The sequence below is a fragment of the Mesorhizobium sp. BHbdii genome, from assembly GCF_053848045.1.
Genome location: NZ_JBSPKX010000007.1, coordinates 1 through 57,268 on the forward strand (window position 1 = coordinate 1; position 57,268 = coordinate 57,268).

The 57,268-nt window shown below is 61.3% G+C and carries 49 protein-coding genes and 8 pseudogenes (1 of these 57 cut by a window edge); 38 read left to right on the forward strand and 19 right to left on the reverse strand.

Translation table 11 applies throughout. The features are described from left to right. The 6 genes and pseudogenes from ACWTU8_RS26920 to ACWTU8_RS26945 form a co-directional block, all read left to right on the forward strand. Positions 1–870: pseudogene (locus tag ACWTU8_RS26920) on the forward strand (phosphomethylpyrimidine synthase ThiC); the annotation flags it as partial. Next, positions 867–1,864 (forward strand): annotated as a pseudogene (gene thiO / locus ACWTU8_RS26925) (glycine oxidase ThiO). The pseudogenes ACWTU8_RS26920 and thiO, both read left to right, overlap by 4 nt. Continuing rightward, on the forward strand, positions 1,833–2,030 hold the full coding sequence (gene thiS, locus ACWTU8_RS26930; protein ID WP_455850534.1) for a sulfur carrier protein ThiS: 198 nt from the start codon (positions 1,833–1,835) through the stop codon (positions 2,028–2,030). Before thiO ends, thiS begins: the two are co-directional and overlap by 32 nt. Before the next feature lies 1 nt (position 2,031). After that, complete coding sequence (locus ACWTU8_RS26935) at positions 2,032–2,805, forward strand: thiazole synthase (protein WP_455850535.1); 774 nt, start codon at positions 2,032–2,034, stop codon at positions 2,803–2,805. Continuing rightward, positions 2,802–3,407, forward strand: coding sequence for a thiamine phosphate synthase (locus ACWTU8_RS26940; RefSeq protein WP_455850536.1), 606 nt, complete (start codon positions 2,802–2,804; stop codon positions 3,405–3,407). Before ACWTU8_RS26935 ends, ACWTU8_RS26940 begins: the two co-directional genes overlap by 4 nt. A 12-nt stretch (positions 3,408–3,419) precedes the next feature. Next, a pseudogene (locus ACWTU8_RS26945) lies at positions 3,420–4,159 on the forward strand (hydroxymethylpyrimidine/phosphomethylpyrimidine kinase). A gap of 88 nt (positions 4,160–4,247) precedes the next feature. Here ACWTU8_RS26945 and panC read toward each other — a convergent pair. Together panC and panB are read right to left on the reverse strand one after the other, a co-directional pair. Next, positions 4,248–5,136: pseudogene (panC, locus tag ACWTU8_RS26950) on the reverse strand (pantoate--beta-alanine ligase). After that, complete coding sequence (panB, locus tag ACWTU8_RS26955) at positions 5,133–5,978, reverse strand: 3-methyl-2-oxobutanoate hydroxymethyltransferase (protein ID WP_455850537.1); 846 nt, start codon at positions 5,976–5,978, stop codon at positions 5,133–5,135. Before panB ends, panC begins: the two are co-directional and overlap by 4 nt. 462 nt (positions 5,979–6,440) lie before the next feature. On the opposite strand from panB, the gene ACWTU8_RS26960 reads away from it, so the two are divergent. Then, positions 6,441–7,916 carry an NAD-dependent succinate-semialdehyde dehydrogenase gene (locus ACWTU8_RS26960; RefSeq protein ID WP_455850538.1) on the forward strand — a complete coding sequence of 492 codons (1,476 nt, stop codon included), beginning with the start codon at positions 6,441–6,443 and terminating at the stop codon, positions 7,914–7,916. A gap of 201 nt (positions 7,917–8,117) precedes the next feature. On the opposite strand, the gene ACWTU8_RS26965 is transcribed toward ACWTU8_RS26960, so the two are convergent. Together ACWTU8_RS26965 and ACWTU8_RS26970 are read right to left on the reverse strand one after the other, a co-directional pair. Continuing rightward, positions 8,118–8,366: a DUF982 domain-containing protein gene (locus ACWTU8_RS26965; RefSeq protein ID WP_455850539.1), complete on the reverse strand. Its 249-nt coding sequence runs from the start codon at positions 8,364–8,366 to the stop codon at positions 8,118–8,120. A gap of 78 nt (positions 8,367–8,444) precedes the next feature. Further along, positions 8,445–10,093: pseudogene (locus tag ACWTU8_RS26970) on the reverse strand (MFS transporter). A gap of 1,110 nt (positions 10,094–11,203) precedes the next feature. Between ACWTU8_RS26970 and ACWTU8_RS26975 the strand changes: the two are divergent. Beyond that, positions 11,204–12,147, forward strand: a protein-coding gene (locus tag ACWTU8_RS26975) for an IS630 family transposase (protein ID WP_455850540.1) whose coding sequence is annotated in 2 segments (ribosomal slippage) — positions 11,204–11,533 and positions 11,536–12,147 — 942 coding nt in all. Because the reading frame shifts where the segments join, the coding sequence is not laid out codon by codon here. An 88-nt stretch (positions 12,148–12,235) separates the two neighbouring features. Here ACWTU8_RS26975 and ACWTU8_RS26980 read toward each other — a convergent pair. After that, positions 12,236–14,833: an AMP-binding protein gene (locus tag ACWTU8_RS26980; protein ID WP_455850541.1), complete on the reverse strand. Its 2,598-nt coding sequence runs from the start codon at positions 14,831–14,833 to the stop codon at positions 12,236–12,238. Positions 14,834–15,844: 1,011 nt separating this feature from the next. On the opposite strand from ACWTU8_RS26980, the gene ACWTU8_RS26985 reads away from it, so the two are divergent. Next, positions 15,845–18,151 carry an nSTAND3 domain-containing NTPase gene (locus ACWTU8_RS26985; protein WP_455850542.1) on the forward strand — a complete coding sequence of 769 codons (2,307 nt, stop codon included), beginning with the start codon at positions 15,845–15,847 and terminating at the stop codon, positions 18,149–18,151. Between the two features lie 224 nt (positions 18,152–18,375). Here ACWTU8_RS26985 and ACWTU8_RS26990 read toward each other — a convergent pair whose 3' ends face one another. The 3 genes from ACWTU8_RS26990 to ACWTU8_RS27000 all read right to left on the reverse strand — a co-directional run bounded on the left by ACWTU8_RS26990 (position 18,376) and on the right by ACWTU8_RS27000 (position 22,927). Continuing rightward, a complete protein-coding gene (locus ACWTU8_RS26990) occupies positions 18,376–20,142 on the reverse strand; it encodes a hypothetical protein (RefSeq protein ID WP_455850543.1) in 1,767 nt (588 codons plus the stop codon). 513 nt (positions 20,143–20,655) lie between these two features. Beyond that, a complete protein-coding gene (locus ACWTU8_RS26995; RefSeq protein ID WP_455850544.1) occupies positions 20,656–21,009 on the reverse strand; it encodes a VanZ family protein in 354 nt (117 codons plus the stop codon). 1,021 nt (positions 21,010–22,030) lie between these two features. Next, positions 22,031–22,927, reverse strand: coding sequence for an ATP-dependent DNA ligase (locus tag ACWTU8_RS27000; RefSeq protein WP_455850545.1), 897 nt, complete (start codon positions 22,925–22,927; stop codon positions 22,031–22,033). A gap of 70 nt (positions 22,928–22,997) precedes the next feature. Between ACWTU8_RS27000 and ACWTU8_RS27005 the strand changes: the two genes are divergently transcribed. Beyond that, positions 22,998–23,186 (forward strand): DUF3606 domain-containing protein, encoded by a 189-nt coding sequence (locus ACWTU8_RS27005; protein WP_455850546.1) that lies wholly within the window; start codon positions 22,998–23,000, stop codon positions 23,184–23,186. Positions 23,187–23,241: 55 nt separating this feature from the next. Here ACWTU8_RS27005 and ACWTU8_RS27010 read toward each other — a convergent pair. After that, a pseudogene (locus ACWTU8_RS27010) lies at positions 23,242–23,613 on the reverse strand (hypothetical protein). Between the two features lie 852 nt (positions 23,614–24,465). On the opposite strand from ACWTU8_RS27010, the gene ACWTU8_RS27015 reads away from it, so the two are divergent. After that, on the forward strand, positions 24,466–25,167 hold the full coding sequence (locus ACWTU8_RS27015) for an outer membrane protein (RefSeq protein WP_455850547.1): 702 nt from the start codon (positions 24,466–24,468) through the stop codon (positions 25,165–25,167). 326 nt (positions 25,168–25,493) lie between these two features. Here the strand turns inward: ACWTU8_RS27015 and ACWTU8_RS27020 are convergent, their stop codons facing one another. Next, complete coding sequence (locus ACWTU8_RS27020; RefSeq protein ID WP_455850548.1) at positions 25,494–26,384, reverse strand: LysR family transcriptional regulator; 891 nt, start codon at positions 26,382–26,384, stop codon at positions 25,494–25,496. Positions 26,385–26,505: 121 nt separating this feature from the next. Here ACWTU8_RS27020 and ACWTU8_RS27025 point away from each other — a divergent pair, with 121 nt between their 5' ends. From ACWTU8_RS27025 to ACWTU8_RS27105, 17 genes and pseudogenes are all read left to right on the forward strand, one after another. Continuing rightward, positions 26,506–27,231, forward strand: a complete 726-nt coding sequence (locus tag ACWTU8_RS27025; RefSeq protein WP_455850549.1) for an SDR family oxidoreductase — start codon at positions 26,506–26,508, stop codon at positions 27,229–27,231. A gap of 191 nt (positions 27,232–27,422) precedes the next feature. Continuing rightward, positions 27,423–27,693 (forward strand): annotated as a pseudogene (locus ACWTU8_RS27030) (Atu4866 domain-containing protein). A gap of 80 nt (positions 27,694–27,773) precedes the next feature. Continuing rightward, a pseudogene (locus ACWTU8_RS27035) lies at positions 27,774–27,932 on the forward strand (NYN domain-containing protein); the annotation flags it as partial. Positions 27,933–28,063: 131 nt separating this feature from the next. Then, positions 28,064–28,294, forward strand: coding sequence for a hypothetical protein (locus ACWTU8_RS27040; protein WP_065008572.1), 231 nt, complete (start codon positions 28,064–28,066; stop codon positions 28,292–28,294). A 165-nt stretch (positions 28,295–28,459) separates the two neighbouring features. Further along, positions 28,460–28,720, forward strand: coding sequence for a DUF982 domain-containing protein (locus ACWTU8_RS27045; protein ID WP_455850550.1), 261 nt, complete (start codon positions 28,460–28,462; stop codon positions 28,718–28,720). 156 nt (positions 28,721–28,876) lie between these two features. Next, on the forward strand, positions 28,877–29,065 hold the full coding sequence (locus ACWTU8_RS27050) for a DUF3606 domain-containing protein (RefSeq protein ID WP_065008570.1): 189 nt from the start codon (positions 28,877–28,879) through the stop codon (positions 29,063–29,065). Further along, positions 29,065–29,247 carry a hypothetical protein gene (locus ACWTU8_RS27055; RefSeq protein WP_455850551.1) on the forward strand — a complete coding sequence of 61 codons (183 nt, stop codon included), beginning with the start codon at positions 29,065–29,067 and terminating at the stop codon, positions 29,245–29,247. Before ACWTU8_RS27050 ends, ACWTU8_RS27055 begins: the two co-directional genes overlap by 1 nt. Positions 29,248–29,405: 158 nt before the next feature. Continuing rightward, entirely contained in the window at positions 29,406–30,455 is a 1,050-nt protein-coding gene (locus tag ACWTU8_RS27060) for a glycosyltransferase family 2 protein (protein ID WP_455850552.1), read from the forward strand. Further along, complete coding sequence (locus ACWTU8_RS27065) at positions 30,412–31,137, forward strand: class I SAM-dependent methyltransferase (RefSeq protein WP_455850553.1); 726 nt, start codon at positions 30,412–30,414, stop codon at positions 31,135–31,137. Before ACWTU8_RS27060 ends, ACWTU8_RS27065 begins: the two co-directional genes overlap by 44 nt. Positions 31,138–31,214: 77 nt before the next feature. Continuing rightward, positions 31,215–32,714, forward strand: coding sequence for a hypothetical protein (locus tag ACWTU8_RS27070; protein WP_455850554.1), 1,500 nt, complete (start codon positions 31,215–31,217; stop codon positions 32,712–32,714). A gap of 350 nt (positions 32,715–33,064) precedes the next feature. Beyond that, on the forward strand, positions 33,065–33,154 hold the full coding sequence (locus ACWTU8_RS27075) for a K(+)-transporting ATPase subunit F (RefSeq protein WP_036266998.1): 90 nt from the start codon (positions 33,065–33,067) through the stop codon (positions 33,152–33,154). 33 nt (positions 33,155–33,187) lie between these two features. Continuing rightward, the gene (gene kdpA / locus ACWTU8_RS27080; protein WP_455841451.1) at positions 33,188–34,891 is read left to right on the forward strand and encodes a potassium-transporting ATPase subunit KdpA; all 1,704 of its coding nucleotides are present in this window, start codon (positions 33,188–33,190) and stop codon (positions 34,889–34,891) included. 25 nt (positions 34,892–34,916) lie between these two features. Continuing rightward, complete coding sequence (locus ACWTU8_RS27085; RefSeq protein WP_287338289.1) at positions 34,917–35,129, forward strand: hypothetical protein; 213 nt, start codon at positions 34,917–34,919, stop codon at positions 35,127–35,129. Beyond that, positions 35,126–37,219 carry a potassium-transporting ATPase subunit KdpB gene (gene kdpB, locus ACWTU8_RS27090; protein WP_455850555.1) on the forward strand — a complete coding sequence of 698 codons (2,094 nt, stop codon included), beginning with the start codon at positions 35,126–35,128 and terminating at the stop codon, positions 37,217–37,219. Before ACWTU8_RS27085 ends, kdpB begins: the two co-directional genes overlap by 4 nt. A 12-nt stretch (positions 37,220–37,231) precedes the next feature. Then, positions 37,232–37,801, forward strand: a complete 570-nt coding sequence (kdpC, locus tag ACWTU8_RS27095) for a potassium-transporting ATPase subunit KdpC (RefSeq protein WP_455850556.1) — start codon at positions 37,232–37,234, stop codon at positions 37,799–37,801. A 52-nt stretch (positions 37,802–37,853) separates the two neighbouring features. Continuing rightward, positions 37,854–40,571, forward strand: coding sequence for a DUF4118 domain-containing protein (locus ACWTU8_RS27100; protein ID WP_455850654.1), 2,718 nt, complete (start codon positions 37,854–37,856; stop codon positions 40,569–40,571). Then, the gene (locus tag ACWTU8_RS27105; protein WP_455850557.1) at positions 40,568–41,260 is read left to right on the forward strand and encodes a response regulator transcription factor; all 693 of its coding nucleotides are present in this window, start codon (positions 40,568–40,570) and stop codon (positions 41,258–41,260) included. Before ACWTU8_RS27100 ends, ACWTU8_RS27105 begins: the two co-directional genes overlap by 4 nt. A gap of 121 nt (positions 41,261–41,381) precedes the next feature. On the opposite strand, the gene ACWTU8_RS27110 is transcribed toward ACWTU8_RS27105, so the two are convergent. Continuing rightward, on the reverse strand, positions 41,382–41,603 hold the full coding sequence (locus ACWTU8_RS27110; RefSeq protein ID WP_455850558.1) for a hypothetical protein: 222 nt from the start codon (positions 41,601–41,603) through the stop codon (positions 41,382–41,384). Positions 41,604–41,663: 60 nt separating this feature from the next. Here ACWTU8_RS27110 and ACWTU8_RS27115 point away from each other — a divergent pair, with 60 nt between their 5' ends. Together ACWTU8_RS27115 and ACWTU8_RS27120 are read left to right on the forward strand one after the other, a co-directional pair. Continuing rightward, on the forward strand, positions 41,664–41,960 hold the full coding sequence (locus ACWTU8_RS27115; RefSeq protein ID WP_455850559.1) for a hypothetical protein: 297 nt from the start codon (positions 41,664–41,666) through the stop codon (positions 41,958–41,960). A gap of 132 nt (positions 41,961–42,092) precedes the next feature. After that, complete coding sequence (locus tag ACWTU8_RS27120; protein WP_455850560.1) at positions 42,093–42,602, forward strand: NUDIX hydrolase; 510 nt, start codon at positions 42,093–42,095, stop codon at positions 42,600–42,602. Here ACWTU8_RS27120 and ACWTU8_RS27125 read toward each other — a convergent pair. The 5 genes from ACWTU8_RS27125 to ACWTU8_RS27145 all read right to left on the reverse strand — a co-directional run bounded on the left by ACWTU8_RS27125 (position 42,578) and on the right by ACWTU8_RS27145 (position 47,815). After that, complete coding sequence (locus ACWTU8_RS27125) at positions 42,578–43,429, reverse strand: citryl-CoA lyase (protein WP_455850561.1); 852 nt, start codon at positions 43,427–43,429, stop codon at positions 42,578–42,580. The two genes, ACWTU8_RS27120 and ACWTU8_RS27125, sit on opposite strands and share 25 nt — an antisense overlap. Before the next feature lie 13 nt (positions 43,430–43,442). Further along, complete coding sequence (locus ACWTU8_RS27130; RefSeq protein ID WP_455850562.1) at positions 43,443–44,627, reverse strand: CaiB/BaiF CoA transferase family protein; 1,185 nt, start codon at positions 44,625–44,627, stop codon at positions 43,443–43,445. Between the two features lie 15 nt (positions 44,628–44,642). Beyond that, the gene (locus tag ACWTU8_RS27135) at positions 44,643–46,166 is read right to left on the reverse strand and encodes a tripartite tricarboxylate transporter permease (RefSeq protein ID WP_455850563.1); all 1,524 of its coding nucleotides are present in this window, start codon (positions 46,164–46,166) and stop codon (positions 44,643–44,645) included. A gap of 4 nt (positions 46,167–46,170) precedes the next feature. Beyond that, complete coding sequence (locus ACWTU8_RS27140) at positions 46,171–46,707, reverse strand: tripartite tricarboxylate transporter TctB family protein (protein WP_455850564.1); 537 nt, start codon at positions 46,705–46,707, stop codon at positions 46,171–46,173. A gap of 130 nt (positions 46,708–46,837) precedes the next feature. Continuing rightward, entirely contained in the window at positions 46,838–47,815 is a 978-nt protein-coding gene (locus ACWTU8_RS27145) for a Bug family tripartite tricarboxylate transporter substrate binding protein (protein ID WP_455850565.1), read from the reverse strand. A 192-nt stretch (positions 47,816–48,007) separates the two neighbouring features. On the opposite strand from ACWTU8_RS27145, the gene ACWTU8_RS27150 reads away from it, so the two are divergent. After that, on the forward strand, positions 48,008–48,799 hold the full coding sequence (locus tag ACWTU8_RS27150; protein ID WP_455850566.1) for an IclR family transcriptional regulator: 792 nt from the start codon (positions 48,008–48,010) through the stop codon (positions 48,797–48,799). Positions 48,800–48,828: 29 nt separating this feature from the next. On the opposite strand, the gene ACWTU8_RS27155 is transcribed toward ACWTU8_RS27150, so the two are convergent. Continuing rightward, positions 48,829–49,368 carry a GNAT family N-acetyltransferase gene (locus ACWTU8_RS27155; RefSeq protein ID WP_455850567.1) on the reverse strand — a complete coding sequence of 180 codons (540 nt, stop codon included), beginning with the start codon at positions 49,366–49,368 and terminating at the stop codon, positions 48,829–48,831. A 251-nt stretch (positions 49,369–49,619) separates the two neighbouring features. Here ACWTU8_RS27155 and ACWTU8_RS27160 point away from each other — a divergent pair, with 251 nt between their 5' ends. Continuing rightward, on the forward strand, positions 49,620–50,075 hold the full coding sequence (locus tag ACWTU8_RS27160; RefSeq protein ID WP_455850568.1) for a DUF2214 family protein: 456 nt from the start codon (positions 49,620–49,622) through the stop codon (positions 50,073–50,075). On the opposite strand, the gene nth is transcribed toward ACWTU8_RS27160, so the two are convergent. Continuing rightward, positions 50,069–50,866: an endonuclease III gene (nth, locus tag ACWTU8_RS27165; protein WP_455841463.1), complete on the reverse strand. Its 798-nt coding sequence runs from the start codon at positions 50,864–50,866 to the stop codon at positions 50,069–50,071. The genes ACWTU8_RS27160 and nth overlap by 7 nt on opposite strands. A 22-nt stretch (positions 50,867–50,888) precedes the next feature. On the opposite strand from nth, the gene ACWTU8_RS27170 reads away from it, so the two are divergent. The 6 genes from ACWTU8_RS27170 (at position 50,889) to ACWTU8_RS27195 (ending at position 56,215) form a co-directional block, all read left to right on the forward strand. Continuing rightward, the gene (locus tag ACWTU8_RS27170; protein ID WP_455850569.1) at positions 50,889–51,383 is read left to right on the forward strand and encodes a DUF2244 domain-containing protein; all 495 of its coding nucleotides are present in this window, start codon (positions 50,889–50,891) and stop codon (positions 51,381–51,383) included. 240 nt (positions 51,384–51,623) lie between these two features. Next, the gene (locus tag ACWTU8_RS27175; RefSeq protein ID WP_455850570.1) at positions 51,624–52,502 is read left to right on the forward strand and encodes a methylated-DNA--[protein]-cysteine S-methyltransferase; all 879 of its coding nucleotides are present in this window, start codon (positions 51,624–51,626) and stop codon (positions 52,500–52,502) included. 204 nt (positions 52,503–52,706) lie between these two features. Beyond that, positions 52,707–53,618, forward strand: a complete 912-nt coding sequence (locus tag ACWTU8_RS27180; protein ID WP_455850571.1) for a ribokinase — start codon at positions 52,707–52,709, stop codon at positions 53,616–53,618. Positions 53,619–53,623: 5 nt separating this feature from the next. Beyond that, positions 53,624–55,072 (forward strand): amidase, encoded by a 1,449-nt coding sequence (locus tag ACWTU8_RS27185; RefSeq protein ID WP_455850572.1) that lies wholly within the window; start codon positions 53,624–53,626, stop codon positions 55,070–55,072. A 110-nt stretch (positions 55,073–55,182) separates the two neighbouring features. Next, the gene (locus ACWTU8_RS27190; protein WP_455850573.1) at positions 55,183–55,797 is read left to right on the forward strand and encodes a LysE family translocator; all 615 of its coding nucleotides are present in this window, start codon (positions 55,183–55,185) and stop codon (positions 55,795–55,797) included. Positions 55,798–55,897: 100 nt separating this feature from the next. Further along, positions 55,898–56,215, forward strand: a complete 318-nt coding sequence (locus ACWTU8_RS27195) for a hypothetical protein (protein ID WP_455850574.1) — start codon at positions 55,898–55,900, stop codon at positions 56,213–56,215. Positions 56,216–56,379: 164 nt separating this feature from the next. Here ACWTU8_RS27195 and ACWTU8_RS27200 read toward each other — a convergent pair whose 3' ends face one another. Further along, positions 56,380–57,268, reverse strand: partial view of a nucleoside hydrolase gene (locus ACWTU8_RS27200; protein ID WP_455850575.1) — the 3' portion only. 53 nt of this gene lie beyond the right edge of the window; the window shows 889 of its 942 coding nt (coding positions 54–942); its start codon lies beyond the right edge, outside the window — the gene reads right to left on this strand; its stop codon occupies positions 56,380–56,382.

Consider the following 57,268-nt stretch of genomic DNA (forward strand, 5'->3'; position numbering starts at 1 on the left):
AACCGCGTGACCGGTATTGTCTCGCGCGGCGGCTCCATCATGGCGAAGTGGTGCCTGCACCATCATCGCGAGAGTTTTCTCTACGAACATTTCGAGGAAATCTGCGACATCGCCAGAGCCTACGACGTCTCCTTCTCCCTGGGCGACGGACTGCGTCCCGGTTCCATCGCCGACGCCAACGACGCCGCGTAATTCGCCGAACTCGAAACGCTCGGCGAACTGACCAAGATCGCCTGGGCGAAAGACTGCCAGGTGATGATCGAGGGACCGGGGCACGTCCCCATGCACAAGATCAAGGAGAACATGGACAGGCAGCTCGAAATCTGCGGCGAGGCGCCCTTCTACACGCTGGGGCCGCTGACAACCGACATCGCGCCGGGCTACGACCACATCACCTCGGCCATAGGCGCCGCCATGATAGGCTGGTTCGGCACGGCGATGCTTTGCTACGTGACGCCGAAGGAGCATCTTGGCCTGCCGGATCGCGACGATGTCAAGACCGGCGTCATCACCTACAAGATCGCCGCGCACGCCGCCGATCTCGCCAAGGGACATCCGGCGGCCAAGATCAGGGATGATGCGCTCTCCCGCGCCCGCTTCGAGTTCCGCTGGGAGGACCAGTTCAACCTGTCGCTCGACCCCGAGACCGCGCGCTCCATGCACGACGAGAAGCTGCCGAAGGAGGCGCACAAGGTGGCGCATTTCTGCTCCATGTGCGGGCCGAAATTCTGCTCGATGCGCATTTCCCATGACATCCGCGCCAAAGCGCAGAAGGAGGGGATGGCGGCTATGGCGGAAAAATACCGCGCGGGCGGCGACCTCTATATGCCGGTGAGCGAGACGACACCCGACGTGCCGGAGCCGTCATGAGGGTGCTGGTCAAGGGGGCCGGCGTCGCCGGCCTCACCGCGGCCTTCGAGCTCGCCACTCACGGCGCGGCGGTCACCGTGGCGGAAATCGGGTGTGGTCTCGGCGGCGCATCGTGGTTCGCCGGCGGCATGCTGGCGCCCTGGTGCGAACGCGAAGGGCGGAGCAGCCTGTGCTGGACCTCGGACGTGGCGCCGCCGACTGGTGGGATGCGGCGCTGCCAGGCCAGGTGACGCGGGCCGGAACGCTGGTTGTTGCAACGCCGCGGGATGCGGGCGAGCTTGACCGCTTCGCAAGCCGCACCTCAGGCCATCGCTGGATCGATGAAGAGGAAATCGCGCGGCTGGAGCCCGACCTCGCCGGCCGTTTCCGGCGCGGGCTGTTCTTCCCCGGCGAGGCGCATCTCGACCCGCGCACTGCGATGGCAGCGCTTCACGAAAAGCTCGTCGCCATGGGCGTCGACTTCCGCTTTGCCACGGACGCCCGGCAGCTTTCCGGATTCGAACGCGAGATCGACTGCATGGGAATGACAGCGGGCGATGAGAGTCTGCGCGGCATTCGCGGCGAAATGCTGATCCTGCGCACGCCCGATATCTCGCTGTCGCGCCCGGTCCGGCTGCTGCATCCGCGCTTTCCGCTCTATGTGGTGCCGCGCAGCGATCACCGTTTCATGGCCGGCGCCACGATGATCGAGAGCGATGACTTTGGTCCGGTCACGGTCCGTTCGATGCTGGAACTTCTCAGCGCTGCCTGCGCGCTCCACCCGGCCTTCGGTGAGGCCGGTATCGTCGAGACCGGCGTCGGAGTTCGTCCAGCCTTTTCCGACAATCTGCCACGTGTCGAAGCATGCGGAAATGGCGTCGCCATCAACGGGCTCTACCGCCATGGTTTTCTTCTTGCGCCCGCCATGGCGCGGCTGGCGGCCGCTTTTGTCTTCGATCACGACAAATCCGAGGAGCTTGCTTATGAAACTGATTGTCAACGGCGAAGCGCTTGAGAGTGACGCTACAACGCTGGCGGCACTGCTTGTCGCGCTCGATTATGAGGGTATTTGGCTGGCGACGGCCGTCAACAGCGACCTCGTGCACAAGGCCAACCGGGCGGAGTTTCGATTGAGCGACGGCGACCGGATCGAAATCCTTTCGCCGATGCAGGGAGGCTAGCATGTTCGAGCTTCTCGGGACGACGCTTCCGTCTCGCCTGCTTCTCGGCACGGCTCAGTATCCTTCGCCGGCCATCCTTGCCGATGCGGTCAAGGCGTCGGGCACGTCCATCGTGACCGTCTCCTTGCGGCGTGAGATGGCGGGCGGCAGGGCCGGCGAAAAATTCTGGTCGCTGATCCGATCGCTCGGCACGAGAATCCTGCCCAACACTGCCGGCTGCCACTCCGTCAAGGAAGCGGTCACCACCGCGAAAATGGCGCGCGAAGTCTTCGGCACAGACTGGATCAAGCTCGAAGTGATCGGCAACCACGATACGCTGCAGCCCGACGTGTTTGGCCTGGTCGAAGCGGCCCGCATCCTATGCGAAGACGGTTTTGCGGTTTTCCCCTACACCACCGACGATCTCGTCGTTGCCGAGCGGCTGCTGGGGGCTGGCTGCAAGGTTTTGATGCCCTGGTGCGCTCCGATAGGTTCCGCGCTAGGACCAATCAACATATCGGCTCTGCGCTCGATGCGCGGTCATTTCCCGGGTGTGCCGCTGATCGTGGATGCGGGGCTCGGGCGACCGTCGCACGCGGCAATCGTCATGGAACTCGGCTTTGACGCCGTGCTGCTGAACACAGCGGTCGCCAAGGCGGCCGATCCGGTCGGCATGGCACGAGCTTTCGGCAAGGCGGTCGATGCCGGGCGAGAAGCCTTCAGCTCGGGAATGCTCGAACCGCGCGATGTCGCCGTGCCATCGACGCCGACATTCGGCACCGCGGTTTTTTCATGAAGTTCGATCCCTTCTACCTGATCGTCGACAGCGCAGCCTGGATTGAACGACTGGTGCCGCTCGGCGTCAAACTCGTCCAGCTTCGCATTAAGCACGGGGACGAGGCCACGCTGCAGACGGAAATTCGCCGCGCCAACGACGTCTGCGCGGTCCATGGTTGCCAACTGATAGTCAACGACTATTGGCGGCTCGCCATCGAGGAAGGCTGCGACTTTGTCCATCTCGGCCAAGAGGATTTGGCAGCGGCCGACCTGCTGGCGATCAAGTACGGCGGATTGAAGCTCGGGCTTTCGACCCACGATCACACCGAACTGGAAACGGCGCTCGCGGCCGAGCCGGACTATGTGGCGCTGGGGCCTGTTTATCCGACTAGCCTCAAGAAGATGAAATGGGCGCCGCAAGGGCTTGAACGGATCAGCGAGTGGAAGCGCCTGATAGCACCGATCCCATTGGTCGCCATTGGCGGCCTCAACCCCGGCCGGCTCGACGGCATTTTTGACGCCGGCGCTGACAGCGCGGCAGTGGTCACCGACATCATATTGAATGCCGATCCCGAAGGGCGGACTCGGGAGTGGATCGAAAAGACGGACCGATGGCGCTGAGGCAGGACCGGCATGTACTTGTCGTCAGTGGGTCGGATTCCAGCGGGGGGTGCCGGGATCGCGCGCGATATCGAGACGATCTCTGCCATTGGCCTGCGCACCTGCCTTGCCGTCACCGCGGCGACGGTGCAGACACACGAAGCCGTGAGGGCAATCCACCATCTGCAACCCGGCCTCGTGTCCGATCAGATGCGTGCTGCCCTGCGGGCCAATAAGGTGTCGGCCATTAAGATCGGCATGCTCGCAACTGCTGAGATCATTGCCGCAGTTGCGGCCGTGCTGAACGAAAATCCTCGGATACCGGCAGTACTGGATCCGGTGCTGGCCTCTTCGTCAGGCAGAACTCTAGTTGAAGCAAACGCAATCGGCGTCCTGAAGCGTGATCTCATACCACTCTGCCGTCTCGTGACGCCAAATCTCATCGAGCTGGCGGCCCTTGTCGGCTCGGAATTGGCAGCAGACGATGATGCCGTCCTGCGGCAGGGGCGGAACTTGCTTGCTGGAGGGCCGCAGGCGCTGTTGCTCAAGGGCGGCCACGCGACAGGACCGCGTTCAACGGATATTCTGTTGCGTTCCGATCGAGAGCCCATTTGCTTCGATGGGCCCCGCCTTGCGGATCGATGCGCGGCACCGGCTGCATGCTGGCCAGCGCCATCGCCGCGCATCTGGCGAATGCGATATCGCTTGAAGACAGTGTGCGCGAAGGCAAGAGGTTTGTCTTCGAGCAGCTTCAGTACAATTCAACCGAATGACCGCAGCCCGCCTGCCGAGTTGAGGCTATGCCGCGGGCTCGGCCGTTTGCAATACGGAGACCGAGATCTGGCTCTTCGGACCCGCGAGTCAGGCAGCGGCTTGCTTCAACTCTTGAGCGGAGCGTTGCGCCGACCTCACCTCGACATTGTCGATCAGCCGCGTCTGGCCGAGCCAGGCGGCGACGAGTAGCCGCGCCGTCTGATTCAACGTAGGCGATCGAGGCAAGGTCATTGTCTGCACGCAGTTCGAGATACTCGACCTGCGAGAAGCCCGCAGCGAGGATCGCCTGTCGGGCCTCATTCAGCGTGCGCTCGACGGATGCTCCCGAGCTCAGCCGCCCGGCAGTTTCAAACAGGATCTCGGCCAGCTTTGGCGCCGAGCGGCGTTCGGCGGCGGACAGCCGCGTGTTGCGCGACGACATTGCAAGGCCGTCCGCCTCGCGAACCGTCGCACAGGCGATGATCTCGATCGGAATGTCGAGGTCACGGACAAGCCGTCGCACCACTTGCAGCTGCTGGAAATCCTTTTCGCCGAAGAAGGCCAGATCGGCGCCGGTCTGCAGGAAGAGCTTCGTCACCACGGTTGCCACGCCGTCGAAATGGCCGGGCCGGAACGCGCCGCACAGGCCACCGCTCACCCCGTCCATCGATACCGTGGTAGCAAAGCCCTGCGGATATATGTCGGCTGCATCGGGAGCGTAAAGAATGTGAGCGCCGAGGGGCGCGAGTTTGGCCGCGTCATCGAACTCGGTGCGCGGGTAGGCATCCAGATCGTCGGCATTGTTGAACTGTTTGGGGTTGACGAAGAGGGTCACGATGACCCGATCGGCCTTTGCAAGTGCGGCACGCACCAGGCTTAGATGGCCCTCATGCAGGGCGCCCATAGTCGGCACAACGGCAATTTTTAGGCCTCCCCGGCGCCACGCTGCGACGATGCTGCGCAGTTCGGCAACGATCCGGACCATCGGGATGCTCATGCGGCTTCTCCTCCACTGACGCTTCGTGGCTCATCGCCGAAGACGTGCTCGGCCGCTGGAACGCGGCGCTCGCGCACCTCGCGCGCATAAGCCGCGATTGCTGCCTCGGCGGCTCCGGCGAGCTCGGCATAGCGCTTGACAAACTTGGGCCGGAAAGCGCCAAACAGGCCCAACATGTCGTCGACAACCAGGATCTGCCCATCACAGGCCGGCGACGCGCCGATGCCGATGGTAGGGATTGCGACTTCCTGTGTGATCTGCCCAGCAAGCGTTTCGGGTATTTTCTCAAGCACGACCGCGAAGGCGCCCGCCTCGCTCACCGCGATCGCATCGCGAAGGATGCGTTCGGCACTGTCGCCTCGACCCTGCACGCGATAGCCGCCGAACACATTGATCGCCTGCGGCGTTAGCCCGACATGGCCCATCACCGGAACACCGCGCACGGTTAGAAATCGGATCGTCTCAGCAATGCTCTCGCCGCCTTCGAGCTTGACCGCCGCACAACCGGTTTCTGCCATCAGACAGGCGGCATTACGGAAGGCCTGCTCGGGACTTTCTTCGTAGGAGCCGAAAGGCATGTCGACCACCATCAGCGCCTTTTCCAGCCCACGCCGCACGGCCTTGCCGTGCATGATCATCATGTCGAGCGTCACACTGACTGTCGAAGGAAGCCCGTGGAGCACCATGCCGACACTGTCGCCAACCAGCACCACATCGCAATGCTCGTCGACCAGCTTGGCGATTGGAGTCGTGTAGGCCGTCAGGCAAACAAGTGGCATCTTGCCCTTGCGCGCCGCAATGCCCGGCGGGGTCAACGCCTTGGTTCCTCCCGTTGCGCTCACCAGGTCCTCCTTCCCTGCGTTACCCGCGATAGAAGGGTTTGTCACAAATTTGTGCAGATGCGAAGAGAAAAATTTGCGTTGCACAATGAAAGCCGGCTTCGGACCGGTATCGACCGACTCGCTCCAGCGACCCGCGCCGGACGGCGCCGAAAAAATCTTTGCCGCTAACCCGGGCACAGGTTAAACGCCCACGACCAGGTTCCCGTTTATCGATCCCTGTGCTTCGCAGGCGCCAAACCCTTCGCCCAAAAAATTCTCCACGCACTTTTTGCCACGTGCCTGCTATGAGGCGGGCCCTACCGCGGGTTGGGGAGAGAATTGAGTTGGAGGTATCGTTGTTGAGAGCAAACAACTCGATCCCACCATAACGTAGCGGCGCGAGGACGATCGTTCCGGCATAACTGCTTGAGGCCCAGACCAGCCTTCGCCGCAGCGAAGCTCAAAGGATGAGAGACACCAAAATTGACCATTACCCAATCGCTGACCAGGCACCTTAAAAACCCTGAATTATTCTCCGATCTGGCCGGCGTGCCAGGCCAGGCCGCGGCAAACGCCGCGAAACAGTTCCCCGTATTCAATCCCTCCACAGGGGATCTCCTGGCGGAACTTCCAGATATGGATGCCGCAGGTGTTTCCAAGGCAATCGACAGAGCTGAAGCTGCGCGCGAACGGTGGGCGGCACTTACCGCGCGCGAGCGTTCTGATGTGCTGTGGAGATGGCACCAGCTGATTGCCGACCACAGCGACGATCTGGCCACCATTCTCACGGCTGAAATGGGCAAGCCCTTTGCAGAAGCTCAGTCCGAGATCGCCCACGCCGCAGCCTACCTCCAATGGTACGCCGAGGAGGCCAATCGCATCTACGGCGAGACGATTCCAGCGCCCTCCAACGACAGGCGCATGCTGGTGATCAAGCAGCCGATCGGGGTTGTCGGTGCGATTACCCCTTGGAATTTCCCCGCCTCAATGGTCGCACGCAAGATCTCACCAGCCCTTGCCGCCGGTTGCGTGATTGTTCTGAAACCTGCCGAGCAAACACCTCTCGTCGCCGGCGCGATGTTCACTCTTGCCCGGATTGCGGGTTTTCCAGATGGCGTTCTCAACTTGATCTACGCGTCGGAAGGCGATGCGGTCGGCCGCGAACTGTGCTCCAATCCCAAGGTCCGCAAGATCAGCTTTACCGGGTCCACAGAGGTCGGGCGGCTACTCATGCGTCAGTGTTCGGATCAAATAAAAAAGATAAGCTTTGAACTCGGCGGCAATGCGCCGTTCATCGTGTTCGACGACGCCGACATCGATGCTGCCGTGGATGGGGCACTACAGGCAAAATTTCGCAATGCCGGTCAGACCTGCGTTTCAGCCAATCGGCTCTATGTGCAGTCGAGCGTGCATGACGCGTTCGCCGACAAATTCACCGAGCGTGTGCGTGCCTTAAGTGTCGGTGACGGCTTCGAGCCAAACGTCGCGATCGGCCCTCTGATCGATACTCGTGCTCTTGCAAAGATTGAAAGCCATGTCGGCGATGCGTTGCAGAAAGGTGGAAAGATCCGATGCGGTGGCAGCCGTATCGGCAAGTTGGGGTCATTTTTTGAGCCGACCGTGATCACGGACGTGACAAGCACGATGCGGGTCGCTCATGAGGAGACGTTCGGACCGTTGGCCCCGATAATCCGCTTCAAAGATCCCGATCAGGTGGTGCGCGAGGCGAATGATACGATTTACGGTCTTGCAGCCTACTTCTACGCCTCCGACCTCAAGCGCGTCTGGCGCGTTGCTGAAGCCCTCGAATACGGCATGGTCGGCATTAATACGGGACGGATGTCCTCTGAGGCCGCACCCTTCGGGGGCATGAAGCAATCAGGGATTGGTCGTGAGGGATCGCGCCATGGTCTCGAGGATTATCTCGAGATGAAATATCTGTGCATGGGAGGGCTCTAGCCCACGGTATTCATCCGAACCCTACCGACACAGGCGCCACCGCAGAGCCTCAAATTTCCCACACCAAAACATCTCAAGCAGTCCCGGGTCGATCCGACACTCTACCGGCACGGTAACCAGATCCGAGCCGCCTCGTAGCCACACGGGAATAGCTCGCCAAGCGCGGTAATCGCAAACCGCCAGACGGCTCAACCTGCTCTCTCAATCGAAGCGCAGAACTTTCGCTTCGAGCGCGGCCGCGACGAAGGCTCGCCGCGCGGCAGGTGTATGAGCCTCGCCTCGCAAGACCTGCAGACACGCGTCCATAGCTACCCTGCGTTTCTCCGTCTGACGGGGAAAATACCGGAGCAAAATGGTGGCCGCGTCGTTAACATCGAACACGACACGCTCGGTGCTGTGGCGGCCAAGCTTAACAACGACTGGCCTCGCAAATTTCACCAGGCCTGTCATCTCACTTTTCCTCTAAAAGGCCCCGCGCGGCAAACGCACCCGTACGTCTCAATGAAATGCCCATTGAGAGGTTTTGGATTACGGCCGGGAGAAAAATGGCGTCGATTGATCCCGCTTCCGAGCCGGCCCCGTCGGTCGCTCGATCGAAAGCGTGGTTCGAGGTGGAAGTTCTCCCCGGTGTAAATCAACGAGGCGCTGATCCAGATCCTTGTCCGCCGCGGTGAGGCGATGGTTTAGGCGAAGGTAGTCCATCCAGGTCGGCGTGCGGAATGTCTCTGTCCAATGCAACGGCTCCTGTAGATCGCGCTGAAGGTTCCAGTGCCGGGCACCCACGCGGCTTTGCGCTCGGCGTCGTTCTCGCATCTTGTCCAGGAAAGCTTTGACATTCGTCTCCGGTATTGAGTACTCGATCTTAACGACGATGGGGCCGCTTCTCGACTTCAAGTCCAGCGCGATCTCAGGCGTCTCGAATCCCAGAGAATCTTGGTCAGAATCTTTCCACTGACGGATGGGCAACAGGAAACCGGTGGCGGCAACCAGCAGGAGAGCGCCAGCGGAGGCCTCCAGGGCCGAGGTCAGCGAATAGTTCTCAGCCACCGTACCCCACAGCCAGCTGCCGGTCGCGATGCCGCCGGACGAAAGGGCGTAATAATCGAGAGAGTGCGGCCAACGACCCACCTTGGGCTCGACAATTGCACACTCACGTCAAGCCCAGTCCAGGTGACGACCCAGCCCGCGCCGCCGAGCGCCAGCGCAGCAGCCGCCACTACCAGCGAAGAAGTAAGGGCAAGAGAAAGACAGCACGCCGCGCAGGCGATGCACGCGAGTATTGTCAATCGCTCCTGGGACAGCCTCCGTCTCAAGATGTTGTTGCAGATGCCGGCGAAAAAGGCGCCGGTCCCGAAGCCCGCCATCAGGATGCCATAGGCGACTGGTCCGCCCCCCAGCTGATCGCGAGCGACCAGGGGGAGCAGCGCCAGTATTGAGATGCTCGTCAGGCCAAAAAGGGTTCCGCGTGCGATTGCCGCCTTGATTTCCGATGACAGCGCTGTGAAGCGCGCTCCGTCATGGATCGCGGTCGCCATAGATTCGCGCGGAAGAGGTGAAGGGCGGACATTCCATTTGCGGCGCCCTATAGTCGACAGCAGCGCTAGATAGGTCAGCGTCGCCAGGGCGAAAGCCGTGAGAGGTCCAAACGAAGCAACGACGATGCCGCCGAGCGCCGGGCCGACGCTTCGAACAGCGTTGTATCCGACCGAGATAAGCGTGACCGCGGCTGGAACATCGCGTTTTCGCAGGATATCGCCGACCGAGGCGTGCCAGGCGGGTTCAGTGAAAGCCGCGCCGGCGGCCAAACAGCTGAATGCGAGGATCATCCATGGATCGTAAAACCCGAGCCCTGCAAGAGCAGTCAGCATCGTCGACGACAACGCTATCACGCACCAGCCTGCGAACATGAGGTTGCGACGGCTGAAATTGTCGGCGATGGCTCCGGCGAAGATCGACAGAATGAAGGTGGGCAGCGTCGTGGACGCCTGCACCAAGGCGACCATCAAGTCCGACGTCGAAATGGTTGCCATCAGCCAACTGATGGCAACAGTCTGCATCAGCCATCCAAGGCTCGATACTTGTGTGGCAAGCCAGATCGGACGAAAGGTCGGATCCTCGAGCGGCGCGAACGTCGGCGACGAAACTGGATTCGCATCTGCGCGCGCCACCCTGCTCATTTGGCTGAGCCTTCCTTCCGTCTACCGGTCGCGTTAGAGGTTTCCTCCCGGCGCAAGTGCCTATGGAGGCGTGGCAGGATCAGGGCATTTTACTGCGCGACGCAAGTTCATTTTGCAGTAGCTGCCACTGTGGCCGAAACGATTACTTCTTCTGGAAGAATGGACCCGCTGAAACCTCCACAATCGCCCAGAAGAATCAGCTCGAAAAGCAGCTCGATCGGTGGTCTGCTGCAAATCCTGGCTTTGTTCGCTGGTCGATATCCCTCTCCCCCACCGAAAAATGGTGACGACGCTGACAGGATCACACCTCGGCCTCGCCCGCCGCTTCCCCAGGCGGTTCATGCGCGTCCGAACATGTGCTGAAACAGCAGGTGCGCTGCGGGCAGTAACGAACTATTCACTATAAGCGGTCATCCTGACTGAAAGCCCCGCCGACAAGCATAGCGTGGCCTGGCACTCCGTTACCCAATCACGGTGCGCCCGCACAGGCTGGCGACCGACGCTGTTCATGTCACACGTCCGCAGTAAGCGTCGGTCGCCGCCAGCGCGATCAAAAAGAAGGTCTAGCATCATCCAAACGTTCTTTTCGAACCCGATATCTCTGATGTCCGGAATGCACACGAGCCTGCGCAGGTTCTGCTCTGCTGCCTAGTGATACGCCAGACGCTGCCACACTGGTCAAGAATCGGGTCTGCGCCACGGACCTTCATCTGCAACGCGCTTCACACTGCGGACAGCAGACAGGGAAGCCTCCACCACCACGAACAGTTCGCGACGGCGGGTCGATTGCGGAACCAGGCCGCCATTTTTGGCAAGCGAACGACGCTATTGGCTGGTGTACATCAAGCCAAGCGCCATAGCCGCCGCAAATGCGGCGTTCCAAGGTGTGCCATTGGATTTCTCCGATTTAGAGAACGCAGGGCCTGGCGTTGCCGCTGCTTAAAGCGGCCCGGTAGCGACGCCTGGCTTTATTGAGGGACTTTCTATCCTACTCCAAGGACAACGCGTGTTCGGGTCCAGTTAGAGCGGGATGAGATTTGTAAGAGTCGTGGGATTCCCAAATCATCGCAGTTCTGATTCAACATTCATGCTGGGAGGAGGCCAGTGTGGATGGCAGGATATTCGATGGACCTTCGCGAGCGGGTTGTAGCTGCGGTCAAGACCGATGGGCTCTCGCGACGTGCGGCGGCGGCTCGATTTGGCGTTAGCTATAGCGCGGCCATTGAGTGGCTTAAGCGTGTCGAAGAGACTGGCAGTGCTGCGCCTCGCCAGGTCGGCGGCTACAAACCGAAGAAGCTCTCGGGAGAGTGGCGCGACTGGCTGATCGAACGCTGTCACGACAGGGACTTCACCTTGCGCGGCCTTGTGGCCGAACTTGGCGAGCGTGGCCTGAAGGTCGACTACCGTTCGGTGTGGGAATTCGTGCATGCCGAGAAGCTCAGTCACAAAAAAAGACGCTGATCGCCGTCGAGCAGGATCGTCCCGATATCGCGCGACGGCGGATGCAGTGGACGAAGTATCGGGGCCGGATTGATCCCACGCGCCTGGTCTTCATTGACGAGACCTGGACCAAGACCAACATGTCGCCGCTAAGGGGCTGGGCGCCGGTGGGACAGCGGATCAAAGCGAAAGTGCCGCACGGCCACTGGAAGACCATGACCTTCCTGGCCGCGCTGCGCCGCGATCGCGTCGACGCGCCTTGGTTGATCGACGGACCGATCAACGGCGAGAGATTTCTCCTCTACGTCGAGAAGGTTCTCGCGCCGACCCTCCAGCCAGGGGATATAGTCATCATGGACAATCTCGGCTCGCACAAAGGCAAGGCGGTGCGTCGCGCCATACGCGCCGCCGGCGCAAGGCTCTTCTTCCTGCCGAAATACTCGCCCGATCTCAATCCGATCGAACAGCTCTTCTCAAAACTCAAGCACTGGCTGAGAAAGGCAGCAAGCCGCACCGTCCAAACCGTCTGCGACGCGATCGGCCAAATTCTCGACCGCATCACATCCGCCGAGTGCTCACACTACTTCAAAAACTCCGGCTATGACCGAAACTAATCTCATCCCGCTCTAGTCCCGAGTTTCCCTCGCACATTTGACGCCCACCTCCTCCCGGGCACGACGGCATGGCCCTGCTGTGCTGTTTTCAGGCGGAGCGCAATTCCAGCAGGCGTCCCAGCGCAAACCTGCCGCGCAGGTTTCGCATAGCTGCCAAGACCTTGCCGGCGATGATGCCTATCCCGATGCCGCCGGCTATTGCCAGCAACTGAAAGACCGAAGTCGGCAGCATGCCAGCGACAGGCGCCATCAACACTTCAGGGACGAAGCGGTGGAACAGGTAGATTGGGAACGCGGCGACGGCGACCTGCGTAACCATCCACCCGACCCCCGCTGGCAGGCGAATACGCGGTGCGTAGAGAAGGGCCAAGACCGCCGCGAAGATCGTCAAATACTTGACCGTTGTCCCCAGCCAAACCGATTCCCAGAAGGCCAGATAGCCCAACACCGCGGCGGCAAACGCGGTCAGAACGAGCTTTCTCGCGGGACTATCGGCAAGACCGGCACACCAGCCGAAGACGGCAAGGTGGAAGACCCAGTAGATCGCGAAGGTCTGGCGGTTGTCTATGTCGACGAACGGCGGGACGGAAAAGCGCGCTGCCGTCGCAAATCCCAGAAAGCCGAGCGAGAGGGCAAAGGGTCGAGCCCGGGCGAGCTTGCGCACTGCTGGAATGGCAAAGGTGAGGGCGAAGACTAAAAGCGTCTGCGCATAGGCCTCGATGAACCAGTAAAGATAAGGGATCATCTCGTGACGTTCCGGTTCGGCATAGCCAAAATTGCCGGTAAGCGTCAGCGAAGCCCAGGGCACCGACCGCCAGGCAGCAGCGTAAGCGGCGACAATGAGAAAATAAGGAATCAGGACGTCGATCGCAGGCCTCAGTGCGTGCCGGATTCGACCGGCCAGGAAATGGGTGGACTGGAAGCGAGCAAGGCTGAAGCCGACGAGCAGCATCATGACGCCGGAACCGCCGGGGATGGGCCACAGCGTCTGGTGGTGCACGACCACCAGCAGGATCGCGATGACCCTCAACACCAAATCGGTCGGCAACCCGCTTGCCTGCTTGTGCTGGAGAGGCTGCCTCATCCCATGACGGCCCGCCAGTTCGGAGATGCTCAGGCGTTCCCAGCCTTCCGGCAGCTCCAAACCGTCCTGTTCGAGTTCCAGAGCCAGTTGCAGGAAGCGAAGGGAATCTCCGCCGAGGGAGACAAAGCTATGGTTGTGGCCAACAGGGAGTGGGTAGAACACGCGGGCATAGGCGCCAAGCACGCCGCCCGTCTCGGACCGGATTTCCGTCCGCCCTTCCAGCATCTCGCGATGGAGGCTGGTATAGTCGATCTTGCCAGAGGCAAGCCTGGGAAAGTCCTGGCGGGTAGCGACGCGAATCAGATTGGCCGGCAGGCGACTGGCCTCGGCAAGGATTCGCTGCGCCCTTCCCGTCGAGCCAGCGTCAATGGCATAGGCCTGTAGCCCTCGATCGTCGCCGAGTACGGCGGCGGCGATACCCGCCCGCTGGAGCGCCTGCTCCATGATATCGAAGCCGATCCTGAGGCCTGCAATCTTGGCGAAGCGGCTTTTGCGCCCGACGATGCGGAAGAAACCCTGCTCGTCCTGTAGGGCAATGTCGCCGGTGTTCAGGGTCTCGACCTCGGCGCCGCGCGCGAGGTCGCAGCGCCGCGCGCCGTAACCCATCATCACGTTCGGCCCTCGATAGACGAGCTCTCCAGGGACGCCCGGCCGGCATATCGGCTCTCCCCCGGCATCGACTATGCCAAGGCTGCCGCCGGGGATGGGCACACCGATCCGCTCCTCCCGGTCGGAAAGGCTCTCCGGCGGCACGAAAGCGATGCGTGCTGTCGCCTCGGTCTGGCCATACATGACGAAGAAGCGGCCGCCCCGGGCGCGCATGTGGTCCCGGTAGCGGCGGATGAGGTCGGGATTAAGCTGTCCGCCCGCCACCGTCATCATGCGCAGCGTCTTGAGTTCTGCGTCGCGAAAACGCGCCCTTTCCAGAAGTTCGTAGGAATACGGGACACCAGACAGGTTCGTGCAGCCGCCCTCGGCGATCATCCTGAGGAAATCGCCGTCCACGACCGAGACACCGGGGAAGAGGACGCTGGCGCCCGCAATCAGATGCGAGTTGAGGACCGACAGCCCGTAGGAATAGTGGAGCGGCAGCACGAGAGCTGCCCGGTCGGAGGAAGAGAGTTCGAGATAGCTCGCGATCGAGCGCGCATTGGCTTCGAGGTTGGCAAACGAAAGCCTGACCGCCTTGGCGGCGCCCGAGCTGCCGGACGTCATCAGCAGCAGCGCGAGATCGGGATGCAGCGGCTCTGCATCTCTGGCTCTCCGAGCTTCCTCAACCAGTCGCCAGCGGCCGTCGGCTGGCCTGTAGATGAAATCCGGCTGAAAGACTGCCAGGAAATCCTCCCAAAGCTTGTGATCACAAGGCGGCAGCATGGCCACTGCATGACCGGCCTGCAGAGCTCCGACATAGGCGGCGACCGCATGCTCGGAAGCTTCCGCCGATATGGCCACGAGCTGTTTTTTTCCTTGTCCCAGCTGCGAGGCGAAGCGTAGCGCGAGGCTGCCGAGTTCCCCGTGGGAAAGCGTCCGTCGGTCGGCGAAGACAAGCGCCGCACGCTGCTCGTCATGGGCGAATTCGGACACAAGGTTGATGGAGGGCATGGACGAGCTTCGGTTTGCCGGGGAAACTGGCCGACGCGCCTATAATACATGATGAATTAAGTCAACTATGCCGTATTTGTAGTTACCAAGCGCTTCGGGTGGCGTCCGATCCCTAGTTCGGACCGGCGTCCCAATACGACCTCCGAATGATTATGCTTTCTCTTTGTGAGACAATGATCTCCATGCGGCGCGGCGCTGTCCATCCTTGGCTGGAATGAGCAGGACAACTGTGCAGACTGGCCTGCCGTTGCGCGTATCGCAGCACCTTCATGCGCGACTCTCGCTTCGGTCGGCAGTGTGCGGCGCGTACGCAAGAGACCGCCGCGCCGCGCAGTTGAAGATTGCACCACTGCGAAATCAGGTTCATCCGGCTTCACCGGCGGCCCTCGTTGACATCGGCGCAACACTGGCTGTTTGTAGCGCCGAAGGCGGACGGAGCGTTCTGTCCGCTTCGTGGATGGCGCTCATTCGTGCGGCTAATCTCCCCCTATCCATCGTTGTGCCGCGTTTCTCTCCTTTGGCCAAGACACCACCGACCAGTCACCGCGTCCGTAGCCACCATCACGAATGCGGGAATGGGGCCGACAGCGGACTGGCAGGTTTCGCCATTGGGATAGAGGATAGCGGACGTCTAGACTGTGGAGCTGAGGTCTACAATTGGCTAGTCTCAACGTCCGGACTACTCGCCGCTCCTATGTGCTCCGATATTGCTCGGCCGTCAGGCAGCAGGCCGAACTTCACTCGAAGGACCAAGTCTTCGAGTAACTGGCCAGTCTTGGTACAGAACTCGTTGATGTCGAACCAGCTGACATAGTCCGACAAGTAATGTCGATGGCGGCCGGCAGCACACAGCGAGCAGACGTTGTCTGAGCTAATGGGACGTACTAAATCGTCATCGGGGATTGGTCAGGCTGGCTCTGAGACGGCAGCAACACGCCCATAGAAGAAGGCTCACTACGGAAGCAATCGACGCGCATGCGCCGACCGTGCTGCTCACAAGGAACCAGCCTAATGACGTACGACTTCTCCGCGCTATCTTATGCGGATTTCGAGGACCTCTCGCGCGATCTCATCGGCAAGGAGCTCGGCATTCGTTTCGAGGCGTTTGCGCCCGGCCCGGATGGCGGGATGGACGGCCGTCACGCTGCCGGAGGTTTCAGAACGGTGTTGCAGTCCAAACACTATGCGGGCACCCGCTGGAGTGGACTCAAGAAGGCGATGAAAAAGGAGCGCGCGTCGATCGACCGCCTCACGCCGAACCGGTACATCCTAACCACTTCCTGCCCACTTTCACCTGAGAACAAGGCCGAGCTTGCGGGCATCATCGGGCCGGCGCTCAAGAGCGAGGACGATATCTTTGGCCCTGGCGACCTGAATAGCCTTCTGCGCAAACACCCCGAAATCGTGAAGTCGCACATCAAGCTATGGCTGTCGGGTACGGCAGTGCTCGAGCGCGTCCTGCATGCCGCACTGCACAGCTTCAACGACATCACCAGGGACGAAATCGTAGAGAAGGTACGGGTGTACGCGCCAAATCCTAGCTTCAACGCGGCGCAGGATATTCTGGAGAAGCAGCACGTCCTAATCATCTCGGGACCGCCCGGAGTCGGCAAGACGACGCTGGCCGAGATGCTCTGCTATGCGCATCTCGGTGACGGGTGGGAACTGAAGGCCATCCGGCAACTCGACGACGGCCTGACCACAATTACCGATAAGAAGAAGCAGATTTTCTATTTCGATGACTTCCTCGGGCGGGTCGCGCTAGATAAGAATGCGCTTTCAAAAATGGATTCCCACCTTGCGCGCTTCATTACGCGCGTGCGCAAATCGCCGAACGCGCGATTCATCCTTACCACGCGCGCGCCTATCTTTGAGGAAGCGAAACGGCATTCCGAGCATCTGGCAGACCGGCAGCTCGATATCAGCCGGTACCTACTCGATGTCGGAGTGTACACTCGGCGGATTAAGGCGCGGATTCTCTATAATCACCTGCTCGTCACCGGCACGCCGCAGACGCACATCAACACGCTGATCGACAGCGGAAAGATCGCGTCGATCGTCGACCACAAGAACTACTCGCCGCGCCTGATCGCCCTGATGACCGAAGGGGCGCGTGTGGCCGACTATACCGCAGAGGACTACCCGGCCGTCTTTCTAGCGGCGCTCGATAATCCCACGCAGCTATGGGACATACCGTTCCGCAAGCATATCCCCACGACCTGCCGCCACTTGCTTATGACGCTCTTTTTCTGCAGCGAGTTCGGAGTGCAGATCGAGAGGCTGCGCGCGGCCTATGCATCGTACCACCGTGTCCTCTCGGATCACTATGGCGCGTCGCAGGATCCAAAGGATTTCGAGGAATCGCTTAAGATTCTCGAAGGCGGCTTCATCAAGATCGTCGGTACGATGGTGAGCTTCGTGAACCCCTCGGTGCGCGACTATCTCCAGAGTTACCTCGACGATTACACGTTGCTTACCCTCGCAGCGCAGGCATCAGTGCAAAGCGAGTGGGCACAAAGAGTTTGGGAGCATGGCAAGCGCCTGGCCACGGCGCGAACGCGACCGATGCCAGCCGGGCGCGCCGCGCTAGCCCGCGCCTTCCTTCCAATCGCCCGCGCGTTTCTGACGCTTCCAGTATGGCTCAAGATCCAGACGAGCGCCCATAGCGTGACCTACACTCCGACTGGCCTGTCCAATGTGGAACGTGTCGAGCTAATGATCGACTGGTGGTATGCGAGCGCCGACGACAACTTTCTGCCGATGATCAGTACACTGGCGGGCAATCCCGTGGATGGTTGGGATGCATGGCGAGACGCAGACAATCTGCTCATCCTTGTCGGAAAGCTAAGGGGCACTGGATACTTCGATGAGCTGCCTCAGGCAGCCGACCTTGCCGACATTCTTGAGGAGGGCGCCGCCAACATGATCGACGTGAATTCGCTCACTTCGGAGGATCTGGACAAGTTGTCCGACGCCTACGAGGAGTGGAGGTATTACCTTGGCCCTGTGATCAAAGAAGCCATCGCATCCGGGATCCGTCGCGAGTTCGAAGAGATTGACAAGGTACTGCGCGATATGGACTCGGAGTCGACCGTGGATGAGCATATCGAAGTCCTAGAGAAGCTGGGCAAGCGCACCGGCATCTCTGAGGAGGCTATCAAACGCGCCAGTGAGAAGGCCTTGGAGCGCAAGATCGAGATCGAGAGCGACAGCACGGCGGCCCCCTCCTCGTCAGTCAGGAGCCGCGATACGCAGATCGCTGACGCATTCGACGATGCGGCGCTGCAAACACTATTTGCGCCCTTGCGTCGTGCCTGAAGGGCCGGTGCCTCCTCTAGGCGCCCCAGCCATTGGTCTCCTTGAGGAAGATCATGCCATCCAAAGCACCGAGGATCGTGGAATTCGTTGGGGGGCCCGCACGCGGAACGTCGCACTTCGGATAACTGGCGCAGATAGCCGACCTGCGCATCCAGCGTTGTCCCGACCGCTTTGCGTCGATCGGTTATTTGGCTAGCAGGGCGAACTGATTGAGCCGGCAAGAGCTATTTTGTGTCCATGAGCTTGCTGACATGCTCCTTCGTCAACGACGTGTCCGCCTTGGCCTTGCTGAAGAAGTTGCGCAAGATACGGTACTTGATGCCGATCTCTGAAACCACTTGGTCGATGTCAGAGAGCTCCTCCTCCTTTTTGGCACGGCCAACGATGGTGGCGACGGCGGAGCGGTAATATTCGGCAAGGTTGAGGATCACTGACTCTAGATAACTGGGCATCAGGCCGGCGTGAACCAACTGGTTGCGGGCACGGTAGACCCTGTGGATCTGCCAGCGGACACGGTTGTAATGGTCGTCCATCGTACCATTCACGGCCCCGATGTTCTTGTAGTCGCGCTGGAGCTTGTAGACCCGATGGAGCGCCAGCGGATTGTCGCTCAGCAAGCCGCACAATCTCTTCTGATATTCCACGTTCTCTTCGAGGAATACCAGCTCGGCAAAGGCGTCCTGGCCGTGTGCCTCGGTTTCCATCTCGCGGGTGATCTTATTGAGCCGGTTGCGGTATCGCGGAAGCAACTCGTTATAGACAGCGATGACTTGGCGCCGCGTATGGCGCATAACAATGCAGGGCACGATAAGTTTTGCGTAGTGAACGATACGGGCCACCTCGCGCGGTTCGCTCAACAACACCTCGATCGCGGACCAAAGCGAGATAAGCCGGTTTTCCGGGTTGAACGATGTCCTTGCCAACGCAGCGGTCCGGATGGAGCTGAGTAGCCGTTCGGTCGACGTTTCGTCGAAATTCCGGGCAATGTCAGCGGCATAGTTGCTTATCGTGCGGGCGCGGGTGACTCGCAGGTTCTTCTTGATCGGAAGCGGGCGAGCCTTGTTCTCCAGAAAGTCGGTCTTGGTAATGGCCTCGCCCGATTTGGCGCGATGGAGTGTGATGTGCATAGTGTCACCCCACTCGCAGTGCATTCCGTATGGGTCCAGGAAGGAAATAGCGCGCTGGGCACTGAGTAATTGGTAGGCAGAATCCATAGCGGCTTCGGGGTCGAGGGTGTCCGCCGTCCACTCGAACACCCAGGCCAGAACATCCTTGTTGGTGTTCTCGTCCAGCGTGGGCTCATAAGCGCTTCCGGCAACCCGCTGAAAGGCATTGAAGTCCAGGCCTCTCAGGTAGTTGCCGAGGTCGCGGGTCACGCCGACATGTACGATGTACCGGCGGTTCTTGCCGTCGAACTTGCTCAGGAACTTTTCCAGGGTTTTGCGGCCCATTCGCACAACGGTCTTCTCGAAGAAGGTTTCATCTACGACGTGACGGATGTGATTGCGCTCGTAGCCAAGGTTCAGGAGATGGGAGCAATAGAAGCCCACCAGCTTGCGGTAATCCATCCTCTGCCTCGGCTGATCAAACAATTCCAGCAACAGTCGCTCAAGAGTCTCCTTGTATTTGTCGGCAATCAGCTTCTCGATCAGCCACAGGTGAGATGCGAAATCATCCAGTGAAAAGCTCGTGCCGAGCAGAGTGATAAGGGACCCTATCTCGTCGGCCGCAAGGCTCCGCGCTGCGGGATCCTTCGCAAAAGACCACTTCATTTCCTCGATAACAGGGTCAAGGACGGCACGCGGCACCCGCTGGTCCTCTACATCGGCAATCAGATCAAGGGCCTCATCAACGCGGGCGGTTGTATCCAGCGAATAAACACGGAAGCTCTCAAAGGTCGTTGGCGTCAGCATCTCGCTCATGAGTTGAGCGAACATCAAGATGCCGCGACTACCGTCTGTATCGGGCCACTTTTCTTTCGGAAGACGCACGACTCAATCCCCAACCGCCCTTGGGAGAGTATTACCGGACAATATCTCCATCAAGTATACGAAATAGTTGGCTCAGCCAGCCAAGCAGGTCGCCAAATGCGAAGAAACCGCACTGGTCGTCGGGTGCCGGAGGTGCCGTGATTGACTCAGCTCGGGGAATAGCAATTTTGACGGCAGCACTTCTTTGGTGCCGCGATGACTCTAGTATGGCACGGATCCCATGTCTGCTTATGGAATGTGGCGAAACCGGTCACAACGGCTGAGTTGAGGCGCAGAGCTGCCGTTCGCGGATTTGGTCGGGTCGGATGGATTTGGCGGCCAGACCTTGGGAACCACCAGCCTGAAGCGATCGTAACTCGCCATTGTAGACGTGTAACAAACTGCGTAACAAACCACACGAAAAGATCAATCTTTTCAGCGGCATAGGGATTGAATCGAAAGACGCTCTCTCCGCCAACCATCCACCACCACTGATCTGGGCCAACGGGCGACCTATGGCAGGCCTCCAGCGAGCTACTTTGTCCAGCTTGCGATTGTGATCCCGCAGGCCATGCCAGCACAGTCGGCAATCCAGTCGAATACATCCGGACCGCGCCCTATCAGTTGCGCGCCCTGAACAACTTCAATCGCCAGGCCCGAAAATGCGAGGAGAACGATCAGCGTTGCCTTGTGTTTCGTCCAGCCGAGACTTCCCAAGGCCGCCAAAACAGCGAATGCGGCGGCGTGGATGAGCTTGCCATGATGCGTGAAGGTCACTCCCAAATTATGCAGGAGCCACTCCGGAAAAAGGGCGAGCAGGAGAACGCCGGCCAACGCGACAAGGAAAGCAACCCTTGCCGCGATCGGATATGAACCTGCGCGCAACAATATAGGTCAGCCCTTCATCCGAAGTCTGCAGAGGCGACCGCCAGCACGAAGCGGTCTAGCGCTAAGGCAGATTCTCAATCTCTACCCTCCAACGGACCGGCGCATCGGCCGAACAGATGAAAGACGCGCGCCTCTGGCGAAGCGCGGGGGCATTCCACGACCAACGCATCGGGCCAACGGGATGACGCCTACGCCCGCGAGGGGAGAAGGACTGTGGGAGCATCCGGGAAATCGGAAGATCCAGTACGCAGAAAAATCAGCCGGCCAAAGCTGGAATAAAATTACGGTGACATAAATCACGGTGACAGTGCACTTTTTGCCATGTTTGCTCGGCTGTCGCTGTGTGTAGATTGAAAGCATGGCTCGACTTGCATTGCCGCGCAGCCGATGTCGGCATCTGGGCGGCCGGTGGGCAGCGAAGCACTTCTGGACCGGATTTCCGAGCACCGGAAAGCCGAAATCGGGAAACATGCCGCCGCATACTGGACCGCCCATCGGTGGGGCGCTGATGATCAAGCAAGCCTAACGGCGAATACGTCCGGTCAACTTGTCCACGAGCGTCATCGGGAAGCTGAAGGTCTGATACATCATCCCGATGGCCGGAGGTGGCTTTGACACCGGTTGAGCATCTATCTACACCGCCCGCTCACTTGGAATTAACCAATTTTGGTAGCCGGGAACAAACAGTCAGCGACTCGCGTTTCTTACGCGAGGCCGGACTCTCGTTCCCCTCGGTCTGGCTGTGAAGGCCCACTATCTTTTGCACTGACAGCGGGCTTCGAGGGTTCGCAAATGCCGCGCCGGCGTTTCACTCGCACCTGCTTTAGCCCTCACGATTTGGCTATTTGTGAACGCGTGTTTGATCAGGTTTGCGCAGATGAAGTCATCGACCCTTTTAGCCGGGATGCCGAAGCCTTAGCGGTGACGATTGTCGCAATCTTTCGAAACGTAACTACCAACGAGCGCGAGCTGCTCGGGGAAGTCAGATCTCGTCAACGCTCAAAGAGCGCAGACAGGCGCACTAGCTCTCGTCACTGAAACCCAGCAGCGACGCTTGGCGTATGTGGGTGTGGTCGCCACGGAGATGCTTGACGCGCAGCTTTACACCAGGCCTGACCCATTGGGTCGCCGGCCGTTTCTTCATGGCCTCTGGCGGCGGCCCGGCATGCTCTCGAACCCGCTTCAACAGCCGCTCCTTCATGTCGCGGCCCAAGGTGATGAAGGCGGTACCGAGATATTTCCCAGTTCCTGGCTGTGCCAAAAGTGCGAAGGCTGCATTGCCAGGCTCGCGCTCGATGCCCAGCAGTTCGAATTCGTCGACCGTGAAGCTCTTGGTCTTCAGCCAGTTCGAGGTCGGGCCGCTGCGGTATTTGCTGTCGGCTCGCTTCGAGACAATTCCCTCAAGTTCGACCTGCTCGACGAGATAGAAGATCGACTTGGCGTCACCAGGCATGGCCTCGCTGAACTGGATCCGGCTGTTCGGCTTCATGATGCCGCCGAGAATTTCGCGGCGCGCCTTGCAGCCGATGTCGCGCAAATCACGGCCATTCAGGTGCAGAATGTCGAATGCGCAGAGGTACATGCCATAGGGATTGTTGTGGACCGCGTTCTGGAGCGCGTTGAAGTCGGGCATACCGGCCTTGTCAGTGACGACCGCCTCGCCGTCGATGATGGCGTTCTTGACCTCAAGCTCCGTCGCCGCTTCCACGATGCCCAGATATTTACGCGTCCAGTCCTTACCGGTTTCGGCATAGACGCGGATATCCTCGGGGCCGTTGATGATGATCTGGGCACGATAACCGTCGAGCTTGATCTCGTGAATCCAGTTGTCACCCTCGGGCGGCTTGGCCACCAGCTTGGGCTCCATCGGGAGGATGAACTCTAGCCGGCCGGTGCTGGCCACTGCCCGCCTACGCATGGAACCTAGTCTAGGTCACTGGCGTATATTAGCCATAGTGAATATGACGAAATTCTAAAGGACGTGCGATATGGCAGACGACAAAAGCAAACGCGACTTTCGCGACCGCAACAAGATATCGGCGAACGACGATTATGAGGTGAACTTTTTCGTTCTGCAGAACAACATCACGCCGGCGCAGGTGCGCGAGCTGATCCGCAAGCACGGCAACGATCGAGCGACCCTGACCGCCGCCGCGAAAGCATTGCCGGCACAATGATGACCAAACTCTCGGAGGCGCGAGCCTTTTGTGGCTCAGCACATCTCGACGCCGTCTAGCGTGGAACCGCAGGTATTCCCGAGACTGAGCGCGCCGTTTCGGCGGAGAAAACCACGAAGGCAAAGATGAGCACGCTGACAGCGACGATCATGGTGCCGGTGGCGACGATCGGCTCAAGGGCTGGATTTCTATGCAGCATCACGTAAAGGGCCATCACGACCAGGCCAGATTGTAGACGCCGGGACCATCGCGATCCTGCGGGCGGCTTTTGTCGGGTTCAGAGCGTAGTATCCACCGAATATTGCACTCGTCACCCATCCCAAGAAGGTTGATGTGCGCGTGGCACCGTGATTGCCTGAAATTGCCATCTGCAGGCCGGCTAAGGAAGACGATCGCTGTCTTGAAAGAGATCCGAGATTTTCGGCATGTCATGTCCTCCCCAAGCCGTTGCTGGCGGCCCGGCAGCCTGTGGGGGTGACCGGCCAGCCACCGGGCCTAACCGGCTTGCGCCGGCTGGCGAAAACATGTGCTCACGCTAATGTAATTGCAACATCGAGATGCCGGTGCGCACAGCGAGGTTCGCGATCTCGACTCCTGTCCCAAAGGCTGGTTGGCGGGTCATCCCGTGAAGACGATGATCTCCTTCGCACCGCCGACTCCAGCCAGTGGAATTACGGTGACAGTGCACTGTTTGGCATGTTCGCTCGGCTGTCGCTGTGTGTAGATTGAAAGCATGGCTCGACTTGCATTGCCGCGCCGCCGATGTCTGCATCTGCGCAGTCGACGGGCAGCGAAGCACTTCTAGGCCCGGCAAACCGGACAGCCGTGAAATCGGAAAGACGCGGCAGGGGGATAGAAATGGTGCACTGTCACCGTAATTCCCGTAATTCCCGTAATTCCCGCCGACTCGGTAGGCCAATATCAATTTAGATCGTCAACGCCAGCAACCCAGCGATCGCGTTTCTCTAAAGTCGGACTAACCGCCTTTCGCTTTCAGGTATGGATTGCCACCGTACTGCTCGGCATCTGGAGTGCAGATAACGCCTGCCTCCTTCCCGCCGCACTTCGAGCAAGCACACGCGCTGCTGCAATTCACGTACGGCGACTCCTCGGCGGCCAGGATGCCGGCACGAGTCGTGCGAGCAAAACAGGAACCAGGATCACCGCCACAACTGAACCGTGCATTTTGCTTCCGTGTGTTGCGCCGCAGTTACAGTTCAGCCACAACCTGTGTGTTATTCAATTTTTGGTGACTTCCTTTCAACACAGGCATCAATCCATGAAGAAAATCGCGTTTGCCACGTTCCTGCTCGGTTTCAGCGGTGCGGCCTTGCTTGCGGCTCCGGCCTTCGCGGCCGATGCAGTTGTTTACGAGCCCACGGCACCCGTCGCTGTTGCCTACGACTGGAGCGGCTTTTATGTCGGTCTTCAGGGCGGCTATCTCTGGGGGCAAGCAGAACACAGCTACTCCAACGGTGCGCCAAGTGACGATTCCGATCCCGATGGCTTCATTGGTGGCGTCCATGTCGGGTATAACTGGCAGTCCGGCTCTTTCGTCTACGGTGTCGAGGGCGATTTCGAAGGCGGTGACGTGGAGGGCAGCTTCGAAAATGCTACCGGAGGGACTTCTGTTGGAACCAGCGAATTGAACTGGCAGGGCTCGATCCGCGCAAGGCTCGGCTACGCATACGACAAGGCGCTTCTCTACGTTACCGGCGGCTGGGCGATCGGCGATTTCGACTTCGGTGGCGGCCCGTTTCCGCTTCCTGCCAGCGGGGGCTATTCGGATACGCTCAACGGCTGGACAATCGGCGCCGGCGGCGAGTGGGCCTTCAACGAACATTGGACCGCGCGACTGGCGTATCGGTATACAGATTTCGGAGAAGCCTCAGGCAACTTGGCTCCCGGATTCCCGGATGTCGATATGCCGGTTGACCTAACCACGCACGCGGTGAGGGTCGGCGTCAGCTACAAGTTCTGATCCTTTGGGGACGCAAGGAAAACCCCGGCCCAGCGGCCGGGGTTTTCGTTTGGGCTCGAATTGGCCATCACCGCCTCAACATCCGAACCGCCCTAGACCAATGTAACTGCAACATCGAGATGCCGGTGCGCAGCGAGGTTGACGATCTGGCCTCTCATCCCAAAAAAGGTGGTGGGCTGGTTGGCGGACGGTGAAAGGAAGTCGCTTGCGATGTGCAGCATGTCGCGTCCAGCGCGAGATAGAATCGCTGGGAGCGGAAAGCAAATTCGGTTCGCTCCCGCTATTCGAAAAGGACTGCAATGGCGCGATCGCCCGCGCGAAAGACGCTAGCCATGACGCCGTAGGTGATCGACAAGGGCGCGCAGCTTCGGCGCGACGTTGCGACGGCTCGGATAATAGAGGTAGAAGCCGGCAAAGCGCGGGCAATAGTCCTCGAGAACTGGCACCAGTTCGCCCCGATCGATCCACTGGCGAAAGCTCTCCTCCATGCCGAAGGTGATGCCGGCGCCGGCGATGGCCAGCTTTATCATCAACGCCATATCGTTGGTCGTGATCTCCGGAGCAACGGCGACGCTGAACTCCTTGCCGTTCTCGGCGAATTCCCAACGATAGGGCGCGACCTTCGGTGCGCGGCGCCAGCCAATGCAGCGATGGCCGGCGAGCTCCCTCGGATGCGAAGGCGCCCCGAACCGATCGCGATAGGCCGGCGCGCAGGCGGCCAGCTGCCGCTCGTCACCGGCGACAGACACCGCAATCATGTCCTGCTCGATCACTTCACCGAGCCTGACGCCGGCATCGTATCCCTCGGCAACGATATCGAATTCCTCGTCCGTCACCGTGATGTCGATCTGAACCTCCGGATTGGCTTCGGCAAAGGTCGCCAGGAACGGCCCTGAAAGAAAGCGCTCGGAGATCGACGAGACGGCGAGCCGCAACTGCCCGCGAGGACGTCCGCGCAGGTCCCCGGTGGTCTCCATCGCGGCGCGCATGTCGGCAATGGCGGGCGCTATCTCGGCGTAGAGGCGTCCGCCAGCCTCGGTCAGGCTGACGCTTCGCGTCGTGCGCTGGACAAGAGCGATACCGAGCGTCTCTTCCAGGCGCTTCACCGTCTGGCTCACCGCCGAGCGGGTGACGCCCATGCGGTCCGCAGCCGCGCGAAAGCTCCGCTCCTCGGCCACGAGGGCGAACACCGCAAGCGCATTGAGATCCGGCTGCATTGGTTAGCTGTTCTTTCCATGCTGCGAACAAATAGGCGTCTTATCGCAACAGTGGAACAGATCCATCTTCGTGGCAACCGCTGCATGGCAGTTCGCAGGATCAACCAGACGGAGACGAAACATGTCCCTCAACAAAGTTGTGCTCATTACCGGGGCTTCGAGCGGAATTGGCGCCGCCATCGGCCGGGAGCTCGGTGCTGCCGGAGCAAAGGTCATGCTCGGTGCGCGCCGCACCGATCGGCTGGACACACTCGCAGAAGAGATCAGGGCAAACGGCGGGGAGGCAATGACACGCCACCTGGACGTGACCGACCGCGCCCATGTCGCCGCCTTTGCCGAGACGGCGCGCCAGGCCTGGGGACGCGTCGACGTAATCGTCAATAATGCCGGCGTCATGCCGTTGTCGCTGATGGCCTCGATGAAGGTCGATGAATGGGATCGGATGGTCGACGTCAACATCAAGGGCGTGCTCTACGGCATCGCCGCGGTGCTGCCGGAGATGACGGCCCGAGGCTCCGGCCATGTCGTCAACATCGCCTCCATCGGCGCGCTTTCGGTGTCGCCGACATCCGCGGTCTATTGCGCAACCAAATACGCGGTGCGCGCGATCTCCGATGGCTTGCGGCAAGAGCACGACAACATCCGCGTCACGTGCATCCATCCCGGCGTGGTCGAGAGCGAGCTCGCCGACACGATCACCGATCCGGTCGCGGTGGAAGCGATGAAGACCTATCGCGCCATTGCGCTGCAGCCCGACGCCATCGGCCGTGCCGTGCGCTTCGCCATCGAACAGCCGGACGATGTCGACGTGAACGAGATCGTCATCCGACCGACAGCCAGCAAGTGAGGCAACAATGGATTTTCGTTTTCACACCTCGTCGCGCGATCGCAGCATCGCAAACGTTCTCCGAGCTGTTCACGGAGGGTCGCGCCGATCCCGGAAAACAACCCTGAGGAGCTGTCGCATGAAGGACGCTTGCCGCTGCCGTGTTTCTTGCCGGCGCCGCCGTTTTACCAGTACAGAAAGGTCTCGCCCAGATGAATGTCGAGCAAAATACGGTTACCCAACCTTCGGGAAGCCATCCCTATGTCGGGATGTGGGCCACGGCCGATGGCTATATCCCACAACTTGCTTCCAAACTGTCGCTATGACGAAGCGCGCGGAAACCGTGAGAGCGCGTACCAGGGGCGCTATGAGATCCGAGGAAATCACATCGACTATTGGGACGATACCGGCTTTACCGCTGACGGAACGTTCATTGAAGGCGTGCTGCATCACGCGGGTATGATCTTGTATCGGGAGAAGTAGTGACGTTCGTCGAATCTCGACAAAAAAGTTACCCCTGCCCCATATGTCATTTGGTGCGAAGGCAAAAATAGCGACTCACCTTGCCTACCGAACCACGTTCTCCACGGCGTGCAGTGCTGATCGACGCAGACAATGCCTCGGCCGAGATTGCCGACGGGTTGTTCGAGGAAATCGCAAAGATCGGCGAGGCAAGCGTCAAGCCAGTCGCGAGGAGCCGAGAGAAATCGAAGTCGGCAGGGTCGCGCTGAGCCCTGCAAAAAGGCAACTGTCCGCGGTCCGATTGGCCTCTGGTCGGACCACTATTTCGCTGGCGGAAACCGCCATTCGGCGTATCATTCTTTTGGGGGAGGGTTCATGGCGGAGGAGGTCAATGAACATCGTTTCGAGAGTGCCTGTCGTTGACTTGACGGCCCAAGAACTTGTTTCATCTGCGCTTTCAAAATTTCGCGCCGGCGACACCATATCGACCAGAGCCGCAATAGACGCCATTCGCCGGGCAGCCCCGGCCTTTGAGGACAGCGACGACCATCTGGTCGAGCTTGTCGTGATGACCGCAATTGGTAGGACCATGGGCGTCGTGTTCGACCATCGGTCCCGCTAATTGCATGTCGCTCTGCGCCCAATTAGCTTGCGCACTGTCGGAACTACCGGCGACGTAAGCCACTCAGTAACCATGAATTGTGATCGGGATGGATCACGCCATTCGTCATCGGAACGTATAACCCCGCTGCGCCGTTGCTGTCCTTCGAGTAAAGGAGTGGCGGTGATGCGTGATGAACAATTCGACGTTCCGGTGACGATCGAGAGCGAACGGATCGGCCGCTCCCTCTCTGTGACGAGGACGGTTCAGGCGGCCTCGCTTCTGGTCGACAAATGGCCAGACGAAAAGCGCGGGCCGAAATATCGCGCGGCCTTGAAAGCCATGATGGATGCAATGGAGCAGCGGCGGGCGGTTGGCAGTGCGCGGCGGGCGTTCACGGCCGCCGCCAAGGAAGCCCATCTGTTTGTGCGCGAAGGCCGGCACTAGTGCATGTCGCGCAAAGTGTGCAGGTTTTTGCGAGAACGGCATGCATAGAAACAAGAGCTTGAAACGCGTCGCATGAATGCGTTCAAGCGCGACGCGCTTTAAGGAACCTCACGAAATCTCCATCGTTATGCTCTAGGTCAACGAGGAGAACCTGTCATGCCCGATGACAAAACCAAGACCGACAATCGTGATCGCTCGCAAGTAGCCGGCGACGAAGACTATGAGGTGAGGCATCTCGCCGAGGAAGCCGGCATCACTCCCGAGCAGGCACGCACCTTGATCAAGCGCCACGGCACCGATCGCAAGGTGCTGAACGAAATCGCCAAGAGCATAAAGGCGTTGTGATGGCTGAAAAACGGACCGCTACGGCCGATCGGAAGAAACGCCAACCGGACGACGAGGAAGCCCTGCGCCTGGCCGAGACCACCGACGTTTCGCCCAACCAAGCGAAGGATCTGATACGCAAGCACGGCAAGAACAGCCCCAAGGTCGAGAAGGAAGCGAAGAACTTCAAGGCCGAAGGCTGAGCCCCCGATTTGGCGGAGCGTCTGCCCTCGCCGCATCACCGTCGCACGTGCCCCGCCATCCGTACGCTTCGCTTATCTGGCCTCACGGCCGGCCGAGCGCCTTATCAATTTTCTAACAAATTCGGCCTATTCCCGTTCTAACCATGGGAGCTGGGCTTTTGGCGCAAACAGAGAAAATCGCGGCGCGACCCGCTGTCGCGCTGTCGGTCGTCGTGCCGTGCTATAATGAAATCGGTGGGGTCGCCGAACTTTACCGGCGCGTCACAGCCGTTTGCCGTAAACAAGCGGGGCATTCCTACGAGATCGTGCTGGTCATCGACGGAGCCACCGACGGCACCCGCGAGGCCATATTCGAACTCGCCAAACAGGACAGCCACGTCGTCGGCATAGACCTCGCCCGAAATTACGGCCACCAGATTGCGCTCAGCGCCGGCCTGGAGTTTTGCCGCGGCCAGCGCATTCTCATTCTCGATGCCGACCTCCAGGACCCGCCGGAATTGCTCAAAGCCATGATGGCAAAGATGGATGAGGGGTTCGACGTCGTCTATGGCCAGCGGGTGAAGCGCCAGGGCGAAGGCTGGTTCAAGCGCGCAACCGCCGCATTGTTCTACCGTCTGCTGCGCAAGATGGTGGACGTCGAGATGGCGCTCGATTCCGGGGATTTTCGACTTATGAGCCGCCGCGCGCTTGATCATCTCAATGCGATGCCCGAGCGTTACCGCTTCATTCGCGGCATGGTGAGCTGGATCGGCCTGAAGCAGGTGGCTTTTGCCTATGAGCGGCACCAGCGCTTCGCAGGCACCACGCATTACCCATTGAAGAAGATGGTGCTTCTGGCAATGGATGCGATGACGAGCTTCTCCATCGTGCCCTTGCGGTTCGCCTCGCATCTCGGCTTGATCTTCGGTTTTCTCGGGCTTGCTGCGCTCGGCTACACGCTCTTCTCATGGTTTGCCGGCAGCGTGTTGCCCGGCTGGACCAGCCTGGCGGCAATCGTCCTGATCCTCGGCAGCGTTCAGCTTCTGGTCCTTGGGATTTTCGGGGAATATCTCGGGCGCATGTATATGGAGACCAAGCGGCGGCCGCTTTACCTCATAAACGAGATTGCTGCCCATGATCCTGCCGCCGGGAAACTGCCCGTACATCGTCTTCAGGAAATGGCCCATGAACTGGCGAAGGGAGCCGCGCGTGCTTCAGGCCGAGTTTGATCAGTTCGCGCTGGAATATCAGCAGCAGCATGCCGCAAGTATCCGGCTGAGCGGCGAAACCCCGGATTTCTTCGCGCAGTACAAGATCGACGAGGTCGCCGCAAGGCTGGCTCACTCCAACGTGAAGCCGCGGCGGATACTCGACTTCGGCGCGGGCGTCGGCAATTCGCTGGGGCCCATGCGCGCCGCATTTCCCGACAGCGAAATCACCTTGCTCGATCCCTCCTCGCAGTCGCTCGACATCGCCCGCAAGCGCTTTCCCGGCCAAGCCGATTTCAGGCACTTCGACGGCGAAACGATCCCTTATGACGACGCAAGTTTCGATCTTGCCTTCGCCGCCTGCGTGTTCCATCACATCCCTGAAGACCTCCATGTCGGCCTGATCAAGGAGATCGAGAGAGTGCTGACCGGTGGTGGCAGCTTCTTTTTGTTCGAGCACAATCCCTGGAATCCGCTGACGACGCACGCGGTGCGAAACTGTGCTTTCGACGAGAACGCAATTCTGATCAACAGCCGCGATTTGCGCAAGCGAATGGCTGCGGCCGGCTTCTCCAAATCCGATGTCGTCTACCGGATCTTTTTCCCACGCGTGCTCGCAAAATTGCGACCCTTGGAGGGCTTCCTGACCAGGATGCCTGTGGGAGCCCAATATTTCGTGCATGCGGTCAAGCCTGCCGTTTGAGCGGACGCCCTGCCCTCGAATGAGCGACAAGCTGAAACCCCCAATCGATCTGCCGCAGGGCGGCTTGGAGCTATGATATGAACGGGATTCAGGCGACCGTAGCGACCGTTGCGACCGCGTCGTCGGTCAACGACGCGCAGCGGGCCAGGGCGATGTTCTGCCTGTTCGTCGCACCTCTCGTGGCATTCGCGCTTTCCGCCCACGCCCAAGCCATCCTGCAGGACCCCGACTGTTGGTGGCAGGTCAAGGTGGGGCTCGATCTGCTGGCAAATCGTACGTTCCCGCTTGTCGACAGCTATTCTCATACTTTCGCCGGCCAGCCGTGGATCGCCAAGGAATGGCTTGGACAGGTTCTCCTCGCGCTCGCCTACACGACAGGCGGCTGGAACGGCGTGGCGCTGCTGATCATCTCAACCATCGCCCTGACAGCCGCGCTGCTGTCATGGTGTCTCAGCACCTGGTTGAGACCGACGGCGGCAGTGGGACTGGCCTTGTTTGCGGCGGCCTTGATCTCCCCGATCTTCACCGCGCGTCCACACATCTTCACCTTGCCCATCATCGTGATCTGGACCGCAATGCTTTTCCGCGCAGCGCGCTACGAGCAGAGACCGCCTCTGTGGCTACTTGCCCTGCTTGTCCTGTGGGCCAATCTCCACGCGACCTTTACCATCGGCTTCGTCATTGCGGCTTTCGCCGGCCTCGATGTTCTTGTGCGAACCCGCCTGTCCAACCCCGTACTCCTTGGCAAATGGGTTGCCTTCGGACTGCTTTGCCCGGTGGTCAGCTTGATCAATCCCTACGGCATCAAGGCCATCCTTGCCACTTTCACGGTAGCCTATGGCAATGAAGCGGTTCCCTTGATTATCGAGTGGAAACCGTTCGACGCCTCGGATCAACCGTTCCAGGAAGTGGGTATCCTACTGTTCGTTTTCGCGCTGCTTGTGTCGAGACTTCGCGTCGGCTGGGCGAAAGCGCTGTTCATCGTCTTTGCCTTGCATATCTATCTCACCCATCTGCGCTTCATGTACCTGTTCTTTCTGCTGGTCCCGATCGTGCTTGCGGCCGAGATTGCCGAGCAATATCCCGCGCTTTCCCTGGCGAAATGGGTGTCCGACAGACGCGACGGGCTGGAACGGTTTTTCGCAGAGCGATTTTACCGGATCTGCGGCGTGGCAGGCGTTTTGCTGGTGGGGACAACCGCAATGCTCACGAGCGCCTATCAGGTCGAGCCGAGCCAGAAGACTTCGGCCAAGGATGCGCTCGCATTCGTCGAATATAATCATTTGTCAGGCAACGTCCTGAATTCCTACAACTTCGGCGGCAGCTTGATCTTCCATGGAATCAAAACATTCATCGACGGCCGGACAGATCAGCTCTTTCTCAACGGCTTTATGAAGACAGATGCCGAGACAGGACGCAGCGGGGGAAAGCCTGTCCTCGAAGCCCAGCTAAAGAAGCATGCGATAGACTGGGCCTTGCTGACGCCGGACGACAGCCGCATTCCATTCTTCGATGAACTGGGCTGGAAGCGCGCGTATGCCGACGACTATGCCGTGATCTATACGCGCGATCGCTGATTTCCGGCAGCTTCGCGCCGGCGCACGACTTGTCTTTAAACGCCGTGCTCTGAGATCCCGGCGGGAAAATCCTATAGAATTTTTATTTCTTTCCTCTTCTCCACGTCTCGAACCTTTATGGTGTTTCGAGCCATATTCTACCTGAAACACATCTCGGTCACTCTGCCGTTGTGGCGGGGTGCTTCCGTATGATTTCGGACCTGCCGTCTGCAGGTGAAGCGAGAATAAAGCGAAGAATAAGGAACACGCGGGAATGGACATCATCGTTCTCGGAATAGGGTTTTTGTTTTTTACCCTGTTCTTCGCCTTTATCAAAGCCTGCGACAGTCTTTAGGCGAAAGGATCGCAACATGCTTGTCGACTATATCCTCGGTGGCGCTGTGACCTTGTTCCTTCTCGCCTACCTGACATACGCCCTCGTTCGCCCAGAACGTTTCTAACGGCAACTGGCGAAGGCACGGAAAGCTACACCTATGACTTTCAACGGATGGATACAGATCCTCGTCTATTGCGGGATCGTTTTTTTGCTCGTGAAGCCGCTCGGCGGCTACATGTATCGCGTTTTCAGCGGCGACCGCACATTTCTCTCGCCGATTTTGGGTCCTGTCGAGCGACGCCTTTATCGCATCTCGGGAACCAGCGAGCGTGAGGAGCAGCACTGGACCACCTATGCGGCGGCCCTGCTGTTTTTCAACCTGGCCGGTTTCCTGGTGCTCTACGTCCTGCAGCGGCTGCAAGGCAGCCTGCCTTACAATCCGGCCGGTATGACCGCCGTCGAACCCGGGCTCGCCTTCAACACCGCCGCCAGTTTCATGACCAACACCAACTGGCAGAACTACGGCGGCGAAAGCACGATGTCCTATCTCGTGCAGATGGCCGGCCTCACCGTGCAGAACTTCCTGTCCGCGGCGACCGGCATCGCCATCGCAATCGCGCTGATCCGCGGCTTCACCAAGGCCTCCGGCAAATCGATCGGCAATTTCTGGGTGGATATGACCCGGTGCACCCTTTACCTGCTGTTGCCGCTCTGCATCGTGCTGACGCTGGTCTATGTCTATCTCGGCATACCGCAGACGCTCAGCGCCTATCTCGACGCCACAACATTGGAGGGCGCTCGGCAGACGATCGCGGTCGGGCCAGCCGCCTCGCAGATCGCCATCAAGATGCTCGGCACCAATGGCGGCGGCTTCTTTAACGCCAATGCCGCGCATCCTTTCGAAAATCCCGACGCGATCTCGAACCTGATCCAGATGGTTTCGATCTTCGCGATCGGTGCGGCTCTGACCAACGTCTTCGGCCGCATGAACGGCAACCAGCGCCAGGGTTGGGCGATCTTGACCGCGATGGGCCTCCTGTTCATCGCTGGCGTCGCCGTCTGCTACTGGGCTGAGGCGTCAGGCAATCCGCTGGTTCATGCGCTGGGCATCGACGGCGGCAACATGGAAGGCAAGGAAACGCGCTTCGGCATCGCTTTGTCGGCCCTGTTTGCGGTCATCACCACGGCCGCGTCCTGCGGCGCGGTCAACGCGATGCATGACAGCTTCACCGCGCTTGGCGGCATGATCCCGATCATCAACATGCAGCTCGGCGAGGTCATTGTCGGCGGTGTCGGCGCCGGCCTCTACGGCATCCTGATGTACATCGTGATCGCCGTGTTCGTCGCCGGACTGATGGTCGGACGCACGCCCGAATATCTCGGCAAGAAAATCGAGGCCAAGGAGATCAAGATGGCAATGCTGGCCATTCTCTGCCTGCCGCTGGCGATGCTGATCTTCACCGCCATCGCGGTGGTGCTGCCGACAGGCGTCGCTTCGATGGCCAATGCCGGCCCGCACGGCTTCTCCGAGGTTCTCTATGCCTACACCTCGGCTGCCGCCAACAACGGCTCGGCCTTTGGCGGCCTGACCGGCAACACGACCTGGTACAATGTCACGCTCGGAATCGGCATGCTGATGGGCCGCTTCCTGGTCATCATCCCGGCTCTGGCGATCGCCGGTTCGCTGGTCGCCAAGAAAACAGTGCCCGCCTCCGCCGGCACCTTCCCGACCGACGGGCCGCTGTTCGTCGGGCTGCTGGTCGGCGTCATTCTGATCGTCGGCGGCCTCACCTTCTTCCCGGCGCTGGCAGTCGGACCGATCGTCGAGCACCTGGCTGGCATCCACGGGCAGACATTCTGAAATGGCCCCACTTTGGATCAATGTCATGGCCTGGTTCGAAACCATACGCCGCAAGATTCGATATCGAGCCGATCAGAAGGGGGCAACCCCGCCTCCTTTCCCGACCATGTCCACGTTCTTCGGCATTGCGGCCGTCATGATCGTGATCTGGCTGCTGGCCTCCGGGCTGCCGCATCTTCGTTCGGCATACGATCGATCGGCGCCATTCAACAACATCGATACTGGAGCCACTAAATGAGCCAGTCCAAATCCGCTGTTATCATGGATGCCCGCGTCCTGCTGCCTGCCATCGACGGGGCCTTCAGGAAACTGAACCCGCGCACCTTGATGCGCAATCCGGTGATGTTCGTCGTCGCTGTAGTCTCGGCGCTCACGTCAGTCCTGTTCGTCAAGGATCTTGTCACTGGTGGCGGCAATCTCGGCTTCTCGCTGCAGATCATCATCTGGCTGTGGTTCACCGTGCTTTTCGCCAACTTCGCCGAAGCGGTCGCCGAAGGCCGAGGCAAGGCGCAGGCCGATTCGCTGCGCAAGGCGCGCACCGAGACCCAGGCCAAGCTGTTGAGCGGCGACGACCGCACCAAGTTCAAGCTGGTGCCCGGCACCAGCTTGAAGGTCGGCGATGTGGTGCTCGTCGAGGCTGGCGACATCATTCCGTCCGATGGCGAGGTGATCGAAGGCGTCGCTTCGGTCAACGAGGCGGCAATCACCGGCGAGTCCGCTCCGGTGATCCGTGAATCCGGCGGCGACCGTTCGGCGGTCACCGGCGGCACGCAGGTTTTGTCTGACTGGATCCGCGTGCGCATCACCGCGGCCTCCGGCCATACGTTCCTCGACCGCATGATCTCGCTGGTCGAAGGCGCCGAGCGCCGGAAGACGCCCAACGAGATCGCGCTCAACATCCTGCTCGTCGGCATGACGCTGATCTTCGTGCTGGCGACGGCGACGATCCCGAGTTTCGCCTCCTATTCGGGCGGCTACATTTCGGTGACCGTCCTGGTCGCCCTGTTCGTCACGTTGATCCCGACGACGATCGGGGCGCTGCTTTCGGCCATCGGCATCGCCGGCATGGATCGCCTGGTGCGGTTCAACGTGCTGGCGATGTCGGGCCGCGCCGTCGAGGCGGCTGGCGACGTCGACACGCTGCTGCTCGACAAGACCGGCACGATCACGCTCGGCAACCGCCAGGCGACGGCATTCCGTCCGGTCAAGGGCGTCAGCGAGCAGGAGCTGGCCGACGCTGCACAGTTGGCCTCGCTTGCCGATGAAACGCCGGAAGGCCGCTCGATCGTCGTGCTGGCGAAGGAGAAATACGCCATCCGTGCCCGCGACATGGCAACACTGCATGCCGCTTTCGTGCCCTTCGCCGCGCAAACCCGCATGAGCGGCGTCGACATCGATGGCTCGTCGGTTCGCAAGGGCGCGGTCGATTCGGTGCTCGCCCACGTCAATCAGTCGACCGTCGCCACGCATGGTACGCGCCCCAGCAGCGACACCGTCCGCGACCTTCAGGCGATCGCCGACGACATCGCCAAATCCGGCGGCACGCCGCTGGCGGTCGAGCGCGACGGACGCCTTCTCGGCGTCGTCCATCTCAAGGACATCGTCAAAGGCGGCATCAGGGAACGCTTCGCCGAACTGCGCAAGATGGGGATCCGCACGGTGATGATCACCGGCGACAATCCGATGACGGCGGCGGCGATCGCGGCGGAGGCCGGCGTCGACGATTTCCTTGCCCAGGCGACGCCCGAGGACAAGCTGAAGCTCATCCGCGACGAACAGGCCAAGGGCAAGCTCGTCGCCATGTGCGGCGACGGCACCAATGATGCGCCCGCCCTTGCGCAGGCCGATGTCGGCGTTGCCATGAACACCGGCACGGTCGCCGCACGCGAAGCCGGCAATATGGTCGACCTCGACAGCGATCCGACCAAGCTGATCGAGATCGTAGAAATCGGCAAGGCGCTGCTGATGACGCGCGGATCGCTGACGACCTTTTCCATCGCCAACGACGTCGCCAAGTATTTTGCCATCATCCCGGCCATATTCGCCGTCTTCTACATCGCGCCGGGGCAAACCGCCGGTCCGTTGCAGGCGCTTAACATCATGCATCTCGCAACGCCGCAGAGCGCCATTCTCTCGGCCATCATCTTCAACGCACTGATCATCATCGCGCTGATCCCGCTGTCGCTGAGAGGCGTCAAATATCGCGCGATTGGCGCGGGCGCGCTGCTCAGCCGCAACCTTCTTGTCTACGGCCTCGGCGGCATCATTGTCCCCTTCGTCGGCATCAAGGCGATCGATATGGCCATCACCGCGCTTGGCCTCGCATAAGGAATTAAGTCCATGCTCAAGCAAATCAGACCCGCGATCACCATGATCGTTTTCTTCACCATCCTTACCGGCCTGATCTATCCAATCGGCATGACCGGCATCGCCCAAGCCTTGTTCCCGCGCCAGGCCAACGGCAGCCTGATTGAGAAGGACGGCAAGATCGTCGGCTCCGAACTGATCGGCCAGGCTTTTGCCAGCGCGCGCTATTTCCATGGCCGCCCGTCGGCTGCCGGCGACGGCTACAACGCCGCCGCTTCGAGCGGTTCGAATCTCGGGCCGACCAACCCCAAGCTGATCGACCGCATCAAGGGCGATGCCGACAGGCTGAACGTGGAAAATCCGCACCAGCCGGTGCCGGTGGATCTGGTCACGACTTCAGGCAGCGGCCTCGATCCGCATATCAGCCCCGAAGCCGCCTATTTCCAGGTCGCCAGGGTGGCCAGGGCCAGGGACGTCGATGAAGCCAGGGTCAAGTCCCTTGTCGACAGCCATGTTGAGGACCGCGAGCTCGGCTTCATGGGAGAGCCGGTGGTCAATGTGCTGGCGCTCAATCTGGCGCTGGACGAGGCCACAAAGCAATGAATGGTGGGCCGGGGATCGACACCATCCCCGGCGCCATTCATGATCGATTATGATGCCGGACGACAGCCGCAACGAAACCAGACCCTCACCTGACGCGCTGCTTGACCATGCGGAGCGGGAGGCGCGCGGTCGTCTGCGGATATTCCTGGGCGCAGCACCCGGTGTCGGCAAGACTTATGAAATGCTGATGTCGGGCCGTGCAAGATTGGCCGACGGGGTGGACGTGGTGATCGGCGTCGTCGAGACGCACGGCCGGAAAGAAACCCAGGTGCTGGTCGACGGCTATGAGGTGCTTCCCCGTCGCCAGGTCGACTACAAGGGGCGCATCCTCGAGGAAATGGATCTCGACGCCATCCTTGCCCGGCGCCCAGCGCTGGTCCTCGTCGACGAGCTCGCCCATACCAACGCGCCGGGCAGCCGCCATCCCAAGCGCTATCTCGACGTTCAGGAAATCCTGACGCACGGTATCGACGTCTACACGACGCTCAACATCCAGCATGTCGAAAGCCTGAACGATGTCGTGGCGCAGATCACGCGCGTCAGAGTGCGCGAGACGGTTCCAGACTCCGTCATCGACCAAGCCGACGACATCGAGATCATCGATCTCACTCCCGACGACCTGATCAAGCGGCTCGAGGAGGGCAAGGTTTACATCCCCAGCACCGCCAAGCGCGCCATCGAGAACTATTTCTCGCCGGGCAATTTGACGGCGCTCAGGGAACTGGCGCTCCGCCGCACCGCCCAGCGCGTCGACGAGCAGTTGCTGACCCACATGCAGGCCCACGCCATACCCGGACCCTGGGCGGCGGGGGAAAGGGTTCTCGTCTGCGTCGATGCGCGTCCGGGCGGGGCGGCCCGTGTCCGCTATGCGCGGAGGTTGGCCGACCGGCTCCGCGCCCCCTGGACGGCGCTTCATGTCGATACCCCTCGTTCAGCCGCGATGTCGGAGGAGGACAAGGATCGGCTGGCCACGCTGCTGCGGCTTGCCGAGCAGCTCGGCGCCGAGGTAACGACCATTCCAGGTCAGAACGTCGCGCAGGACATCGTTCGCCATGCGACCGCGAACAACTTCACCCATATCGTGATCGGCAGGCCGACCCGATCGCGCTGGCGGGAATTGATCGAAGGCTCGCTCACTTATGATCTCATCCGCAATGCCGGCGACATCAGCGTCCATGTCATTTCGGGAAACGAACGCAACGCCGAGGCGACGTCGAGGACCGTCAAGGCGGCGGACGAGCAGTGGCAATTCGAGATCTGGCCCTATCTCAAGGCCACGGCCTATGTTGTTGGCTCGCTCGCCTGCGCCCTCCTTCTTCACCAGTTTCTCGACGTCCGCAATCTGGCGATCATCTTTCTCATCGGGGTCCTGACGTCGGCGGTGACCGGCGGTCTCTGGCCGGCCTTGTATGCCTGCCTCATCAGCGCCATTGCCTTCAACTATTTCTTCCTGGAACCACGCTACACGCTGACGATCCACGATCCGGAGAGCATCGTTGCGCTGGCTGTCTTCCTGGTTGTTGCGGTCATTGCCAGCAATCTGACGGCGCGTGTGCAGCGGCAGGCGGTCGCCGCCCGCTCACGGGCACGCGCCACGGAAGATATCTACCTCTTCTCAAAGAAGCTCGCCGGCGCCGGCACGCTGGACGACGTACTGTGGGCCACAGCCTTCCAGATTGCCTCGATGCTGAAGCTGCGCGTGGTGCTGCTTTTGCCGGAGAATGGTTCGATCACCGTCAAGGCCGGCTATCCGCCTGACGACACGCTGGCCGAGGCAGACATCGCAGCCGCCCGTTGGGCCTGGGAGCACGATCGCGCTGCGGGCCGTGGCGCCGATACGCTTCCCGGGGCAAAACGCCTATATCTTCCGCTGCGGACCGGGCGCACCGCTGTCGGCGTCGTCGGCCTCGACAACGACAAGCAAGGCCCGCTGCTGACTCCCGAACAGAAGCGCCTCCTCGACGCCCTCGCCGATCAGGCGGCAGTCGCCATCGAACGCATCCAGCTTGTTGCCGACGTCGACCGGGCAAAGCTCGAGGCCGAGGCGGACCGCCTGCGCTCGGCGCTGCTGACCTCGATTTCCCATGATCTGAAAACGCCGCTGGCCGCCATCATGGGCGCCGCCGGTACCTTGCGGGAATTTGCGCCGGCGCTTCCCGAAGCGGACCGGGCGGACCTGCTGTCGACCGTGCTCGACGAATCGGAACGGCTGAACCGCTTCATCGCCAATTTGCTCGACATGACCAAGATCGAATCCGGTGCGATGGAGCCGAACTACGCATTCCACTATGTCGGCGATATTGTCGGCACCGCCTTGCATCGAGCCAGAAAAATCATCGGCGAACACAAGACGGAAATGGACATTCCCACGGATCTGCCGATGTTGAGGGTCGATCCCGTCCTGTTCGAGCAGGCGCTGTTCAACCTCCTCGACAATGCCGCTAAATATGCGCCGCCAGCTTCGACGATCCGCCTGCAGGGCTGGGCCGACAATGGTTTCGTCATCGTGCAGATCATGGACGAGGGGCCAGGCATTCCGCCAGCGGACCTGGAGCGCATTTTCGACACGTTCCACCGGGTGCGCAAGGGCGATCAGGTCCGTGCCGGCACCGGGCTCGGGCTCTCGATCTGCCGCGGCTTCATCGAGGCGATGGGCGGCACGATTTCGGCGGCCAACAGGACCGACCGCTCGGGTGCGGTTTTCACCATCAGGATGCCGGTGCCGGCAGACCAACATGTGAACGACCCCGACATGGATGACCTGCCATGACGAACCTGGACGTCAGGATATTGGTAGTCGATGACGAACCGCCGATCCGCAAGCTGCTCCGCGTCGGCCTTGGCAGCCAGGGCTATGCAATCAGCGAGGCGCCGAACGCCAAGGCGGCGATCGAACTCATGGAGACGGAAAAGCCGGACCTGATCCTGCTCGATCTCGGCCTGCCCGGCATGGGCGGCCACGAATTGCTGCGCAAATGGCGGGATGACGGCCTGGATGTTCCCGTGGTCATCCTGTCCAGCCGCACCGACGAGACCGGCATCGTCTCGGCACTTGAGCTCGGCGCCGACGACTATGTCATCAAGCCGTTCGGCATGAACGAGCTTGTCGCGCGCATCCGCGTGGCGCTCCGCCACAAGTTCCAGCAGCAGGGTGAGAAGCCGGTCTTCCACACCGGCGATCTCACGGTCGATCTGGTGAAGCGCATCGTCACGATCGAGGGCAGGGAGATAAAGCTCTCGCCGAAGGAGTACGACATCCTGCGCATCCTCGTGCAGCACGCCGGCAAGGTTCTCACCCACCAGTTTCTTTTGAGGCAGGTCTGGGGCGATTCGACCGACGTGCAGTATCTCAGGGTCTATGTGCGGCAGCTCAGGCAAAAGATCGAGAAAACGCCCGACCAGCCGCGTTACATCACCACCGAAACCGGCGTCGGATATCGTCTGCGCGAAGTGGATTGAATATAATCCTGGTGGACAACGCTCAATTGGCCGAGAGTTCCGCGGTCGAGAAAGCGCGCCGCTGGAGCCGGCCAATGAGACGGGAAAGCTGATCGGCTGGCCTGTATCGAGCGCGACCGCATTAATTCTCGAAAATGGTGGCGGCCTTGAGCAGCGGCGTGATTTTCGCGTTGAATGCCACGGGCACCAGGCAACCGGCGGCCTGACAAGTGCTGAACTGCAGGATGTCCTCAACTTCTTGTCGCCGATCTCGAGATTTATCCTTGCCCGGCACACATGGGTCGACCGGCTTTGAGTTCCGGTAACTCAACCCGCCAATTCCGGCCCGCGAGGCTTTAGCCATGGCATCACCGGGCAAATGCCCTATATGATTGGAGGCTCAGTTTGGTGCGGGAATGAATGGATGTCGCCGCTTCGCCCATCGACGATCTTTATGTCGGCAATGCTGGCAACAGCGATGCTGTCGGACGCGGCTGTCTCCGCGCAGATCGTCACTCCTGCCAACCGCAATGCGCTGGTCCTGCAAAACGAATTGCAGATGCTGGAGAACAGGCTGCGGCGGCAGCGATATCAGCAGCAGCAACAGCAGTTCCGTGCCCAGGATCGCGAGGTCGCGCCGCAACGGCCTGATGTTCAGCAGATGAGGCCTACGTGCCAGTTGCGGCGGTCGGGCAGCCGCTTCATTAGCACCTGCCGCTGATGAGCCGACGCTTTTCATTTATTTATCCGGCTTATAGCCTTGAATACCGCTCCACTTGAGTAGCATCAAAGGCGGTTTTGATTTTCGCAACGTGCCTTTGTGCTTGGGCACTGCCCTGATTGGATCTCGGGAATGGCAGCGACCAAGAAGAAGGTTGTACGCAAGGCGAGGAAGGGCGAGCGGATCCGTCAGGTCGCTGCGATTCCTTTTCGGCTGGGCGAGCATGGCAACGTCGAGGTGATGCTGGTCACCTCGAAATCGACAAGGCGCTTTATCGTGCCCAAGGGCTGGCCGATGAAGAGCAAGAGTGGGCGCAAGGCAGCCACCATCGAAGCGCAGGAGGAAGCCGGCGTCCTCGGCAAGACGCTGAAGCAGCCGGCCGGCACCTATTCCTACTGGAAGCGGCTGACAAACCGCTTCGTCCGCGTCGACGTCATCGTCTACCTGCTGGCGGTGACGGAGGAGTTGGCCAATTGGCAGGAAGCCAAGAGGCGGCAGCGAGCATGGCTGACGCCGGCAGACGCAGCAGCGCTTATCGACGAGCCCGATCTTTCAACGCTGCTGAAGAACTTGAAAGCTCCCCAACCAGCGCCCGCTGGCGAACCTGAACCAAGGCCTCATTTGGAGTCGCCATCTCCCTGAGTAAAAGGCCGCACCGGCGTGCCGGTATAGGCCCACAGCCATTCGCGCGGCAGTGGTCCCTTGTTGCGGTCGCTCTGTTGCGACTGTTCCCACGCATGCGCCAATATGCCGACCGAGCGCGAGAGCACGAAAAGGCCGCGTGTCAGCGGCGGCGGAAAGCCGAGCTCGCCATAGATGACGGCAGTGGCGCCGTCGATGTTGAGCGGGATCTTCTTGCCCTTGCGCCGCGTGACATCGGCCTCAACAGCCTCGGCGATGTCGGCGAAACGTCCACTGATGATGCCGCGCGCGGCAAAATCGCGGGTCAGCTCGATGAGGCGCGGCGCCCGCGGATCGACCGGGTGGAAGCGGTGCCCGAGCCCCGGCACATAGGATTTTTCCTCGGCGAAGATACGATCGAGCCGCGCCGCGACGGCATCGGCAAGCGTCACTCCTGCGTCCAGTGCCGCGGCGATGTCGCCGTAGAAGGCAAGCGCCTGCTCGCCAGCGCCACCATGGACGTCGCCAAGCACATTTATGGCTGAGGCCATGGCGCTGTTGATGCCGACGCCGCAGGTAGCCGCCATGCGGGCAATGGCGATTGACGGCGCCTGCGGCCCGTGGTCGACGGCGGCACCGAGCGCGATGCCGAGCAGCGCCGCCTGCTCCTTATCAGGCAGTTCGCCGCGCAGCATCAGCCAGATCATCGCCGGAAAGCTGACGCGGCCGATCAGGTCCTGGATCTCATAGCCGCGCAGCCGGATCACGCCAGGGCGCATTTCGATGATATCGGTCTGCCACCATTCCTCGCCGCGCTCGCGGCCGGTTTTTTTCCCAACGTTGCTCATGTCCTCGCGTCGCTCATCCCTGCGCCCTTTTCTTGACGCGCGGCGGCAGACCGGCAAACACCTCGTCCATATGCTCGCCCAGCGCCGGCGGCGGCTTGGTCGGCAAGGGTGCCGCACCATCGACCATGAACCCGCCGCGCACGACGGTCAGCGGCCGGTCGATATTCGGCATGCCATCGAAACGGGTGGTCATCTCGCGCTCGATCACTTGCTGCTCGGCCAGCACTTGCGGGATCGTCAGCACCCTGCCCGCCGGCACGCCTGCGCGATTGAGCGTCTCCTCCCAGGCTGCGGCCGAGCTGTTCGCCAGGGCATCCTCGATCAGTGCCTTCAGGGCGATGCGGTTGCGCTTGCGCGTCTCGCGCTCGGCAAAGCGCGGGTCTGACGCCAACTCCGGCAGCCCGACCAGCCGGCAGAGCGCCACGAACTGCTCCTGTTTGTTGGCGGCGATGTTGAGCAGACCGTCGCCGGTGCGAAATGTCCCGGAAGGTGCAGCCGTCATGTTCTCATTGCCCATCGGCTGCGGCTCGACGTCAGCCGTCAGGTAGTTGGAGACCGGCCAGCCCAGCGCAGAGAGCGTGCATTCGAGCATCGACACGTCGAGGAAGGCGCCCTCGCCTGTCGTCTTCTGCTTCACGAGTGCCGCGGCGATGGCGAACGCCCCGACCAGCCCGCCCAGCGTGTCGGCGACCGGATAGCCGACACGCAGCGGCGCGGTCTCCGGTGTGCCGGTGATGCTCATGATGCCTGAAAGGCCCTGGATAATCTGGTCGTAGGCAGGATTGTCGCGCATCGGTCCGGTCTGGCCGAAGCCCGAAATCGCGCAATAGACAAGGCTGGGGCGGACCCCTTTCAGCCTCGCAAAGCCAAGCCCCAGCCGGTCCATCACGCCGGGGCGGAAATTCTCGACCATCGCGTCGGCGGAGGCGACCAGATCGAGAAAGCGTTCGCGATCGGCCTCTTTCTTGAGATCGAGCACCACCGATCGTTTGCCGGCGTTCTGCGCCAGGAACGAAGCGCCCATGCCAGTGCTGTTGAGTTCCGGCGAACCGCCGAGCTGGCGCGCCAGATCGCCGCCTTGCGGCGCCTCGACCTTGATCACGTCGGCCCCGAGCAGCGCCAGCTGATAGGCGCAGTAAGGGCCAGCCAGGACATTGGTCAGGTCGAGGACGCGGATACCGGCCAGCAGCTCGGTCATGATGTCACAAACAGGTTAGGCATCGCCCGGCACATGCTCCGGTCCGCGCAGGCGCCTGCGTTCGATGTAAGCGTAGATAGGCGGGCCAATCAGCCCGATGAACGCCAGCGTCAGCAGCGTCAGCGACAGCGGGTGCTTGTAGAACACAGACCAGTCGCCGTTCGAGATGGTCATCGCCCGGCGGAACTGCGTTTCGGCGAGTGGCCAGAGGATCATGCCGATGATGACTGGCGCCGTCGGGAAATCGAAGCGCCGCATCAGGAATCCGGCCCCGCCGAGCAGGTACAGGATGACGAGGTCTGTCGGCGACTGCGAAATACCGTAGGTGCCGACCGTGGCGAACACCAATATGCCGGCATAGAGCTGCGGCGCCGGGATTTTCAGCAGCCGCACCCACAACCCGATCAGCGGCAGGTTGAGGATGACGAGGATGACATTGGCGATGAACAGGCTGGCGATCAGCCCCCAGACCAGATTGGCCTGGGTCATGAACAGCATCGGCCCGGGATTGATGCCATAGCTCTGGAAGGCCGACAGCATGATCGCGGCCGTCGCCGAGGTCGGCAGGCCGAGCGTCAGCATCGGCACCAGCACGCCGGCGGCCGATGCGTTGTTGGCGGCCTCCGGGCCGGCAACGCCTTCGATGGCGCCGGTCGTGCCGAATTCCTCCTTGTGTTTGGAGAGCTTCTTCTCCATCGCATAGGACAGGAAGGTCGGGATTTCGGCGCCGCCGGCCGGCAGAGCGCCGATCGGGAAGCCGAGCAGGGCGCCGCGCAGCCAAGCTTTCCACGAGCGCGCCCATTCGGCGGCGGTCATGTAGAGCGATCCCTTCAGCGGCACGATCTCGTCCTTGCCGGCATAGCGGCGCGAGGCCATGTAGAGCGTCTCGCCGACCGCAAAGAGGCCGACGGCGACGACGATCACGTCGACACCGTCGAGCAACTGGCTCATGCCGAAGGTGAAGCGCGGCTGGCCGGTCTGCAGATCGACGCCGATCATGCCGATGACGAACCCGACGAACAGGCTGGTCAGGCCGCGCACCGACGACGAGCCGAGCACCGCCGAAACCGTGATGAAGGCCAGCACCATCAGCGAAAAATATTCGGCCGGGCCGAACGACAGCGCGAATTTGACCACGACCGGGGCCAGGAAAGCGACCCCCAACGTGCCGAGCGTGCCGGCGACGAAGGAGCCGATCGCCGAAGTGGCAAGTGCAGCGCCGCCACGGCCGGAACGGGCCATCCTGTTGCCCTCCAGCGCAGTGACGATGGTAGCACTTTCGCCCGGCGTATTGAGCAGGATCGATGTCGTCGAGCCGCCATACATGGCGCCGTAATAGATGCCGGCAAACAGGATGAAGGACGCTTCCGGCGCCACCTGATAGGTGATCGGCAAAAGCAGGGCGATGGTCAGCGCCGGTCCGAGGCCGGGCAGCACGCCGATCGCGGTCCCCAGCGTCGTGCCGAGCAGGCACCACATGAGATTGACCGGCGTAAAAGCGACCGAAAATCCGTGCGCGAGATGGCTGAGCGTTTCCATGGCTTCAGGCCCTCAATATACGGATGATCGAATCGAGTACCGTGTTCAGCTGGTTCTCGATGAAGCCGGCGCCGATGTTGACGCCAAGCGCCCTGGCGAAGCCGAAATAGGCGGCAAGCGCCAGGATCAGCCCGAGCAGCACGTCACGCAGCGGATGTCTGCTGCCGAACCCGTGGCAGATGAGAACGAACATGATCACCGAGGCTGCGGTGAAGCCAAGCGGCTGGATCAGAACAAGGTTCGAGACCAGTCCGACGGCGACGATGCCCATCGCCTTCCAGTCGGTCGGCGTTTCCTTTTCTTCTTCCGGCTGCCAGCCGCCCCGCAGGGCGGCGACGATCAGCAGCAGGGAAAGGATCGTCATGCCGACCATGGTGATGTAGGGGAAGACGGTGGGGCCGACCTTCGAGTAGAGCGGCGACACCGGAATCGACAGGGTTTGCCAGGCAACTGCGCCGGCGCAGGCGAGAAGCCCGATGCCGATCAGCAATTCGGGCACGGCAAGGCGCGGCCGCGCCGCCTGCTGGTCGCTGGTGCTCATGATCGTCCTCCCTGGATAGGCCGGTCTCCCACAGCCGACCTTACCGCAGTTTCACTCGCGCTGGATCGCATGTCCATGCGGCTGGCGAACTTCGGAGAGGGGCAGTGCAGACCGCCCCTCTCCGAGCACATCAGGCAAGGCCGAGGTCCTTGAGGATGGCTGCGATCCGGGTCGTGTCTTCGGCGAGAAATTTCGCATAGGCATCGCCGGTGAGCAGGATTTGCGTCCAGTTTCGGTTTTTGCATTCGGTGGCCCAGGCATCGCTTTTGGCCATGGTCTCGACCAGCGTGATCATCGCCGCCTTGTCGGCGTCGGAAACGCCCGGCGGTGCGAAGACGCCGCGCCAGTTGAACAATTCGACATCGATGCCGGCTTCCTTCAGCGTCGGTGCGTCGATGCCTTCCTGGCGCTTGTCCGCGGAAATGGCGAGCAGCCGAAGCGCGCCTGCCTTGACCTGTTCGGAGAACTCGCCGTAGCCGGAAATGCCGGCCGCGACCTGGTTGCCGAGAAGCGCCGACAGCGCCTCGCCGCCGCCGGCGAACGGCACGTAGGAGAGGTTGGCTGCCGGGACACCGGCCGTTTTCGCGATAAGGCCGAACAATATATGGTCCGAGCCGCCGGCCGAACCGCCAGCCACCGGAACCTTGGTCGGATCGGCCTTGAGGGCGGCGACGAAATCCGCTGCGGTCTTGAACGGCGAGGCCGACGGCACCACAAGCGCCTCGAATTCGCCGGTGAGGCGGGCGATCGGCGTGACTTCCGTGAGATTGTTGGCGGATTTGTTGGCGATGATGGCGCCAACCATGACCATGCCGGCAACCATCAGCGAATTGCCCTTGCCGTTCCACTGGCTGATGAATTGCGGCAGGCCGACTGTGCCGCCGGCGCCGCCGACATTGGTGATCTGCGAACCGGAGATCAGCTTCTCACTGCGCAGCACCTGGTCCATCGTGCGCGCCGTCTGGTCCCAGCCGCCGCCGGGTGCTGCCGGTACGAAGATCTGGATCTGCGGTGCGTCCTGCGCGAAAGCGGGCGAGAGATGCAACGCTGCGAAGCCGGCGGCGCCGGCAGCGGCGGTGCTCGTTAAAAATCTGCGTCTGTTCAGCATGGGATTCCTCCAATCACGACACCTCCTCTGGTGCCTGCCAGCAACGTAGCCTGAATTCAGACCCGCTCGACGAAAATTCATGCAGTCTTTGCCTCGTTCTGTCAACCGGAATGGCATTCTACTGGACAGAACTATCTGCATGCGGCACAATTGTTCCGATCGGCCCTTCTGTCCAACTGGGAACGGAACGACGTGGTCAAGCAGATAACCGTAACACAATCCGAGCCTGCGTCGACCAACGGCGTTGCCGCGCTCGATCGTGCGATTGCCATCCTCGATGCTTTCGCTACTGCCGACCGGTCGCTTAGCCTGGCCGAAATCGCGGCGCGGACCGGCCTCTACAAGAGCACGATCCTGAGGCTGGCCAACTCATTGCTGCGCGGGCAGTTGCTGGAGCGTCTCGACGATGGCCGCTACCGTGTCGGCCCTGCCACCTTCCGGCTGGGTGCCCTATACCAGCGTTCGGTTGTGGCGATCGACATTCTGCTGCCGATCATGCGCGATCTGGCCGAGCGAAGCTGGGAAAGCGTCGCTTTCTATGTCCGTTCGGGCGACGTGCGCACCTGTCTCTACCGCGTCGAGTCCAAGCATCCCATCCGCTACACCATACGGGAAGGCGACGTGCTGCCGTTGCTGGCCGGTTCGGGCGGCCGCGTCCTTGCGGCGTTTTCCGGTCAGCAGGGCGAGCCTTACGAGACGATCCGCAAAACCTACCATTGTTTGTCGGTCGGCGACCGCGACCCCGACACGGCCGGCGTCTCGGCACCGGTTTTCGGGCCGGGCCCCACCTTGCTCGGGGCATTGACGCTGTCCGGCCCGAGCACGCGCGTCGACGCGGCCTTTCTCCAGCGCATGAAAAACCCGCTGATCGAGGCAGCCGCGCGCGCCACCCGCGCTTTCGGCGAAGACGCCTCGATGCTCGAACAGGCGGCCCGCAAAGCCGGTGCCGAGACGGAAGGCGTAAAAGGCCTCGATTCGGCCTGACTAGAACCACAAGATGACAGGCAGCATCCTCAAGCCTGCCGTTCCAGCAGGATCGTCGCATCGTCGTGATAGGTGGTCCGCAGCACCTCTCTGTAGCCGCATTTTGCCGCGACGTTCAATGACGCGGTGTTTTCCGGATCGATGATGCAGACGGTCCTTGCGCGCCCGAATGCGTCGTCGCCCCAGGCGAGAACCCGTCCGACGACTTCGCTGGCGAACCCTTTGCCATGTGCGCTCGGGGCCAGTGCCCAACCGGCTTCCGGAACGCCTTCGATCGACGGCTCCATGTCGCGCTTCAGATCGTGAAAGCCGGCCTCGCCGATGAAGCGGCCGGATGCCTTGTCCTCGATCGCCCAGAACCCGTAGCCCAGCAGCGACCACAGGCCGGCATGACGCAGGAAGCGCATCCAGCTTTCCTCCCGAGTGCGCGGCTTGCCGCCGATGAAGCGAGTGACGGCCGGATCGGCCCACATGGCGACATAGGCATCAAAATCATCGAGCTGGTGCGGTCGCAGCACGGTGCGCGGCGTTTCAATGACGGGAGCGACGAGCGCCTGTGGATTGATCATGTGTCATGCCTCGGTTGCGTTTGCCTGTGCTTGGTGCATGTCGCCCAGGAAGCCTGCCCTTGGGCTTGACCGAGGATGCTCGGCGGTTTTGGGAAAAACGATATGCGACAGAGATCCAAATTGCCTGCACCAGACAAGAGCCAAGCCTGTGCAGATTATCTTCCAGTCCAATGTGAATCCTGCCCAGCGGTGCTACTTTTACCAGCAGCTGATTCAGCGTCCGCTGTGCCGTCCGACGGAGGGAAAAGGGCATGGATACCACCGATCTTCTGCTTGCCATCTTTCATCAGCTGCTGGTGTTTTCGCTGGCGGGCATCATCGGCGCCGAATTTGTCCTGATCCGCGGCGATCTGCCCGCCGCGACGCTCCGGCGGCTTGTCGGCATCGATCGCCATTATGGCATCATCGCCATGCTGATCATCGTCGTCGGCATCGGCCGCGTCATCTACGGCCTGAAGGGCTGGGAATTCTACGTCTACAACTGGGTGTTCTGGGCAAAGATGGCGGCCTTCGTCACCGTCGGCCTGTTGTCGATTATCCCGACGGTCCGCTTTGTTTCCTGGAACAGGCAGGCCTCGGCCAGCCCCGGTTTTCAAGTGCCGGCGGCGCAACTTGCATCCGTTCGAACTTATGTCCGCGCCGAAGCTTTCATCTTCCTGCTGATCCCGGTCTTCGCCGCGGCGATGGCGCGCGGCTACGGCTACTGAATTTCGCCTACGGGTTCGAGCGGCGCAATTTCGACCAGCGGCGCCGGAACATTATTCGTCTTCTCCTCGGCCTTGCAGATGTCGGCGATTACACAGAGCGGGCAATCCGGTTTGCGCGCCTTGCAGACATAGCGCCCATGCAGAATCAGCCAGTGATGCGCATGGCGCATATATTCGTCCGGAATGATCCTCAACAGCCCCTGCTCGACCTGCTCCGGCGTTTTGCCGGGCGCCAGTCCCAGCCGATTGCCGATGCGGAAGATATGCGTGTCGACCGCCATCGTGTGCTGGCCGAAGGCCATGTTGAGCACGACATTGGCGGTCTTGCGCCCGACGCCCGGCAGCTTGACCAGCTGGTCGCGGTCGTCAGGCACCTGGCCGCCATGGTCGCGGATCAGCGCTTCCGACAGCGCAATGACGTTCTTGGCCTTGTTGCGCCAAAGCCCGACGGTGCGGATATACTCGCCGACCTTGGCCTCGCCGAGCGCCAGCATCTTTTGCGGCGTGTCGGCGACCTTGAACAGCGCCCGCGTTGCTTTGTTGACGCCGACATCGGTCGCCTGTGCCGAAAGCACCACCGCCACCAGCAGCGTGAAGGCGTTGACATGTTCGAGCTCGCCCTTCGGCTCGGGCCGCTGAACGGAAAAGCGCCGGAAAATCTCGTGCACCTCGGCCGGGCTGTAGGAGGACCGCACCGGCCGGGCACGCGGTTTGGCGTTCGCGCCGTCGCGTCGGCCGGGGAGCGGTTCATTTTTGGGTGTAGAGGAATTTTTGGGCTTGGGGCTCGTCATCCCCTTCCTATAATATCCCGTCATGAGCGACACAAACGCCTCATTTCAGGCCGACGAGCCATTCTTCAAGGCGTTGCTGATACCGCATCGGTCGCTGGGCAAAACCGGCTTTGCCATCCTGATGGGCGCTATGCTGTTCGGCTCGTTGGTGACCGGAGCGTTTTTCCTGTCGCGCGGTGCCTGGCCGGTGTTCGGCTTCCTCGGTTTCGACGTGATTGCCGTCTACATCGCCTTTCGCGCCAATTATCGTGCCGCCCGCGCCCGCGAGGAAGTGTCGGTCTCGCGCACCAGCCTCGACATCCGCAAGACCGCGCCGTCAGGCAAATCGGAAGCGCATCGCTTCAATCCGTTCTGGGCGCGTTTTTCGGTCGCCCGCCACGCCGAGATCGGCATCACCAGGATGGCGGTAGAAGCACAAGGGCAGAATGTCCCGATCGGCGGCTTCCTCAATCCCGACGACCGCGAGAGCTTTGCGTCAGCCTTTTCGCGCGCCTTGGCGACGGCGAAAGCGCGCTGAATGTGAGCGAACTGCCTCGTCCGCGAACGGTCTTTCAGCAGCGATTGAGGCAACCGGCTCTCCAGTGCTTTGAATGGTAATCAGCAGCGTCTCCTTCTCCTTGGTGAGATGCACCTTTTCCGCAGCCATCGTCGGCTCCTTCCTCGAAGCCAAATCTCTGGGTGCACATGACGAGAAGGCAAGTTTCGGGTGGTGATCGGAGCCGCGAAGGACGATATTCGCGCTCAAGGAGATAGTCCCATGAACGCACAGACAGCTATTCTCAAGAAAGACATCACACCCGAAGGCGGAGACTACGAAGTTGTTCGGCGCGCGATCGAGAAGATCAGCCTTGACTATCGTGACCAGCCGTCGCTCGAAATACTGGCCGAGGAAGTTGGCGAGACGCCGACCGGCCTGCAGAAGCTCTTCACCCGCTGGGCCGGCCTGTCGCCCAAGGCCTTCCTCCAGGCCGTCACGCTTGACCATGCACGCAAACTGCTCGATGCCGGCATGCCGCTGCTCGAAGCTTCTCTCGAGGTCGGCATGTCAGGCCCCGGCCGGTTGCACGACCTTTTCGTCACCCACGAGGCGATGTCGCCGGGCGACTACAAGACGCGCGGCGCCGGGCTGACGATCCGCTACGGCTACCACATCTCGCCTTTCGGCATCGCCCTGATCATGGTCACCGACCGCGGGCTTGCCGGCCTCGCCTTCAGCGATGCCGGCGACGAGCGGGCGGCCTTCGCCGACATGTCCGGCCGCTGGCCGAACGCGAACTATGTCGAGGACATGGCCGCGACGGCGCCTTATGCCGCGCGCATCTTCGACCCGGCACTGTGGCGCGCCGACCGGCCGCTGCGCGTCGTCTTGATCGGCACCGACTTTCAGGTCCGCGTCTGGGAGGCTCTGCTGCGCATTCCGATGGGCAAGGCGTGCACCTATTCCTCGATCGCCGCCCGCATCGGCGCACCGAGCGCCAGCCGGGCGGTAGGTGCCGCGGTCGGCGCCAATCCGATGTCCTTCGTGGTGCCGTGTCACCGGGCTCTCGGCAAATCAGGCGCGCTCACCGGCTACCACTGGGGCCTGACCCGCAAACGCGCCATTCTTGGCTGGGAAGCGGGACAGGTCGGATTTTGATGAAACGGCATAGATTCGGGCCAGCAGCGCGCGGGTTCATCTCGCGCGGTCTGGCAAGCAGCGGCCTTACGGAGTAGCTTCCCGCGCAATTAGGGCGACGTGCGTCCATTCGGAAAGTACGCTCTAACACTTTCTACGCATCGGGCTTTCCAAAAATCGACTCCGATTTTCGGAAAGCACGATGCGTCAGCAGGGAGGCACCACTTGATAATCGTTATCGGCTCGATCAACCTCGATCTAATCGCCAATGTCGACCGCTTGCCCGCACCGGGCGAGACGGTTCGGGGCTCCGGCTTCACCACCGCACCCGGCGGCAAGGGCGCCAACCAGGCGCTGGCCGCGGCGCGCGCCGGCGCCAAAGTGCGCATGGTCGGCGCGGTCGGCAAGGACAACTTCGCCACTGAAGCGCTGGCGCTGCTGCGGGACGGCAAGATCGACCTGTCCGGTGTCGGCGAGACCTTCGCCTCGACCGGCACGGCATTGATCATGGTCGCCGACGGCGGCGAGAACGTGATTGCCGTGGTGCCAGGCGCCAATGATTCGGTCGTGACCGGCGACCTTTCCAAGGCTTTCATGAAAAAGGGCGATGTCGTGCTGTTGCAGCAGGAGATCCCGCTTCAGACTGTCGAAGCAGCACTGGACGTCGCACGGGCGGCGGGCACGGTCACCGTGCTCAACACGGCACCATTCCGTGGCGAGGCGGCCGCCTTCCTCGGCAAGGCCGACTATGTCGTCGCCAATGAAACCGAATTCGACCTCTATGGCGAGGCGCTGTCGCTGAGCGGCGGTGATCGCCCGGCGCGGATGCGCGATTACGCCGGGAAGACCGGCCGCACAATCGTCGTCACGCTCGGCGGTGACGGCGTTCTGGCTGCCACGCCAGCCGATCTTCTGATGGTTCCGGCGCTGAAGATCACCCCTGTCGACACGGTCGGCGCCGGCGACACGTTTTGCGGCTACTTCGCCGCCGGGCTGTCATCCGGCCTGCCGCTCGATCAGGCGCTCGCCCGTGCTGCAGCCGCTGGTTCGCTCGCTTGCCTGAAGCCTGGCGCCCAGCCGGCGATCCCGCTGGCGAAGGAAGTCGACGCGGCGCTACAAAATCCGCCAGTTAGGTGAGAGCCATGCGTCCGGCCACAAACCATGCCGTGCCGCCCGCCGGCGATATCTGCCGCCTGTCCGCCGTGGATCTTGCCGACGCGATCCGGCGCCGGCAGTTGTCGGTGCGCGAGGTGATGACGGCATTCCTCGACCGGATCGACGCCGTGAACCCGCTGGTCAACGCCATCGTCTCGCTGCGCGACCGTGCCGACACCCTGCAAGAGGCCGACAAGGCAGACGCCCATCTGGCGCGTGCAGAACATGCCAGGTCCCTGTTCGGCCTGCCGATCGCCATCAAGGATCTCGCGCAGACCAAGGGCCTCAGAACCAGCTTCGGCTCGCCGATCTTCGCCGATTTCGTGCCGCAGGAAGACGATTTCTTCGTCGAACGCGTCCGCAAGGCCGGCGCCATCATCATCGGCAAGACCAACGTTCCCGAATTTGGCCTTGGCTCCAACACGTACAACACGGTGTTCGGTCCGACGCTCAATGCCTTCGACCCGGCCTTGACCGCCGGCGGTTCGAGCGGCGGCGCGGCGGTCGCACTGGCGCTCGACATGGTGCCTATCGCCGACGGCAGCGACTTTGGCGGCTCCCTGCGCAACCCGGCCGCCTATAACAATGTCTATGGCTTCCGTCCGTCGCAGGGACTTGTCCCGGCCGGCCCCGAGCTTGACGTCTTTCACGCGCAGATGGGCGTCGAAGGGCCGATGGGCCGCAACGTGCGCGACATGGCGCTGCTGCTCGACGAGCAGGCTGGCTACGACCCTCGCGCGCCGCTCTCACATCACAAGCACGGCTCGTTCCTCGAAGGGCTTCGAACGCCGACGACCGGCGGCCGCATCGCCTGGTTCGGCGATCTTGGCGGCCATCTGCCGGTTGAACCCGGTATTCTACAGCTTTGCGAGGCCGCGCTCGGCCGATTCGCCGACGTATCCTTTCAGACCGAAGCGCTGGTACCGGATTTCGACTTCGAAGCGCTGTGGCAGGCCTTTGTGACGCTGCGCCAGGCGAGCAGCGGTTGTGCGCTCAAGGCGCATTACGACGATCCCCTGAAACGCAGTCTTCTGAAGCCGGAGGCCGTGTGGGAGGTGGAACACGCGCTTCAACTCACGGCGCCGCAGATCCACGCCGCCACGGTGAGGCGCTCCTCCTGGCACAAAACCCTACTATCGCTCTTCGACCGCTTCGACCTCGTCGCATTGCCGACTGCGCAGATCTTCCCCTTCGAGGTCTCCACCCACTGGCCGGCGCAAGTGGCCGGGCGTGCCATGGATAGCTATCACCGCTGGATGCAGGTTTCAGCGTTCGCCACGCTGGGCGGCTGCCCTGCCGTCAACGTACCTGCGGGCTTCGATGCCAGAGGCAGGCCGATGGGCATGCAATTGATCGGACGGCCGCGCGGCGACATGGCCGTGCTGAGAGCGGCGGCGGCCTACGAGACGACGCTGCCATGGCAGGCCGGAGCCTAAAATCCAGGTCAGGGCTGCCAGCGACATGTGCTGCCGGCTTGCACCTGCGTTACTGTCATGCATTGATCACGGTCGGCCGCGTCGCAAGCCGCATACTCTCGAGGAAAACCATGTCGCTGGAACTCTACGCTGCTTATGTCGTTGCCTGTATCGTCATTGTCCTGGTGCCGGGACCGACGGTCACGCTGATCATCGCCAACAGCATCCGCCATGGCTCCCGCGCCGGCCTCGCCAACGTCGCCGGCACGCAGGCCGGGCTGGCCATCATGATTGCCATTGTCGGCATCGGATTGACTTCGCTGATCGCGGGCATGGGCCATTGGTTCGAATGGGTCAGGCTGATCGGCGCTGCCTATCTGATCTGGATGGGTGTGCAGATGTTCCGCTCCAAGGGCAAGCTGAACGCCGACGGATCGGCGAAGACACCGCGCGGCGGCTTCTTCCTGCAAGGCCTGCTGGTGGCAATCAGCAATCCCAAGACGCTGGTCTTCTTCGGCGCCTTCTTTCCGCAGTTCGTCGCCCCTGAAGGTAACTACGCGTTGCAGATCCTCGTCATGGGTCTCACCGCACTGATCTTCGCCGCCGTGTCGGATTCGACCTTCGCGCTGGCCGCTGGCCGCGCCGGACGCCTGCTCTCGGCCGGCCGCATCAAGCTCATGTCCAGAATCAGCGGCAGTTTCCTGATCGGCGGCGGCCTGTGGCTGGCGTTTTCCAAGGCGAAGTAACGGCGGCCGAGAGCCGGGACGCAACCAGCGATCTCCTGGACAGGAAGGCCGATTGAAAGTCGGCCTTCTGTGCACCACATGAATCGATGGTTGGGGATTCATGCCGGCGCAATGGACTTTTGCGGATGTGAAAAGGCACGCGATCGGCGTGATCCTGATCGTTGCCTTGTTTGCGGCTGTGTTGGCCCTCGATCCGCTCAAGTGGACGAATAACGCCAGCCCGATACGGTCGGTCGACACGATCGACGCAATGGTCAGAAGTGTCCAGTGGGACCGCGTCGGCATCTATCTGGTTTCTATCGAGAATGGTTCGTCTGTTCTTATCAAGGACAAACGTCCGCATCTGATCGGCGCGCGCACAAAGATAGAGCGCGTCACGCGCGACAATGGTTCGATCTTTTACCGGTTTCCAGAATGAGCGGCGGCTGGCACCTCTTCCCTCGCCCGGTTACGGGGAGAGGGTGGTCGCGCAGCGCGCCGGGTGAGGGGCGGCTCCGGGGTTGCAAGCAGAATGTCTACGGATTCCCCGCCCCTCATCCCCCTGCCGGGACATTCTCCCCGTGAACGGGGAGAATGGAGCTCTCATAGCCGCCCCAGCCTTTCCAGCAGCAGCGCGAAAAACGCATCGTGGTCGATGTCGCGCATCACCATGGCGTTGTTCGGGCGCTTGGTCACGCCCCACCAGTCGATCACGGTCATGCCCATGGTGAGCTCCGACGCGGTTTCCACGGTAACGTTGCAGTTGCGGCCCCTGAACAGCTCCGGCTTCAACAGATAGGCGATGACGCAAGGGTCGTGCAGCGGACCGCCGTCGGTGCCGTATTTCTCTTCGTCGAAGCGCTCGAAGAATTCCAGCATCTCCGTCGTAGCCGTGCCGACTCTGGTGCCGAGCTTGCGGAAGGCCTGGGTGCGCTTGGCCGTGGTCAGCGCCTTGTGGGTGACGTCGAGCGGCATCATGACGATTGGGATGCCGGATTTGAACACGACATCGGCGGCATGCGGGTCGACATAAATGTTGAATTCGGCGGTCGGGGTGACATTGCCGCCTTCGAAGAAGCCGCCGCCCATCAGTACGATTTCCTTGATGCGCGGCGCGATCTTCGGCTCGCGGATCAGCGCCAGCGCTATGTTGGTGAGCGGCCCGAGGGCGCAGAGCGTGATCGTGCCGCTCTCTTCCTTCATCAGTGTCTCGACGATGAAATCGACGGCATACTGGTCCTGCAGCTTCATTGTCGGTTCGGGCAATTGCGGTCCATTGAGACCGGTCTCGCCATGCACCTCCTCGGCGGTGACCAGTTCACGCGCCAGCGGGCGGATGGCGCCGGCATAGACTTTGATGTCTTGCCTGCCGGCCAGTTCGCAGATCTTGCGTGCGTTCTTTTCGGTGAGCCTCAGCGGCACGTTGCCGGCAACGGCGGTCATTCCGACGATCTCCAGCTCGGCGCTGCCGAGTGCCAGCAAAATGGCGACG

Bases quoted from the DNA above. Each gene is read 5' to 3' on its own strand.
- ACWTU8_RS27100 (WP_455850654.1), top strand. From the start codon at position 37,854: ATGCCGGACGACAGCCGCAACGAAACCAGACCCTCACCTGACGCGCTG.
- ACWTU8_RS26940 (WP_455850536.1), top strand. From the start codon at position 2,802: ATGAAGTTCGATCCCTTCTACCTGATCGTCGACAGCGCAGCCTGGATT.
- ACWTU8_RS27140 (WP_455850564.1), bottom strand. From the start codon at position 46,707: ATGAGCACCAGCGACCAGCAGGCGGCGCGGCCGCGCCTTGCCGTGCCC.
- ACWTU8_RS27115 (WP_455850559.1), top strand. From the start codon at position 41,664: ATGTCGCCGCTTCGCCCATCGACGATCTTTATGTCGGCAATGCTGGCA.
- ACWTU8_RS26980 (WP_455850541.1), bottom strand. From the start codon at position 14,833: ATGCCCTCCATCAACCTTGTGTCCGAATTCGCCCATGACGAGCAGCGT.
- ACWTU8_RS27160 (WP_455850568.1), top strand. From the start codon at position 49,620: ATGGATACCACCGATCTTCTGCTTGCCATCTTTCATCAGCTGCTGGTG.
- ACWTU8_RS27065 (WP_455850553.1), top strand. From the start codon at position 30,412: ATGAACTGGCGAAGGGAGCCGCGCGTGCTTCAGGCCGAGTTTGATCAG.
- ACWTU8_RS27130 (WP_455850562.1), bottom strand. From the start codon at position 44,627: ATGACCGAGCTGCTGGCCGGTATCCGCGTCCTCGACCTGACCAATGTC.
- ACWTU8_RS27120 (WP_455850560.1), top strand. From the start codon at position 42,093: ATGGCAGCGACCAAGAAGAAGGTTGTACGCAAGGCGAGGAAGGGCGAG.
- ACWTU8_RS27015 (WP_455850547.1), top strand. From the start codon at position 24,466: ATGAAGAAAATCGCGTTTGCCACGTTCCTGCTCGGTTTCAGCGGTGCG.
- ACWTU8_RS27000 (WP_455850545.1), bottom strand. From the start codon at position 22,927: ATGCGTAGGCGGGCAGTGGCCAGCACCGGCCGGCTAGAGTTCATCCTC.
- ACWTU8_RS27070 (WP_455850554.1), top strand. From the start codon at position 31,215: ATGAACGGGATTCAGGCGACCGTAGCGACCGTTGCGACCGCGTCGTCG.
- ACWTU8_RS26935 (WP_455850535.1), top strand. From the start codon at position 2,032: ATGTTCGAGCTTCTCGGGACGACGCTTCCGTCTCGCCTGCTTCTCGGC.
- ACWTU8_RS27025 (WP_455850549.1), top strand. From the start codon at position 26,506: ATGTCCCTCAACAAAGTTGTGCTCATTACCGGGGCTTCGAGCGGAATT.
- ACWTU8_RS27105 (WP_455850557.1), top strand. From the start codon at position 40,568: ATGACGAACCTGGACGTCAGGATATTGGTAGTCGATGACGAACCGCCG.
- ACWTU8_RS27195 (WP_455850574.1), top strand. From the start codon at position 55,898: ATGCCGGCGCAATGGACTTTTGCGGATGTGAAAAGGCACGCGATCGGC.
- ACWTU8_RS27145 (WP_455850565.1), bottom strand. From the start codon at position 47,815: ATGCTGAACAGACGCAGATTTTTAACGAGCACCGCCGCTGCCGGCGCC.
- ACWTU8_RS27155 (WP_455850567.1), bottom strand. From the start codon at position 49,368: ATGATCAATCCACAGGCGCTCGTCGCTCCCGTCATTGAAACGCCGCGC.
- nth (WP_455841463.1), bottom strand. From the start codon at position 50,866: ATGACGAGCCCCAAGCCCAAAAATTCCTCTACACCCAAAAATGAACCG.
- ACWTU8_RS27175 (WP_455850570.1), top strand. From the start codon at position 51,624: ATGAACGCACAGACAGCTATTCTCAAGAAAGACATCACACCCGAAGGC.
- ACWTU8_RS27185 (WP_455850572.1), top strand. From the start codon at position 53,624: ATGCGTCCGGCCACAAACCATGCCGTGCCGCCCGCCGGCGATATCTGC.
- kdpC (WP_455850556.1), top strand. From the start codon at position 37,232: ATGCTCAAGCAAATCAGACCCGCGATCACCATGATCGTTTTCTTCACC.
- ACWTU8_RS26985 (WP_455850542.1), top strand. From the start codon at position 15,845: ATGACGTACGACTTCTCCGCGCTATCTTATGCGGATTTCGAGGACCTC.
- kdpA (WP_455841451.1), top strand. From the start codon at position 33,188: ATGACTTTCAACGGATGGATACAGATCCTCGTCTATTGCGGGATCGTT.
- ACWTU8_RS27020 (WP_455850548.1), bottom strand. From the start codon at position 26,384: ATGCAGCCGGATCTCAATGCGCTTGCGGTGTTCGCCCTCGTGGCCGAG.
- ACWTU8_RS27135 (WP_455850563.1), bottom strand. From the start codon at position 46,166: ATGGAAACGCTCAGCCATCTCGCGCACGGATTTTCGGTCGCTTTTACG.
- ACWTU8_RS27040 (WP_065008572.1), top strand. From the start codon at position 28,064: ATGAACATCGTTTCGAGAGTGCCTGTCGTTGACTTGACGGCCCAAGAA.
- ACWTU8_RS27170 (WP_455850569.1), top strand. From the start codon at position 50,889: ATGAGCGACACAAACGCCTCATTTCAGGCCGACGAGCCATTCTTCAAG.
- ACWTU8_RS27085 (WP_287338289.1), top strand. From the start codon at position 34,917: ATGGCCTGGTTCGAAACCATACGCCGCAAGATTCGATATCGAGCCGAT.
- ACWTU8_RS27190 (WP_455850573.1), top strand. From the start codon at position 55,183: ATGTCGCTGGAACTCTACGCTGCTTATGTCGTTGCCTGTATCGTCATT.
- ACWTU8_RS27050 (WP_065008570.1), top strand. From the start codon at position 28,877: ATGCCCGATGACAAAACCAAGACCGACAATCGTGATCGCTCGCAAGTA.
- kdpB (WP_455850555.1), top strand. From the start codon at position 35,126: ATGAGCCAGTCCAAATCCGCTGTTATCATGGATGCCCGCGTCCTGCTG.
- ACWTU8_RS27075 (WP_036266998.1), top strand. From the start codon at position 33,065: ATGCTTGTCGACTATATCCTCGGTGGCGCTGTGACCTTGTTCCTTCTC.
- ACWTU8_RS27125 (WP_455850561.1), bottom strand. From the start codon at position 43,429: ATGAGCAACGTTGGGAAAAAAACCGGCCGCGAGCGCGGCGAGGAATGG.
- ACWTU8_RS27005 (WP_455850546.1), top strand. From the start codon at position 22,998: ATGGCAGACGACAAAAGCAAACGCGACTTTCGCGACCGCAACAAGATA.
- thiS (WP_455850534.1), top strand. From the start codon at position 1,833: ATGAAACTGATTGTCAACGGCGAAGCGCTTGAGAGTGACGCTACAACG.
- ACWTU8_RS27045 (WP_455850550.1), top strand. From the start codon at position 28,460: ATGCGTGATGAACAATTCGACGTTCCGGTGACGATCGAGAGCGAACGG.
- ACWTU8_RS27110 (WP_455850558.1), bottom strand. From the start codon at position 41,603: ATGGCTAAAGCCTCGCGGGCCGGAATTGGCGGGTTGAGTTACCGGAAC.
- ACWTU8_RS26965 (WP_455850539.1), bottom strand. From the start codon at position 8,366: ATGACAGGCCTGGTGAAATTTGCGAGGCCAGTCGTTGTTAAGCTTGGC.
- ACWTU8_RS27055 (WP_455850551.1), top strand. From the start codon at position 29,065: ATGGCTGAAAAACGGACCGCTACGGCCGATCGGAAGAAACGCCAACCG.